General features: G+C 69.7%; 53 protein-coding genes (1 of these 53 cut by a window edge). 30 read left to right on the top strand and 23 right to left on the bottom strand.

The features are described 5' to 3' along the window. The 4 genes in view from KME78_RS32565 to KME78_RS32550 are tightly spaced (at most 26 nt apart) and all read left to right on the top strand, a layout consistent with a single transcriptional unit that may run on beyond the window. Window positions 1–421 carry the final stretch of an ABC transporter substrate-binding protein gene (locus tag KME78_RS32565; RefSeq protein ID WP_219533232.1) on the top strand. 530 nt of this gene lie to the left of the window's left edge, so only the last 421 of its 951 coding nucleotides appear in the window; its start codon lies beyond the left edge, outside the window; its stop codon occupies window positions 419–421. Window positions 422–446: 25 nt separating this feature from the next. Then, window positions 447–1,445 carry a FecCD family ABC transporter permease gene (locus KME78_RS32560; RefSeq protein WP_219533419.1) on the top strand — a complete coding sequence of 333 codons (999 nt, stop codon included), beginning with the start codon at window positions 447–449 and terminating at the stop codon, window positions 1,443–1,445. A 26-nt stretch (window positions 1,446–1,471) separates the two neighbouring features. Continuing rightward, window positions 1,472–2,245, top strand: a complete 774-nt coding sequence (locus tag KME78_RS32555; RefSeq protein WP_219533231.1) for an ABC transporter ATP-binding protein — start codon at window positions 1,472–1,474, stop codon at window positions 2,243–2,245. A 10-nt stretch (window positions 2,246–2,255) separates the two neighbouring features. Beyond that, entirely contained in the window at window positions 2,256–2,918 is a 663-nt protein-coding gene (locus KME78_RS32550; protein WP_219533230.1) for an adenosylcobinamide amidohydrolase, read from the top strand. A 33-nt stretch (window positions 2,919–2,951) separates the two neighbouring features. On the opposite strand, the gene KME78_RS66440 is transcribed toward KME78_RS32550, so the two are convergent. Then, on the bottom strand, window positions 2,952–4,853 hold the full coding sequence (locus KME78_RS66440; RefSeq protein WP_281428921.1) for a hydantoinase B/oxoprolinase family protein: 1,902 nt from the start codon (window positions 4,851–4,853) through the stop codon (window positions 2,952–2,954). A gap of 27 nt (window positions 4,854–4,880) precedes the next feature. Further along, a complete protein-coding gene (locus KME78_RS32535) occupies window positions 4,881–6,935 on the bottom strand; it encodes a hydantoinase/oxoprolinase family protein (RefSeq protein WP_219533229.1) in 2,055 nt (684 codons plus the stop codon). A 106-nt stretch (window positions 6,936–7,041) separates the two neighbouring features. Between KME78_RS32535 and KME78_RS32530 the strand changes: the two genes are divergently transcribed. The 5 genes from KME78_RS32530 to KME78_RS32510 all read left to right on the top strand — a co-directional run bounded on the left by KME78_RS32530 (window position 7,042) and on the right by KME78_RS32510 (window position 13,906). Next, on the top strand, window positions 7,042–8,556 hold the full coding sequence (locus KME78_RS32530; RefSeq protein ID WP_219533228.1) for a tetratricopeptide repeat protein: 1,515 nt from the start codon (window positions 7,042–7,044) through the stop codon (window positions 8,554–8,556). Beyond that, the gene (locus tag KME78_RS32525) at window positions 8,556–10,067 is read left to right on the top strand and encodes a serine/threonine protein kinase (RefSeq protein WP_219533227.1); all 1,512 of its coding nucleotides are present in this window, start codon (window positions 8,556–8,558) and stop codon (window positions 10,065–10,067) included. Before KME78_RS32530 ends, KME78_RS32525 begins: the two co-directional genes overlap by 1 nt. Window positions 10,068–10,155: 88 nt before the next feature. Continuing rightward, complete coding sequence (locus KME78_RS32520) at window positions 10,156–12,237, top strand: DUF6421 family protein (protein ID WP_219533226.1); 2,082 nt, start codon at window positions 10,156–10,158, stop codon at window positions 12,235–12,237. Then, complete coding sequence (locus KME78_RS32515) at window positions 12,234–12,863, top strand: SDR family NAD(P)-dependent oxidoreductase (protein WP_219533225.1); 630 nt, start codon at window positions 12,234–12,236, stop codon at window positions 12,861–12,863. The genes KME78_RS32520 and KME78_RS32515 overlap by 4 nt, the downstream gene beginning before the upstream one ends. Then, a complete protein-coding gene (locus KME78_RS32510; protein ID WP_219533224.1) occupies window positions 12,860–13,906 on the top strand; it encodes a threonine aldolase family protein in 1,047 nt (348 codons plus the stop codon). The genes KME78_RS32515 and KME78_RS32510 overlap by 4 nt, the downstream gene beginning before the upstream one ends. Window positions 13,907–13,959: 53 nt before the next feature. Here the strand turns inward: KME78_RS32510 and KME78_RS32505 are convergent, their stop codons facing one another. Together KME78_RS32505 and KME78_RS32500 are read right to left on the bottom strand one after the other, a co-directional pair. After that, the gene (locus KME78_RS32505) at window positions 13,960–15,432 is read right to left on the bottom strand and encodes a phytoene desaturase family protein (RefSeq protein ID WP_219533223.1); all 1,473 of its coding nucleotides are present in this window, start codon (window positions 15,430–15,432) and stop codon (window positions 13,960–13,962) included. Between the two features lie 197 nt (window positions 15,433–15,629). Beyond that, window positions 15,630–16,271, bottom strand: coding sequence for a DUF305 domain-containing protein (locus KME78_RS32500; protein ID WP_219533222.1), 642 nt, complete (start codon window positions 16,269–16,271; stop codon window positions 15,630–15,632). Between the two features lie 121 nt (window positions 16,272–16,392). Between KME78_RS32500 and KME78_RS32495 the strand changes: the two genes are divergently transcribed. After that, a complete protein-coding gene (locus tag KME78_RS32495) occupies window positions 16,393–17,106 on the top strand; it encodes a thioredoxin-like domain-containing protein (protein ID WP_219533221.1) in 714 nt (237 codons plus the stop codon). A gap of 436 nt (window positions 17,107–17,542) precedes the next feature. Here the strand turns inward: KME78_RS32495 and KME78_RS32490 are convergent, their stop codons facing one another. After that, complete coding sequence (locus KME78_RS32490) at window positions 17,543–18,064, bottom strand: hypothetical protein (protein WP_219533431.1); 522 nt, start codon at window positions 18,062–18,064, stop codon at window positions 17,543–17,545. A 462-nt stretch (window positions 18,065–18,526) separates the two neighbouring features. On the opposite strand from KME78_RS32490, the gene KME78_RS32485 reads away from it, so the two are divergent. After that, the gene (locus KME78_RS32485; RefSeq protein ID WP_219533220.1) at window positions 18,527–19,510 is read left to right on the top strand and encodes a hypothetical protein; all 984 of its coding nucleotides are present in this window, start codon (window positions 18,527–18,529) and stop codon (window positions 19,508–19,510) included. 11 nt (window positions 19,511–19,521) lie between these two features. Next, the gene (locus tag KME78_RS32480) at window positions 19,522–19,869 is read left to right on the top strand and encodes a GntR family transcriptional regulator (protein ID WP_308127223.1); all 348 of its coding nucleotides are present in this window, start codon (window positions 19,522–19,524) and stop codon (window positions 19,867–19,869) included. On the opposite strand, the gene KME78_RS32475 is transcribed toward KME78_RS32480, so the two are convergent. The 4 genes from KME78_RS32475 to KME78_RS32460 form a co-directional block, all read right to left on the bottom strand. Continuing rightward, window positions 19,866–20,576 (bottom strand): hypothetical protein, encoded by a 711-nt coding sequence (locus KME78_RS32475; protein WP_219533218.1) that lies wholly within the window; start codon window positions 20,574–20,576, stop codon window positions 19,866–19,868. The genes KME78_RS32480 and KME78_RS32475 overlap by 4 nt on opposite strands. A 97-nt stretch (window positions 20,577–20,673) precedes the next feature. Further along, window positions 20,674–21,507 (bottom strand): helix-turn-helix domain-containing protein, encoded by an 834-nt coding sequence (locus KME78_RS32470; RefSeq protein ID WP_219533217.1) that lies wholly within the window; start codon window positions 21,505–21,507, stop codon window positions 20,674–20,676. A gap of 12 nt (window positions 21,508–21,519) precedes the next feature. Continuing rightward, entirely contained in the window at window positions 21,520–22,038 is a 519-nt protein-coding gene (locus KME78_RS32465) for a DUF6879 family protein (RefSeq protein ID WP_219533216.1), read from the bottom strand. Continuing rightward, the gene (locus tag KME78_RS32460; protein WP_219533215.1) at window positions 22,039–22,236 is read right to left on the bottom strand and encodes a hypothetical protein; all 198 of its coding nucleotides are present in this window, start codon (window positions 22,234–22,236) and stop codon (window positions 22,039–22,041) included. A 188-nt stretch (window positions 22,237–22,424) separates the two neighbouring features. Here KME78_RS32460 and KME78_RS32455 point away from each other — a divergent pair, with 188 nt between their 5' ends. From KME78_RS32455 to KME78_RS32445, 3 genes are all read left to right on the top strand, one after another. Further along, window positions 22,425–22,751, top strand: coding sequence for a DUF4265 domain-containing protein (locus tag KME78_RS32455; RefSeq protein ID WP_246652503.1), 327 nt, complete (start codon window positions 22,425–22,427; stop codon window positions 22,749–22,751). 190 nt (window positions 22,752–22,941) lie between these two features. Continuing rightward, a complete protein-coding gene (locus tag KME78_RS68140) occupies window positions 22,942–23,232 on the top strand; it encodes a Scr1 family TA system antitoxin-like transcriptional regulator (protein ID WP_372454980.1) in 291 nt (96 codons plus the stop codon). After that, entirely contained in the window at window positions 23,174–23,428 is a 255-nt protein-coding gene (locus KME78_RS32445) for a DUF397 domain-containing protein (RefSeq protein WP_219533213.1), read from the top strand. The genes KME78_RS68140 and KME78_RS32445 overlap by 59 nt, the downstream gene beginning before the upstream one ends. 232 nt (window positions 23,429–23,660) lie before the next feature. On the opposite strand, the gene KME78_RS32440 is transcribed toward KME78_RS32445, so the two are convergent. After that, window positions 23,661–24,143 carry a hypothetical protein gene (locus KME78_RS32440; protein ID WP_219533212.1) on the bottom strand — a complete coding sequence of 161 codons (483 nt, stop codon included), beginning with the start codon at window positions 24,141–24,143 and terminating at the stop codon, window positions 23,661–23,663. 197 nt (window positions 24,144–24,340) lie between these two features. Between KME78_RS32440 and KME78_RS32435 the strand changes: the two genes are divergently transcribed. Next, on the top strand, window positions 24,341–27,610 hold the full coding sequence (locus KME78_RS32435; RefSeq protein ID WP_219533211.1) for an ATP-binding protein: 3,270 nt from the start codon (window positions 24,341–24,343) through the stop codon (window positions 27,608–27,610). Window positions 27,611–27,650: 40 nt separating this feature from the next. On the opposite strand, the gene KME78_RS32430 is transcribed toward KME78_RS32435, so the two are convergent. After that, entirely contained in the window at window positions 27,651–27,887 is a 237-nt protein-coding gene (locus KME78_RS32430) for a hypothetical protein (RefSeq protein WP_219533210.1), read from the bottom strand. 291 nt (window positions 27,888–28,178) lie between these two features. Between KME78_RS32430 and KME78_RS32425 the strand changes: the two genes are divergently transcribed. Further along, window positions 28,179–28,925: a dienelactone hydrolase family protein gene (locus KME78_RS32425; RefSeq protein WP_219533209.1), complete on the top strand. Its 747-nt coding sequence runs from the start codon at window positions 28,179–28,181 to the stop codon at window positions 28,923–28,925. 71 nt (window positions 28,926–28,996) lie between these two features. On the opposite strand, the gene ald is transcribed toward KME78_RS32425, so the two are convergent. Continuing rightward, on the bottom strand, window positions 28,997–30,118 hold the full coding sequence (gene ald, locus KME78_RS32420; RefSeq protein WP_219533208.1) for an alanine dehydrogenase: 1,122 nt from the start codon (window positions 30,116–30,118) through the stop codon (window positions 28,997–28,999). Window positions 30,119–30,289: 171 nt separating this feature from the next. Between ald and KME78_RS32415 the strand changes: the two genes are divergently transcribed. Next, entirely contained in the window at window positions 30,290–31,318 is a 1,029-nt protein-coding gene (locus KME78_RS32415) for an excalibur calcium-binding domain-containing protein (protein WP_219533207.1), read from the top strand. Here KME78_RS32415 and KME78_RS32410 read toward each other — a convergent pair. The 3 genes from KME78_RS32410 to KME78_RS32400 form a co-directional block, all read right to left on the bottom strand. After that, window positions 31,315–32,700 (bottom strand): NCS2 family permease, encoded by a 1,386-nt coding sequence (locus KME78_RS32410; RefSeq protein WP_219533206.1) that lies wholly within the window; start codon window positions 32,698–32,700, stop codon window positions 31,315–31,317. The genes KME78_RS32415 and KME78_RS32410 overlap by 4 nt on opposite strands. Before the next feature lie 77 nt (window positions 32,701–32,777). Further along, window positions 32,778–33,008 (bottom strand): EF-hand domain-containing protein, encoded by a 231-nt coding sequence (locus KME78_RS32405; RefSeq protein ID WP_219533205.1) that lies wholly within the window; start codon window positions 33,006–33,008, stop codon window positions 32,778–32,780. Further along, the gene (locus tag KME78_RS32400) at window positions 33,005–35,203 is read right to left on the bottom strand and encodes a molybdopterin cofactor-binding domain-containing protein (protein WP_219533204.1); all 2,199 of its coding nucleotides are present in this window, start codon (window positions 35,201–35,203) and stop codon (window positions 33,005–33,007) included. Before KME78_RS32400 ends, KME78_RS32405 begins: the two co-directional genes overlap by 4 nt. A gap of 93 nt (window positions 35,204–35,296) precedes the next feature. Between KME78_RS32400 and KME78_RS32395 the strand changes: the two genes are divergently transcribed. The 5 genes from KME78_RS32395 (at window position 35,297) to KME78_RS32375 (ending at window position 41,659) form a co-directional block, all read left to right on the top strand. After that, the gene (locus KME78_RS32395; RefSeq protein WP_219533203.1) at window positions 35,297–36,823 is read left to right on the top strand and encodes a helix-turn-helix domain-containing protein; all 1,527 of its coding nucleotides are present in this window, start codon (window positions 35,297–35,299) and stop codon (window positions 36,821–36,823) included. Between the two features lie 334 nt (window positions 36,824–37,157). Beyond that, window positions 37,158–38,441: a helix-turn-helix domain-containing protein gene (locus KME78_RS32390; protein WP_219533202.1), complete on the top strand. Its 1,284-nt coding sequence runs from the start codon at window positions 37,158–37,160 to the stop codon at window positions 38,439–38,441. A 44-nt stretch (window positions 38,442–38,485) separates the two neighbouring features. Further along, a complete protein-coding gene (locus tag KME78_RS32385; RefSeq protein WP_219533201.1) occupies window positions 38,486–39,091 on the top strand; it encodes a copper resistance CopC family protein in 606 nt (201 codons plus the stop codon). Then, window positions 39,088–41,064, top strand: coding sequence for a bifunctional copper resistance protein CopD/cytochrome c oxidase assembly protein (locus tag KME78_RS32380; RefSeq protein ID WP_219533200.1), 1,977 nt, complete (start codon window positions 39,088–39,090; stop codon window positions 41,062–41,064). Before KME78_RS32385 ends, KME78_RS32380 begins: the two co-directional genes overlap by 4 nt. A gap of 205 nt (window positions 41,065–41,269) precedes the next feature. After that, the gene (locus KME78_RS32375; protein WP_219533199.1) at window positions 41,270–41,659 is read left to right on the top strand and encodes a sensor histidine kinase; all 390 of its coding nucleotides are present in this window, start codon (window positions 41,270–41,272) and stop codon (window positions 41,657–41,659) included. Here KME78_RS32375 and map read toward each other — a convergent pair. Then, window positions 41,646–42,494 (bottom strand): type I methionyl aminopeptidase, encoded by an 849-nt coding sequence (gene map / locus KME78_RS32370; RefSeq protein ID WP_219533198.1) that lies wholly within the window; start codon window positions 42,492–42,494, stop codon window positions 41,646–41,648. The two genes, KME78_RS32375 and map, sit on opposite strands and share 14 nt — an antisense overlap. 32 nt (window positions 42,495–42,526) lie before the next feature. Between map and KME78_RS32365 the strand changes: the two genes are divergently transcribed. The 3 genes from KME78_RS32365 (at window position 42,527) to KME78_RS32355 (ending at window position 44,811) form a co-directional block, all read left to right on the top strand. Then, window positions 42,527–42,703: a hypothetical protein gene (locus KME78_RS32365; RefSeq protein WP_214637972.1), complete on the top strand. Its 177-nt coding sequence runs from the start codon at window positions 42,527–42,529 to the stop codon at window positions 42,701–42,703. 393 nt (window positions 42,704–43,096) lie between these two features. Then, the gene (locus KME78_RS32360; protein ID WP_219533197.1) at window positions 43,097–43,447 is read left to right on the top strand and encodes a hypothetical protein; all 351 of its coding nucleotides are present in this window, start codon (window positions 43,097–43,099) and stop codon (window positions 43,445–43,447) included. A 362-nt stretch (window positions 43,448–43,809) separates the two neighbouring features. Continuing rightward, complete coding sequence (locus KME78_RS32355) at window positions 43,810–44,811, top strand: NAD(P)-dependent alcohol dehydrogenase (RefSeq protein WP_219533196.1); 1,002 nt, start codon at window positions 43,810–43,812, stop codon at window positions 44,809–44,811. Here KME78_RS32355 and KME78_RS32350 read toward each other — a convergent pair. Both KME78_RS32350 and KME78_RS32345 read right to left on the bottom strand, forming a co-directional pair. Continuing rightward, the gene (locus KME78_RS32350; RefSeq protein WP_219533195.1) at window positions 44,774–45,430 is read right to left on the bottom strand and encodes a cyclase family protein; all 657 of its coding nucleotides are present in this window, start codon (window positions 45,428–45,430) and stop codon (window positions 44,774–44,776) included. The genes KME78_RS32355 and KME78_RS32350 overlap by 38 nt on opposite strands. Further along, window positions 45,427–45,678, bottom strand: coding sequence for a CBU_0592 family membrane protein (locus KME78_RS32345; protein ID WP_219533194.1), 252 nt, complete (start codon window positions 45,676–45,678; stop codon window positions 45,427–45,429). The genes KME78_RS32350 and KME78_RS32345 overlap by 4 nt, the downstream gene beginning before the upstream one ends. Before the next feature lie 73 nt (window positions 45,679–45,751). Between KME78_RS32345 and KME78_RS32340 the strand changes: the two genes are divergently transcribed. Continuing rightward, on the top strand, window positions 45,752–46,705 hold the full coding sequence (locus tag KME78_RS32340) for a LysR family transcriptional regulator (protein ID WP_219533193.1): 954 nt from the start codon (window positions 45,752–45,754) through the stop codon (window positions 46,703–46,705). Here the strand turns inward: KME78_RS32340 and KME78_RS32335 are convergent. After that, the gene (locus tag KME78_RS32335; RefSeq protein ID WP_219533192.1) at window positions 46,702–47,280 is read right to left on the bottom strand and encodes a hypothetical protein; all 579 of its coding nucleotides are present in this window, start codon (window positions 47,278–47,280) and stop codon (window positions 46,702–46,704) included. The two genes, KME78_RS32340 and KME78_RS32335, sit on opposite strands and share 4 nt — an antisense overlap. A 211-nt stretch (window positions 47,281–47,491) precedes the next feature. Between KME78_RS32335 and KME78_RS32330 the strand changes: the two genes are divergently transcribed. Beyond that, entirely contained in the window at window positions 47,492–48,640 is a 1,149-nt protein-coding gene (locus KME78_RS32330; RefSeq protein ID WP_219533191.1) for a lipase family protein, read from the top strand. A 55-nt stretch (window positions 48,641–48,695) separates the two neighbouring features. Here the strand turns inward: KME78_RS32330 and KME78_RS32325 are convergent, their stop codons facing one another. After that, window positions 48,696–49,646 carry a LysR family transcriptional regulator gene (locus KME78_RS32325; protein ID WP_219533190.1) on the bottom strand — a complete coding sequence of 317 codons (951 nt, stop codon included), beginning with the start codon at window positions 49,644–49,646 and terminating at the stop codon, window positions 48,696–48,698. Window positions 49,647–49,740: 94 nt separating this feature from the next. On the opposite strand from KME78_RS32325, the gene KME78_RS32320 reads away from it, so the two are divergent. Further along, complete coding sequence (locus KME78_RS32320; RefSeq protein WP_219533189.1) at window positions 49,741–50,940, top strand: cysteine desulfurase-like protein; 1,200 nt, start codon at window positions 49,741–49,743, stop codon at window positions 50,938–50,940. A 3-nt stretch (window positions 50,941–50,943) separates the two neighbouring features. Here KME78_RS32320 and merB read toward each other — a convergent pair whose 3' ends face one another. The 3 genes from merB to KME78_RS32305 all read right to left on the bottom strand — a co-directional run bounded on the left by merB (window position 50,944) and on the right by KME78_RS32305 (window position 54,146). Further along, the gene (gene merB, locus KME78_RS32315; RefSeq protein WP_219533188.1) at window positions 50,944–51,624 is read right to left on the bottom strand and encodes an organomercurial lyase; all 681 of its coding nucleotides are present in this window, start codon (window positions 51,622–51,624) and stop codon (window positions 50,944–50,946) included. A 246-nt stretch (window positions 51,625–51,870) separates the two neighbouring features. Beyond that, window positions 51,871–53,223, bottom strand: coding sequence for a cellulase family glycosylhydrolase (locus KME78_RS32310; protein WP_246652502.1), 1,353 nt, complete (start codon window positions 53,221–53,223; stop codon window positions 51,871–51,873). 245 nt (window positions 53,224–53,468) lie between these two features. Beyond that, complete coding sequence (locus KME78_RS32305) at window positions 53,469–54,146, bottom strand: hypothetical protein (protein ID WP_219533187.1); 678 nt, start codon at window positions 54,144–54,146, stop codon at window positions 53,469–53,471. A 465-nt stretch (window positions 54,147–54,611) separates the two neighbouring features. On the opposite strand from KME78_RS32305, the gene KME78_RS32300 reads away from it, so the two are divergent. Further along, window positions 54,612–55,880 (top strand): IS110 family RNA-guided transposase, encoded by a 1,269-nt coding sequence (locus tag KME78_RS32300; RefSeq protein ID WP_219533186.1) that lies wholly within the window; start codon window positions 54,612–54,614, stop codon window positions 55,878–55,880. Window positions 55,881–56,053 lie beyond the last annotated feature (173 nt).

Below are 56,053 nucleotides of genomic sequence, written 5' to 3'. Positions count from 1 at the left end.
GAAGGCGGCCCTGGACAAGCTCGCGGCGAACGCCCCCAAGGACAAAAAGCTCACCTACTACCACGAACTCGACCAGACCCCCTACGCGGCCACGTCGAGCACGTTCATCGGGCAGATCTACGGCATGTTCGGCCTCACCAACATCGCCGACAAGGCGCCGGACCCGGCGGGCGGCTATCCCAAGCTGTCGGCGGAGTTCGTCGCCCAGGCCGACCCCGACCTGATCTTCCTGGCGGACGTGAAGTGCTGCCAGCAGAGCAAGGACACGCTGGCCAAGCGGCCCGGCTGGAAGGGACTGTCGGCCATCAAAAGCGACCAGGTGATCCAGCTCGACGACGACCTCGCCTCGCGCTGGGGCCCGCGGGTCGTCGACCTGGCCCAGTCCATCAGCGACGCGGTCGCCAAGGCGGCCACCCGCTAGTGAGGTTCTCGTGAGGTCCAGCCCGATGTGGACGGTGGGTGCGCTGGGCGTGCTCGCGGTCTCCATGGTCGCCGGGCTGCTCGGCGGGGCCGCCGACATCTCGCCGTGGCAGGTGGTGCTCCAGGTGGTCGACTGGCTGCCGTACGTCCACGTGGACTCGGGGCTGGCGCCCGTCGAACAGGGGCTGCTGTTCGAGCTGCGGCTGCCCAGGGTGCTGGTGGCCGCCGTGGTCGGCGGGCTGCTGGCCATCGCGGGGGCCGGTTACCAAGGGGTGTTCCGCAACCCGCTGGCCGACCCGTACCTGCTCGGCGCCGCCGCCGGAGCCGGGCTGACCACCACCGTGGTCATCGTGCTCGTGCCGGCCCCGGTGGTCGCCATCCCGGTGGCCGCGTTCGTGGGGGCCGTGGGCGGGGTGTTCCTGGCGTACGTGCTCGGGAACACCGCCGGTCGCGGGGGCGGCACCGCCACGCTGGTGCTCGCCGGGGTGGCCGTCACCGCGTTCCTCTCCTCGATCCAGACGTTCATCCAGCAGTTCAAGGTCGAGGAGTTGCAGCGCATCTACTCCTGGATCCTGGGCGACGTGGGCGGCGGGTGGGACCAGTTCTGGCTGGTGCTGCCGTACGCCGTCGTCTCTTCGCTGCTGCTGCTCGCGCACGGGCGGATGCTCGACGTGCTCTCGGTGGGGGACGAGGAGGCCACCAGCCTGGGCGTGCGGGCCGGCCGGGTACGGCTGGCGGTCCTGCTGGCCGCGTCCCTGGCCACCGCGGCGGCCGTGGCGGTGAGCGGTCTCATTGGGTTCGTCGGCATTGTCATCCCGCACGTGGTCAGGCGGCTGGCGGGCGGCTCGTACCGGATCGTGCTGCCGCTGTCGCTGATCGGCGGCGCCGCCTTCCTGGTGCTCGCCGACCTGATCGCGCGCACCGTCATCGCCCCCGCCGAGCTGCCCATCGGGGTGGTCACCATGTTCGTCGGCGCGCCGTTCTTCGTGGCCATCCTGCGCATGACCCGGCAGACCGCCACATGACAGGCACCGATCCGGCGGACCGCCGCATGATCGAGACAAGTGCTCTCTCGGTACGGCTCGGCGAGCGTGAGGTGCTCACCGACGTCGATCTCTCGGTACGGCGCGGCGAATGGCTGGCGATCATCGGCCCGAACGGTGCCGGAAAGTCCACCCTGCTCAAGGCCATCATGGGCGTGGTCGCCCACCGGGGCGACGTCATGGTCGGCGGCCGGGCCGCGCGCACACTCCGGCCGAGGGACAGGGCCAGGCTGGTCGCCTACGCACCCCAGACGCCCTCGCTGCCGCCCGACATGACCGTGTACGAATACGCCCTGCTCGGCCGCACCCCGTACATCTCCTACCTCGGCAGGGAGAGCCGCCACGACCGGGAGGTCACCGGGTCGGTGCTCGAACGCCTCGACCTCGCCGAGTTCGCCGAACGCCGGCTGGGCGAGCTGTCCGGCGGCGAACGGCAGCGCGTGGTCCTGGCCAGAGCGCTGGCCCAGCAGGCGCCCGCGCTCCTGCTCGACGAGCCCACGACCGCGCTCGACCTCGGACACCAGCAGCAGGTGCTGGAGCTGGTCGACCGGCTCAGACTCGCCGACGAGCTGACCGTGGTGACGACGCTGCACGACCTCACCCTCGCCGGGCAGTACGCCGATAGGCTCCTGCTGCTCGCCGACGGCCGGGCCGTCGCCGCCGGGCAGCCGGGACAGGTGCTCACGGAGGCACTGGTCGGCACGCACTTCGACGCCCGGGTGGAGATCTCACTCGGTCCCGGAGGGCGGCCCGTCGTGCACCTGGTCAGAGGGAGCTCGTGAAGGGGGTCCGGTGAAGCTGGCGTATCGGGTCGAGGACGGGGTGCGGCTCGGGTCGCTGCTGTGGGAGTTCGGGCCGGGGTGGCGGATGATCTCCTCGGCGCTCCTGGGCGGGGGGATCGGGGCGCGTACGTGGGTGCTGAACGCGCAGGTCGTGGCGGGCTACTCACGGATGGACCCGGTTGATCACCTTCGCGAGCTCGGGCCTGACGACGGCCTCGGGATAGGGATGATGACGGCGGCCTCGGTGGAGCGGTACGCGCGGGCGGTGGACGGGGAGGTGGAGGTCGTGGCCACGGTCGGATTACGCGTCCCCACCTGGGCCGCCGCCCCCGAAGACACCACCGACCCCGAACTGGCCCCGATGCTCGGTGAGCCGGCCGCTGCCAGGCCGCCTGTGGGGACGATCAACCTGATGGCCGTGATGCCGGTCGCGATGACCGATGCCGCCCTGGTCAACGCCGTGATGACGATGACGGAGGCCAAATCGCAGGCGCTGATCGAGGCGGGCTTCCCGTGCACCGGCACCGCCTCGGACGCCCTCTGCCTGGCCGTACGCGCCGACGGGCCGGAGGAACTCTTCGGCGGCCCACGCTCAACCTGGGGCGCCCGCCTGGCCCGCGCCGTCCACTCGGCCGTCCACCAGGGCGCCGCCTCCTGGCGCCCCCGCACCTAGCTCGCCGGGCCCGGCTCACCGCGCCGACCTCACCTAGCTCACCGGATCTGGTCGGCGCGTCAGGCCGTAGTCCTCCTGGGCGCCCCGCTCCGTGATGAGGCCCGCAACGAGGTCGGCGAGCACTGCCTCGCGGTCCCGCTCGTACGGGGAGCCCATCCCGCCCCCGCCCGTCGTCTCCACCACGAACGCCTCACCCGCGGCGAACCGCACATTGTTCACCTTCGACGCGAGCCGCTCGACCGTCCCGTCCAGGTGCCGCTTGAAGAAGCCGCCGAGCCGCCCCGGCAGCCCACCGTCGCGTCCCGGCGGGGCCAGGCGCAGCCGGTCGCCGCGCGTCGTGACATGGCAGTCCGCCAGGAACCGGTACACCGTCCGCGACCCCAGCCCGCCGCGATGCCGCCCGGGGCCGCCGGAGTCGGGGATGGTCTCGATCGACTCGACGACCAGCGGGCAGCGGCTCTCCACCGGCTCGGCCTGCGGCACCGAGTTCCGGCCGATGCCGAAGTGCACGCCTGTCGCGTCCGGCCCGTCGAGCCCCCGCCGCGCGCCGACACCGCCGAAGTCGTACGAGAGGTGGATCCAGTACGGCGCCCCGACGGCCGCGATGGAGAACGGCTGGAGGATGCCGCTGGGCGCGATGGCCCGCTCCGGGACGGCGTCCGACAGCGCCTGGAAGATGGCCTCCATGGCCGCGTAGATCGGCACGTACCGCCCGCCGCACGGGTAGGGGGAGCGGGCGTTGAGCAGCGACCCCTCCGGCAGCCGCATCTCGATCGCGCGCAGGCACCCGTCGTTCATGGGAATGGTCGGATCGAGGAAGCAGCGCACCGCGAACACGGCCGCGGCCAGCGACTGCGACGCGGACGCGTTGATCGCCGCCGGCACCTGCGACCCGGTCCCCGCGAAATCCACCACAACCCGCACCTCGGGAACCCGGGGCACGCGTGTCTCGGGATCCCCGGGAACGCGTGTCTCGGTGCCCTCGGGACCGGCGGTGCCCTCGGGACCGGCGATGTTACCCCCGGGACCCCCGGCAACCCCGGGACCCCCAGGACCCCCCGTCTCGGGCAGCCCGCCGATCACCTCAGGGGACTGCGGCTCGACGTCCCGGGAGCCGCGCTCTCCGGTGCCCCCGGAGGGCTGGCGTTCCAGGGTGAGAGCGACGCGGATGTAGTGGGATTTTTCCTGATCGATCCCGTCGTCATCGATCGGGTAGGACGCTTCGAAGCGGCCCTCGGGCAGGTCGGCCAGCGCGGTCCGCGTCCTGGCCTCCGTGTAGTCGAGGTAGTCGTCGATCCCCGCCGCCAGCCCGTCGGCGCCGTACTCCGCGACCAGCGCGCCGACCCGGGCGGCCGCCACCGCCGTGCCGGCCACGAGCGCCCGCACGTCGCCCATGACCTTGTCCGGGGTACGGCTGTTGGCCCGGAGAATGGCCTCCACCGCCGGTTCGAGCCCGCCGGATGTCGCCAGCCGTACGGGAGGAAGCTGGAGCCCTTCGAGGAAGATGTCGGTGGCCAGCGGCGCCATGCCACCGGCGGACAGCCCGCCCAGGTCCGACACGTGGATCATGGTCGCGGCGAAGTACGCGGGCCGGTCCCCGACGAAGACGGGCCGGTAGACGAGCAGGTCGTTGGTGTGCACGCCGCCCCGGTAGGCGTCGTTGAGCACGTACACGTCACCGGGACGCATCGTCTCCAGAGGCACGTCCCGGATCAGCTCGGGCAGGGCGACCTTGAGGGCCATGCTGTTCATGAGCGTGGTGGCCATGGAGTGCGCGATCAGCCGCCCGCGCGCGTCCAGGACGGCGGCGGACGCGTCGGACCCCTCGACGATGAACGTCGAGTACGCCGACCGCACCACGACGATGCTGGCCTCCTCGGCGGCGACCACCAGCGCGTTCCGCAGCACCTCGGCGGTCAGCACGTCACTGCTCATGCGGCTCCTCGGTCAGGTGCCCGGCCCTCACCGGCCGAGTTGGTCAGGTCTCTGGTCCGTGTCGGCCGAGTTCGTCGGGTGTCCGGCCTGCGCCGGCCGAGTCAGGTGTACGGCCCGCGCCGGGCCGAGCGCGGCGGTCCACCCGGGCGGCACCACGATCGTGGACTCGGCGTCCTCGATGATCCCCGGCCCGGACAGCACCGCCAGCGTGTCCCGGGTGTGCACCGGCACCTCGGCATACCCGCCCAGCTCGGCGAAGTACGCGAGCCGCACCCCGCCCGGGCCGGAGCACGCCGCGGGGGCGTGACTGACCGCCGGGCCGTCGGTGGCGGGCAGGGTGACGCGGACCCGGTAGCTGACGATCTCGACCTCGCCCCGCTGCGCGATCCCGTACACCTGCTCGTACCTCTCGAAGAACCGCTTCTCCAACTCCGCACGCGCCGGGCTCCATGCCACGGTCAGATCATGCGACTGCCCCTTGAACCGCACGTCCACCGACCGGGAGACCCGCACCCCGGGATCCGACGGCGACACCCCGAGATCCTCCGCTGCCGACGCGGCCAGCGCCCCGAACACCTCCGCGGGATCCGCCGCGTCCAGCCGTGACAGCACCCGGTCCGTCGACAGGTCGGCCACCAGCAGCCCGGCCGCCGACGCGACCCCGCAGTGGGCGGGCACCACCACGGTCCCGATCCCGAACCGCTCCGCCACCCGCGCCGCGTGCATCGGCCCCGCCCCGCCGAACGCCACCAGCGCGTACCCACGCGGATCGATCCCGCGCTGCACGGTCACCACGTGCACGGCCGACGCCATCGAGGCGCTGACGATCTCGTGCACGGCATGCGCCGCCGCCGCCCTGGACACCCCGAGCGGCCCCGCCAGCCGGTCCAGCGCCTTGTCGGCGAGCGGCGCGGAGAGCGGGATCGACGCCGATGACAGGTAGCCGAGCACGAGGTTCGCGTCCGTCACCGTCGGCTCGGAGCCGCCCAGGCCGTAGCAGGCCGGTCCGGGGTCGGAGCCCGCCGAGTGCGGGCCGACGCGCAGCGCGCCCGCGGCGTCGAGCCAGGCGACGCTGCCGCCGCCCGCGCCCACCTCCGCCAGGTCGATGGCCGGGGTCTTGATCGGCACCCCGGTCCCGGCCCGCCGCCCGCCGAAGCTGCCCTTGCCGCCCACGTGGAACTCGTGCGTGATCTCCGGCCGCCCGTCCCGCACCACGCAGGTCTTGGCCGTGGTCCCGCCCATGTCGAACGAGATGACGTTCGCGAACCCGCTGCCCGCCGCCGCGAGCACCCCGGCCGCCGGCCCGGACTCGATCATGGCGACCGCCCGCCTGGCCGCCAGCTCGGCGGAGATCACGCCGCCGCTCGACTCCATGACGTGCACGGGCGCGCGCACGCCCAGAGAGGCCAGCCGCTCGCTCAGCCTGGAGAGGTACGAGGCCATGATCGGGCCGATATAGGCGGACATGATGGTCGTTGTGGCCCGCTCGTACTCGCGGATCTCCGGCCACACCTCGGACGAGGTGACCACGTTCTCGATGGATTCGCGCAGGATCGCGGCCACCTGCCGCTCGTGTGCGGGGTTGGCGTAGGAGTGCAGCAGGCACACCGCCGCCGACGTGATGCCCCGCCGCGTGATCTCGGCCGCCGCCCGCCGTACCGAGTCGAGGTCGAGGGGCGTCAGTACGGCCCCACGCGCCGACACCCGCTCCACCACCTCGAAGCAGTCGCCCGCGGCCACCGGCGGGGGCGGCGGGGTGAAGCGCAGGTCGTAGCGGTCCTCCTCGACCCGGGCGTAACGGCCCAGCGGGATGACCGAGCGGAAGCCCTGGGTGGTGACATAGGCCACCCGTACGCCCTTGCGTTCGAGCACCGCGTTGGTGGCCAGCGTGGTGGCGTGCACGACCCGGGTGACCAGCGCGGGGTCCACGCCGGCGAGTACTCGTGTAACACCGTTCGTAATTCCGGCGATGGGGTCGTAGGGGGTGCTCAAACACTTGGCTACCGTTACCTCGCCCAAAGGACCGCGCAGGACCACGTCAGTGAAGGTTCCGCCCACGTCGACGCCGATCGCGTAGCCCATTCAGGTACCGTAGACGTCCAAGCAAGCGCTTGTCTACGAGCTCATCTATTGACTTCCGGTGGGTGATTGGGACCCTTATTTCTATAACTGCGAAATGGGAGCGGAGATGGCGCGTCTCACAGCTCTGGCCGGGGGCGCCGCGGTGGCGCTCGTGCTGTTCGCACTGCCCGCGGCAGCGCACGAGCACCCCAGCGGGATCACCGACCTGGTGACTCCGGCCGTGGTGCGCGTGGAAGCCTCCTCTCATGTTGAGATCACTCTGCTCGATCACGTGGGCGAGCTGTTGCATGTGGAACGGTCCTACGACATCCCCATAGGCGTGGGGACGGGCATCGTGGTCAACCCCGAGGGTGCCGTCGTCACGCTCACCCGCGTGGTCAAGACCGACAAGGACGTGGCGGTGTACGCCGCCAACAAGATCTACGCCGAGCACCACAAGGTGAAGATCCCGCTCGACTACGAGCGGCACAAGCTCAAGGACCCCCTGCTCCAGCACCACCTGAAAGAGTGCTACCCGCCCAAGACCAGCGTGTCGACCTGCATCATCAACGTCACCACCAACGTCACGATATTTCCGAACGTCTCCCCGGCCGACCCCAAGGGCCTCAAGGCCGACATCGTCAAGGTCGGCGCGCAGCCGGACAGCCCGGCCGTGCTGGTCCCCTCGGGCCGGGTCGTCGGCAGCGTCGGCATGCCCACCGCGCCCCTCGCCGACAAGGTGCCCGACCAGCAGGGCTCGCCCACCAACGTGGCCGGGTTCACCGACCGGCCCGGCGCGAACGTCAAGGAGACGGTGGAGATCGCGCACCTGGGCAAGGGCGGCGGTGGTGGTCAGGACACCGGCCGGCAGTTCTCCGACCCGGAGAAGAAGGTCGACGAGCCCGTGAAGCTCGGCGCTCTGGCCGACCGCGGCCTGCTCGGCGCGCCGGTCATCGGTGACAAGGACGGCCACGTCATCGGCATGCTCATCGGCGGGGGCAAGGACGCCAGGATGATCGGCGTCAGGGAGATCCTCGCCGCGCTGGCCAAGGCCGGGGTCGCGCCGCGCCGTGGCGCCATCGACGCCGCGTTCGAGGCGGCTTTGACCCGCTATCACACCAAGTACTACACCGAGGCCGCGCCGGGCTTCCAGCGCGTGCTGGAGCTCTACCCGGGCAACGTGGTGGCGGCGAACCTGCTGAAGACCTCCCTGCAGAAGCGCGGCGGCCCGGAGGACGCGGGCAGCAAGCAGGCCGTGGCACCGGCGCCCCGGAGCATGCCGCTCTGGCCGTTCATCGTCGCCGCCGCGGTGCTGTTCGTGGCCGCGGGCGCCGGGGCGTTCCTGCTGTGGCGGCGCCGCCGTACCCCTGAGGAGAAACCGGACCAGCCACCGCCCCTCGTCGCGGCCGCGGCAGCGGCGGCGGTATCGTCGGCGCCGACCTCACCGCCACTGTCGCTCGACGAGGGCGCGAACCAGACCGTCGTGGTCCGCAGGTCGCAGCCCTTCCAGGTGATCCCGAAGCAGCAGCAGGTGCTCACCGAGCAGGACCAGCCGTCCGTCAAATACTGCACCGCGTGCGGAATGCGGCTGGGGGCCGCGCATCGCTTCTGCGGTTACTGCGGCCACCCCATCGAGACGTGATGCCGGTGAACGACAGATCGCTCGTGGGCCAGGAGGTGGCCGGTTACTACATCGAGGACATCGTCGGTAAGGGCGGCATGGCCGTCGTCTACCTGGCGCTCGATCCGAGGCTGAGCCGCCGGGTGGCGTTGAAGATCCTCAACCCGGTGCTCAGCGTCGATGACCGGTTCAGGCAGCGCTTCATCCTGGAGTCCAGGACGGTCGCCAGCATCGAACACCCCAACATCATCCCGATCTACGAGGCGAACGCCGACGCCGACGGCGTGCTCTACATCGCGATGCGTTACGTCGACGGGCTCGACCTGCGCCGCCTCATCTACGACCGGGGCGCGCTGCCGATCGCGCAGGCGAACCAGATCGTCGCCCAGGTGGCCGCCGCGCTCGACGCCGCGCACGCGCACGACCTGATCCACCGCGACGTGAAACCGGCCAACATCCTGCTGGCCGGCGACCACGTCTACCTGACCGACTTCGGCATCACCAAGCACCGTACGTCCATCTCCGGGCTCACCCAGACCGACCAGTTCATCGGGACGCCCCGCTACATGGCGCCCGAGCAGATCAACAAGGAGCACATCGACGGCAGGTGCGACCAGTACGCGCTGGCCTGCGTCGCCTACGAGGCGCTGTCGGGGCGGCTGCCGTTCCCGCGTGACAACGACATCGCGCTGCTCTGGGCGCACCTGGCCGAGCAGCCCACGCCGCTGTCACAGGTCAGGCCGGAGCTGCCGGTCGAGGTCGACGGCGTGATGATGCGGGCGCTGGCCAAGTCGCCCGAGCAGCGCTACCCGTCGTGCACCGCGTTCGTCACCGCGCTGCGCGACGCGATCAGTGGTCAGCCCGGCCCCGGCATACCTCTTCCCACTCAGCCCTCGGCCGTACGCAAGAAGCGGAAAGCCGACGCCGGCCCGAGCCGGCTGCCGCTCGTGCTGGCCACGCTGATCGCGGCCATCGCGGCGCTGACCCTGGTCGTCTTACTCGTCATGACCCAGAAGGGCGACTCCTGGGCCCGCTACCAGAGCACCACCGCCGCCCCGCTCACCTTCGAGTACCCGGCCGACTGGACCGTCAAGACACACGGCGACCTGTTCGCGGTGGCCTCGCCGCATGCCGCCGAGTTCGAGGGGATGTTCGTCTCCGGCGCGGCCGCGGACTGGACCGCGGTGAACCAGGTCATCACCGGCGACACCGACAACGCCGTGGGCGTCTACGTACAGGTCTCCGACGCGCTCAGCGCCAGCGCGACCGCCGCCCAGATGAAGGCCATGCTCGAAGGGCTGCTGCCCGGCGAGATCGTGGTGGACCAGCCCGTCCCCGACCGGGCGGGCGACAGCGACGCCACGCGGTACGACGGCTCCCTGCGCGACCGCAACAGCGGCAACCGGCTCGGCTTCGTCAGCTACGTCATCGACCGCCGGCCCAAACCGGTGCTGGTGCTCTACTTCTGCGCCAAGAACCGCTGCGACGACGCCACCGAGGGCCGCGTCCGGCAGAGCGTCCACCTCTCCTGACATCTCACCATCCGGACCGGATTGTCGGTTTTGGGCTGGGCTATATGTATATTTTCCGCTAGAAGACGGTTATGGCGGGAGATATTTCATGCAGGCGTTCCCCAGGGTGCTCTTCGACGAGGCCCACAGCGAGTCGTGGACCATCCGGCGTGACGTCGCGGAGGCCATCAACCCGGCGCACCCCGACGACAACAGCTACGCCCGCGCGGCCGAGCTGCTGCGGCGTCTCGGCCACACGGTGACGGCCCGGCTGGCGGGCCCGCTCGACGCGGGAACGCTCCAGGAACAGGACGTCCTGGTCATCGCGCATCCGTCGGGGGAGCGGTGGGAGCGCACCACGGGCCAGGGGAGTCCGGTGTTCTCGGCCGCCGAGATCGACGCCGTGGAGGCGTTCGTGGCGGGTGGCGGCGGGCTGGTGGTGCTGGCCGAGGAGGAGCAGGACAAGTACGGCAACAACCTGGCCGAGCTGCTGGGACGGTTCGGGGTGGGCGTCGAGCACACCACCGTGCGGGACCCCGGCCACGCGCACCGCGGGGTGGTCACCTGGGTGCTCGGCGAGCGGGCCACGAACGACGGGCTGCTGGCCGGGGTCAACGCCGCCTGCTTCTACCGCTCCGGCGTGCTGACCCTCCCGGACCCGGCCACCGTCGGTGGCGTGGATGCCACCGTGCTGTTCGCCAGCTCGGCGAGCGCGGATCCGGCCGGTGCGGCGCTGGCCGTGGCGGTGCGGCACGGGCGGGGCCGGGTGCTGGTGTTCGCCGACTCGGACCTGTTCGGCGACGACTCGATCGAGGACCACGACCACCGCGCACTGTGGGGGAACGTGGTGACCTGGGCGGCCCGCGTGCCGGACGACAACGCCGCCGTCTCCCGGGACGAGCGGAAGGCGAGCCTGTTCGCCGACCTCAAGGCGACGGTCGAGGAGCTGCGCCCGCTCCAGGTCAAGGACGGCTCGGTGCCCTCTGAAAAGCCCCGGGCCAAGGCGCTGGTGGCCACGATCGGCGGCAAGCTGGCCGAGATCTCGCCGTACTTCCCCCAGGACGCCGCCTACCTGGCAGCGGTCCGCGACGACCTGGCCAAGTGGAGCGCCCAAGACCTGGGCGTACCGGACTTCCTGGACTCCCTGCAGCTGTTCCACCCCGACACCCAGCGGGTGGACGGCCTGGAGCACCTGGTCGTCTTCCCCATGTACACCCAGAACGGCAACCCGAACCGCAACCTGGAGGCCGTCTGGCTCCGCACGATCTGGCCGGACTGGCTGGCCGAGCTGGAGTCGTCCGGCTACGACAACCCGATGTTCGTGCCGATCGCCTTCGAGGACTTCACCTCCGGCTACGACACCCACTCGGCCGTGCTCTTCCCCGAGACCGTCGCCGTACGGCAGGCGCCGGAGCGGTTCACCTGGGGCGGCATCTTCGCCGACCGGGAGGCGGCCAGATTCCGGCGGGTCGCCATGGCCGCCACCGCGACGCTCAAGCTCGACCTGCCGCCCGACGCGGCCCGGCTGCTGGAGTCGCAGCGGCTGGCCCAGGACACCTTCGTCATGTGGGATCTGATCCACGACCGTACCCACAGCCACGGTGACCTGCCGTTCGACCCGTTCATGATCAAGCAGCGCATGCCGTACTGGCTGTACTCGCTCGAAGAGCTGCGCTGCGACCTGACCGCGTTCGGCGAGGCCGTACGGCTGGAGGAGAAGGGCGTGCCGCACGCGCGATACGTTCAGCACGCGATCCTGTTCGACCGGTTGTTCCGCTTCCCGATCACCGGTGACCGGGTGCGTAACTACGACGGGCTCGGCGGGCAGTTGCTCTTCGCGTACCTGCACCGCAACGACGTGGTGCGGTGGACCGACAACCGGCTCACGATCGACTGGGCGCGCGTGGCGGGCGGCGTGGCCGACCTGCGCGGCGAGGTCGAGAAGCTGTACCGGGACAGCATCGACCGGTCCAAGCTGGCGCACTGGCTGGCGGCGTACGAGCTGGTGAGCGGGTACGTCGAGCCGAACCCCGGATCGACCTGGGCCAAGGGGATCCAGGCGCTGCCGGAGGAGCAGAAGGCCAAGGTGGACGCGGTGCTGGCGGACGAGTTCCCGCTGAGCATGTTCTACGAGGCACTGCGCCGTAAGCTGGGCGAAGTGGTCGAATCGACTAGGGGGATCCGGGCATGATCATTCTGGTTACGGGTGCCGGTGGGCCCACTGGCCAGGCCGTTTCCGGATTTTTCCGGAAAAATGGGCACACTGTGCTCGGGGTCGACAAGGACGACGTCGACCTCCTCGACCGCGCGGCCGTGCAGGCACTCGCGGACCGGATCTCCGCCGAGCACGGCCACGTCGACGGGGTGGTGCACCTGGTCGGCGGCTGGCGCGGCGCGAACTCGTTCGCCGAGACGAACCTCGACGACTGGGACGCCCTGCACGACCTGCTGATCCGCACGCTCCAGCACGTCTCGCTGGCCTTCGAGCCGCTGCTGCGCAAGAGTGAGAACGGCCGGTTCGTGATCGTTTCCGCCAAGGCGGCCGAGCACCCCACTGCGGGCGGCGCCCCCTACGCCGCCGCCAAGGCGGCCTCGGAGGCGTGGACGCTCGCCCTCGCCGACGCCCTGAAGGACACCGGCAGCGCGGCGGTCATCCTGGTCGTCAAGGCCCTGGTGAACGACGCCATGCGCGCCGCCAAGCCGGACTCCCGTTTTGCCGGGTTCACCGATGTCAATACGCTGGCTGAGACGATCGGCGACCTCTACGACCGGCCCGCCGCCCAGCTCAACGGCACTCGATTGGACCTCACTCAGTGATCTCCCGGCACGACCCTCAGCTCAAGAGCTTCGCCAGCGACAACTACGCGGGGGTGCATCCGGAGATCCTGCGCGCCATCGCCGACGCCAACGGCGGCCACCAGATCGCCTACGGTGACGACGTCTACACCGAGGCCCTGCGCGAGGTCTTCCAGCGGCACTTCGGCGAGCGGGCGCAGGCGTGGCCGGTGTTCAACGGCACCGCCGCGAACGTCGTCTCGCTGCGCGCCATGACCGCTCAGTGGGAGGCGGTCATCTGCTCCGAGACCGCCCACATCCACACCGACGAGGGCGGCGCGCCGGAGGTCGTGGGCGGCATCAAGCTGCTGACCGTACCCACGCCCGACGGCAAGCTCACGCCCGAGCTGATCGACCGCCAGGCCTGGGGCTTCGGCGACGTCCACCGCTCCCAGCCGCGCGTGGTCTCCATCTCCAACACCACCGAACTCGGCACTCTCTACACCCCCGAGGAGATCGCGGCCGTCTGTGCCCACGCGCACGACCGTGGGCTGCTCGTCCATCTCGACGGCTCCCGCCTCACGAACGCCGCCGCCGCCCTCGACGTCCCGATGCGGGCGCTGACCACGGACGCGGGCGTCGACGTCCTCTCCTTCGGTGGCACCAAGATCGGCCTGCTGTACGGCGAGGCGGTCGTGGTGCTCAACCCCGAGGCGGCCACCGGCATCGACTACCTCCGCAAGACGTTCATGCAGCTGTCGTCGAAGATGCGGTTCGTGTCCGCCCAGTTCGAGGCGCTGCTCTCCGGCGACCTGTGGCTGCGCAACGCCCGCCAGGCCAACGCCATGGGGCGGCGGCTGGCGGCGGCGGTCCGCGACATCCCCGGTGTCGAGGTGCCGCGGCCGGTGCAGGCGAACGCGGTGTTCGCGGTGCTGCCGCGTGAGGTGACGGAGCGGCTGCAGAAACGGTTCCGGTTCTACACCTGGAACGAGGCGACGGGGGAGGTGCGGTGGATGTGCGCCTTCGACACCACGGAAGCGGATGTGGACGCCTTCGCGGCCGCTGTCCGGGAGGAGATGCACTGACGCGCTCTGTGCCTGACGCGCTCTGTGCCTGAGGGGCTCAGCGGTTGAGGGGCTCAGCGGCTGAGTGCGAGGCGGGCGGCCTGCCAGCCGCCCATGCCGTGTACCGCGGCCCCGGGCGGCGTGGCCGACGAGCAGAGGAACACCCCCGGCAGCGGCGTCCGCCAGGGCGCCGCCGACCACACCGGCCGCCGGACGAACTGCCCCAGACTGGCCAGCCCGCCCCCGATGTCCCCACCCACCAGGTTGGGATTGCCCGCCTCCAGCTCAGCGGGCCCCATCGCGTGCCTGGCCAGCACCCGATCGCGGAACCCGGGCGCGAACCGCTCGATCTGCCCCTCGATGGCGTCCGTCATGTCGACGCGAGACCCGTTCGGAACATGACAGTAGGCCCACAACGTGTGCCCGCCCCGGCTGTCATCGGCCGCGTACGGCTGCACGAGCAGCACGTACGGCCGCGGCGAGTGCCGCCCGCGCGCCATCTCGGCCTCGCTGAGCGCGATCTCCTCCAGCGTCCCCCCGAGATGCACCGTGCTGGCCGCCGCCACCGCCGGATCCCGCCAGGGCACCGGCCCGTCGAGCGCCCAGTCCAGCTTGAACACCCCTGGCCCGTAGCGATAACGCTCCAGCCCTCGGCGATACCCGGCCGGCAGGTCCGCCATCGCCAGGAACTGCCTGGGGGTCACATCCAGCACCACCGTCTCCGCGTCCAGCTCCCTCAGATGACGTACCCGGTGCCCGCTGACCGCCTCCCCGCCCAACGCCCTGAACCTGGCCACCAGCGCGTCGGCCAGCACCTGCGACCCGCCTTTCACCACCGGCCACCCCACCAGATGAGCCAGGGCGCCCAGGAGCAGGCCGTACCCGCTCGTGATGGGTGCCCGAAGGTCGAGCATCGAATGGGCGGCCATGCCCGCGAGCACCGCCCGCCCCTCGACGGTCCTGAACGCCCGCCGGGCGAGCGTCGTGACGGGCAGCGCCGCCGCCACCCCGAACCTGGCCGCCTGCGCGAACGCCCTCGGCCGCGGCTCCCATGGCCCGAGCGGCTTGAGCATCAGATCGACCAGCGGCAACCCGGCCCGCGCCGCCGCCCCCACCGTCGCCTGCCACACCGCCGCATCCCGGCCCAACCCGGCCGCGGTACGGGGGGCGTCGCGGTGCACGAGTACGGCGGGGCGATCGTCGAGCGGATGAGCGGCGACCACCTCGGGATGCGCGAACTCGACCGCCCCGACCTCGGCTCCACTGAGATCGGTCCCACGGCGACCGGGCTCCTTGGAGCCGGGCTCCTTGGGATCGAACCCGCTGATACCCAGCTCCCGGAAGGCAGGTGAGGCCAGCGCCATCGCCATCACGGTCGCACCCATGTCGTGCACTCGCCCAGGCAGCGTCAGCTCCGCCGACCGCAGCCCGCCACCGAACTGATCGGCGGCCTCCAGCAGCACCACCTCGCGCCCCGCCTGAGCCAGCAGAATGGCGGCGACGAGCCCGTTCGGCCCGGACCCCACCACCACCGCGTCGGTACTCACCTTGGCCCCACCACCACTGCGTCACCACTCACCTGGGCCCCGCCCTCGCGCTTCGCGCGCCCCCGCGCTCACTGCAGAACCCGTCTCTCGGGCTCAGTGGAGTCCTGCCCCGGATCGCTCATCCCAGCCCGCCCCCGTCGCGCGCTGTCGCGCGGTCAGGGTCGCGCGGTCAGGGTCGCGCGGTCAGGGTCGCGCGGTCACTTCAGGATCGTCGGATACGGCTGCGCGCCGCGCTGCTTGAGCATCTCGGTCATGAGCTTGATCTCGCCGGTCTGCCCGCTGACGATCTTCTGGGCCATGTTGACCACCTCGTCCCGCGTGGACAGCTTCAGCAGCCCTCCGGCCATCTGCACACCGCCCTCGTGGTGGCGGATCATCAGCTGCAGATAGAGCACTTCGGCCGCCGTGCCCTGCAACTCCTTGAGCTTGGTCAGCTCGTCCGGCGTGGCCATGCCCGGCATCAGCCCGCCCGCGGCGACAGTCGCCGTGCCAGTCCCGCCATGACCATGCTCGGCCATCCACGCCATCGGCGGCCGGTCGGTGGCCTGATCGAGCCCCCACTGCTGCAACCACCCAATGAACATGCCCCGCTGGTTGGACTGGGTGGTGATGATGTCGTAGGCCAGGTTGCGGACGTCCTTGGACTGCGTCTTGTCCCTGATCGTGAACGACATGTCGACGGCCTGCGCGTGATGCGCGGCCATGTCGCGAGCGAACCCGGCCTCCGCCGAGGTGTCGCCGGGCGTGCCGCTCCGGCCCCACACGAGGAAGATCGCCGCTGCGGCGAGGACCAGCACGGCGCAAGCGACGAGCAGCGAATTTTTCGCGGGCTTTTCCATGGCTTGTCCAGCGTACCCATCCCTTAGCCGAGGCCGGTACGCGTACTTAGGTCGCTCTTATTCTCCGCATACTGCCCAAGGGCATAGGGTGACCCGGAGTTGGCACGCCGATGGAGGAACGATGACGAAGGAGAAGGCGCAGGCGCGCCGCGAGCATCTGCAGAAGATGCGAGCGCAGCAGAAGAGCAAGGAGCGCCGCGCCGCGCTGCTGATGTGGGGGGCAGGCGGACTCGTCATCGTGCTGCTCGTCGGAGTGGTCGGTTTCTATCTGGTCAAGCAGGCCAAGGAGACGTCACTCGGTGCCGTGGCCAATTACAAGTACGACGCCGGCCAGCACGTTTGGAACGCGGTCACGTACAAGGAGAACCCGCCGGTCGGTGGTCAGCACAACAACTACTGGCAGCAGTGCGCGATCTACGACAAGCCCATCCACAACGAGCACGCCGTTCACTCGCTGGAGCACGGCGCCCTGTGGATCACGTACCGGCCCGACCTGCCGAAGGCGCAGATCGACGCGCTGAAGAAGACGGCCTCCTCGACGGGCCAGCAGGACTACATGCTGGTCAGCCCGTACCCGAACCTGCCCGCCCCGGTCGTGGCATCATCTTGGGGCCACCAGCTCAAGCTGGACAAGGCCGACGACCCGAAGCTCGCGGCGTTCATCAAGAAGTACCAGAACGGCCCGGACACCCCTGAAGCCGGCGCCAGCTGCGGCGGCGCCGACGCCATCACCACCACGGCGGACCAGGCCCCCCTCCCACCCGAGCCCAAGGGCACCCAATCCCAGGCCCCGATGGAAACCATCAGCCCCAGCGCCAGCCCCACCAACAAATAACCCCCAAGCTCGGCCCTCCCTGACGGTCGGACTGCGCTTCCCAGGGGGGCTCCGCCCCCCTTCGACCCCCCGAAAAGCATGGTCTTCGCTTTCGCTCAGGCTGCCTTCTCGGGGGGCTTCGCCTTTGGGCGGGGGCCTGCCGGCCCCCGCCGCCCCCGGACGCGATCCCGTTGTATTCGGCAAGACGGCGTTCACTATTGCCGCTGATTGCCCATGTCGTTTCGGGATACGGGGAGCGGCCCTGAGGTAACTCACAGGGGAATTCAGTTTGATTCCCGCCAGCTTGCTACCGGGTCCTCCACTCGGGTCGGTGTCACCAGCCGCAAAGTAGCTCTGAGTGACGAAAGCTACGGGCGGCATTCGCGCGGGAGCTCGTTCGGTGCGAGGCCGATCTGCTGAAGGCCGGGTACTGTGTCGAGCCGGACCCTGGCGATGATCAGGTGCTGCAGGTACGCAACCCCGCGTGACCCTCCGGTCTACCGGGTGGCGTGCAGGTCAGCGAGTCCGGCGACGCTGGACAGGGTCGGCCTCGGCGGTGATGCGGGCGGAGGTTTCCTCGCCGAGCCGGACGTAGCGGCCAAGGCTGGCCAGGTGCTGATGGCGGCTCTTGGCCTGAATTCGGGCGCGGTCGGCCGGCTTGGGCGAGATGCTGCAGCGCCGAGTGCCGCAGCTGGTGCAGGGTCCAGCCGACCCCGTGCGGGTCGAGCTTGGCCGAGGCGGTCTTGAACAGGTACTCGGCGCGGGGATAGGACAGCTCGGCGCGTGCGGCCGTCTCATACAGCAGCCTCCAGAGCACTCGTTCCCGCAGGGCGTGGGCGTCGTCGGTGAACAGCTTCTCCAGGCGGGCGCGCGGGATGGAGCGATCACCGCGGCGGGCGGTTCTGCGGCGCTCCAGCCGCCGGGCCGGGTTGGTGGCCAGGATCTCCTGGCGTTGGGGCCAGGTGGTGAAGGAGCACAAGGCTGACAGGTTGCCGGTGCCGGGTCGCGGCGGCCGCGGCCTTCCACCGGTCCATCACCGTGGCGTAGTGCTCGGGGGTCAGGGCGGCGGCCGGGTGCTCGGGACCCATGACGGCGATCAGGCGGGTGAGGGTCTCGGCATAGCCGGCGCGGGTGGTAGCCGCGGCGATGGCAGAAGTGCTCAACGGCGGTCGCGGTCGTGGGGCCGGCGGTGGCCGGGTCGGGCTGGCTGGGGAACGTCACGACGGACACGCGAGCATCCTCCTCTGCCGATGTGACACATGACGTTGCCGAGTCGGTCCGGCCGCCGAGGATGGCGAGCTGCTCTTCCATCGTCTCGACGGGGCCGGTGTGACAAATAATTCATGTTCTGTGTCTCAGCGCCGGGCGTACACCGCTACCGCTCTACTCTCCGAACTGTTCATAGTGTTATAGTCTAAATCAAACACTCTTGGAGGTGTTCGTGTCCCGGTCCACGGACTTCGCCCCGCAGAGACGGCCCCGCCGCCTGGTCCTGACGGCCCTCGGTCCGCTGCTGATGCTCGTCGTACCCATGCTCCTCGTCGGCCTGCTCGGCGAGCGCCTGCCCGATCATGTCACCGTCAACCGCTGGAGCTTCGACACCAGGATCGGGTTCACTTGGCAGAGTTGGTCCGCGCAGCCGGTCTTCGGCATGATGGTGTGGATGGAGGCGTTGATCGTCGTCTCGTTCCTGAGTTACTGGCGCGTGCCCGTGGCTCAGCGTGTCCTGGTGGCGGTCAGCTTCGTCGTCGGTCTCACCATTCCGGTGGCCTGCGTGATGTGGTGGCTAGGCTTGGTCGACGTCCTTGGGGGCGCGGCCCGGCCCGGCTGGCCCATGGTGGTGGAGACTGCGGGGACCTTGGGGGCGTTTGCGCTGGGATGGCTGGTGGCGGGGCCGTTGCCGTCGCCCCCCGAGGCGGAGAGCGCCCCACCTCCGTATGTGAACGCCATGGCGCTCGGGCCGTGGCAGCGGGTGATGTTCGTGACTTCTGCCTGGTCGGTACGCAGGCTGCTGATCGGCGCTCTGCTGGCGGCGGCGGCCGTGTGGGTGGCGGTTCAGGCGTACACCGGGTGGCTCGGCGTGGTCCTGCTGGCGTTGTGGGCGGTGGTGGAGACGGCGCAGGCGCGTACCCGCCTGCAGATCGATGACTCCGGTGTCACGATGACGCTGCCCTGGCTGCAGCTGCGCCGGACGATCCCATGGGCGCGGATACGTTTCGCCGAGGCCAGGCCCAAGGCTCCCGAGGGCAGCTACAAGCTGGCTGATGGAGGGTGGGGCTGGGGGGCCGTCACCGGGAGAGGACCGGTGCTGGTGCTCTCACTCGCCGACGACCGCTCGTTCGTCTACTCCACGCAGGAGGCAGGCGTGGCGGCCGCGCTGGTCAACGGCTGGCTCAATCGGCAACGACGCGGGGAGGCGGCGTAATGCTGGTCACGGTGGACTTCCAATCGGACCAGCCGCTGGCAGATCAGGTGGCGGGTTCCGTACGCGCGGCGCTGGCCAGTGGCGCGGCGGAGCCCGGAGACCGGCTGCCCTCGGCGCGCAACGTGGCGGCCGCCCTCGGCATCAACCTGCACACCGTCTTGCGGGGCTATCAACAGCTGCGAGACGAGGGTCTGGTCGAGCTACGGCGCGGCCGTACGGCCGTCATCTCCGGCACGGCTGATCAGCTCGGGCTCCGCCTCGCGGCGGCGGCCGAGGAGTTTGCGAAGGCGGCCCGGCAGGCAGGGGCCTCTGAGGAGGAGGCTCTCGCGGCGGCCCGGCAGGCACTGCGCGCTATCTAGGACTGACGCCGGGGCCAGCGCAGGCGTGCTGACGACATAAGGGATTTGTCTCGCCCGACACCCGCATCCGCATGCTTCGGACGAGACATGCGGCGGTGGGGCTGTCTGGGGGCTGGTTCGCGGCGCAGATCCGACACGTGCACGACCAGAGCCCTGGCAAGCGTGGACTCCAGCGCGTGCAGGTCGTCATGCGGAATGTCCCGCAGGACCGTCTCACATCCCAACGGGGAGACGATGACGCCTTTCACACCCCAGACGTAATAGTCGCCCGAGGTGTAGACGTGGGCCTCACGGCGCAGGTGCGGGCATGCGTTTATCGCTTCTGGCAGGCAACCCAAACAAATAGGCGGTTTGCTAAGGCGTCCGGAGGGGGCGGGCGGCTCGGCGTGGAAGACCCAGGCGAGGCGCCCTGTGCCGGAGTCTGGCGCCGGGCCCCGGCAAACCTGGCAGAGCCTGCCGAGCATGCATTCGCGCTGCCGCAGGGTGTGCATCTCGTCGTATCGGACACTTCCACGGCGGAGTGTTTTCTGCCGGGCCCACAGCACACCCATGTCCCAGTCGCTCGCCACGGGGTCGGTGTAGGACAGCCGCCACCCACTCAGCGACCACGTATCCCGGATGAAGGTGAGGTTGACCGCGACGCTCTCCCCGCTGAAAGCGGTGACGTAGGGCGTTCGCGCAGGGAATGCGGACTTGTAGCTGTCCATGGCCTGGACGTTAAGGCCGCTCCAGAGAGCTCACAACGACTATTCTCGAATATTCGAATCCTCTGGCAGGAGCGTCACCCGCGAGAATGGCAAGCATTCACGGGAGGGACTCCATCGCCGTGGTGATGAGTCGGCGCGCCTCGGCTCCGTAACTGGCGTCGGCCGCCAGCCGGTCGAAGACCCGCCCGTAAAGGGCGATTTCTTGAGGTTGGGTCAGCGTGAGCTCGGCGCCGATGGTCTCCACCAGCACCCGTTCCTCGTCAAAGATCCAGAAGCCGTGCTTGGGCGACTCGCCGAGTTCTGCGTCGAAGCCCAGGATGCCCACGCGAATGGTGCTCATCGAGCACATCGCCACGAGACGGTCGAGTTGGCCCGCCATGACATCCGGCGGGCAAAGCCGATACCTCAACACCGCCTCCGTGAGCACGAAATGCAGGCGCTTCCCCGGCCTGTACAGAACTTCTTGGCGCTGCATGCGAACCCGGACACCCTCGTCGACATCGTCGGGCAGGTTATGGCGTTTCACCGATTGGGCGAGTCGATAGCGCGCATAGTCGGGGGTCTGCAGCAGACCTGGGACCACCGTGGTCTCCAGAGCCCTGATGCGGGTGGCGCCGGCCTCCAGCGCGATGCTCGCGCGCTGCCGTTCCGACGTGCCGGCGCCGAGCCGCTGCCGCCACTCGGCGTACATGGTCTCCAAGACTTCCAGCCGGGCGATGAGTGGTCCAGCCGCCGCCTCGTCGCCGCAGACGTGCGCCCATACTGCGATGTCGTTCCTGGTTGGCGTCTGTCTGCCCGTCTCGATCTTGCTGACCTTGGATTGCGGCCAGTCGAGAAGCCCCGCGAGAGCCGTGCCCGTGAACCCGGCACCCTGTCGCACCTCTCGGAGTCGTTGGCCGAGAGCCTCACGTGCCTCTTGTAGTCGCGCCACGAGGGATAGTTTCTACCGCTCTGCGTACTGCTCGTACGGCTCGGCGTAGTGCCAGGCGGCATCGCGCCACTGGCAGTGGCGCAGGACGATCTCTGGATCGGTCGTGAGTTCGTGCCTGAGGGGCCGGTCGTCGGCGTCGAAGTTGAGCAAGACGAGTCGTGCGGAGTCGAACAGCGCGAAGTCGTGTTCAGGCAATTCGAGGTCGGTCGCGTGCTCGCGAGACAGGTACCGGATGTCCTCGCCCGCAGCGGTGCTGAGCGGTGTGCCGGCGAGCAGCCAGCGCGCGTAGTCGCCGTGCGGCTCGGTGAGAACGCGTACTCGCTCCACACGCTTGCCCTGTCCGGTGGCCGCTTTCATGCGGTCAAGCCATGGCCTGGTCGCGCGTTCCGGGTCGGGCTGCCCGGCGAGGAATCTCCGGAGCGACTCGTGTTCGGAAGGCACGTCGTACCGATCGCGTACCTCGAACTTGAACGCGGTGTGTTGAAAGGTGTTCCAGAGCGCGTCGAAGTCGGCCGGAGCGAGAAGGGGCACTCAGGATCCTTCGGCGAAGCGGAGGAGCTCTTTGGGGATCTCCACGAAACTCTCGCCAGGGAGCACGTTACGCAGCTCGGCGAGGGCTTCGGGGTCGGTCACCGTATCTCCCTGGACGACGTAGGTGCCGCGGTCGGTCTCGTACAAGGTGGGGCACTGGCCGTCGTCGGACGTGCTGCCGAGGAATCGGAGTTTCATGCTCGGCTCCTGCCTGGATATTCGAGAATTGATGGCTAACCGCGATGGTGATGGGAGAATAGTCGGCAGTCAAGAGCGCACTCACTCCGCCGGGCGCGCCCGGTTCGCGGACGCGGGATCGACGCCCTCGCGTGCGCGTCTGGACCGACTTGGGACGGGCACTCGACAGACTGCGCGATCATGTGGGCATGGTCCTTGCAACCCCCTCCGAAGGCCTCCCCGCGGAGCCGGACCTGATCAAGGTGTGGTTCCAGTTCGCACCTCGGGAAGACTGGCTTCCCTACGACACCGAAGGGCTCTGGGCCACGCGCTTGAGCCGGGATACCGCCCGTGTGGCGAACGTCCCATTCCTGCAGGACGTGGTGGGTTTCACCACCGACGACGACGGTCTTCACTGGGCCTGTGGGCGGGTGGAAGCGTCGGGCAACTGCACGGTCCGGGTCCTGCCAGTGCCCGATGGACCGCTCGGGCGAAGCGCGCAGGCCGTGCACGAGCAGTTGGCGCCGTTCGGCTAGGGCGGGGAATCCTTCAGTGCGGAGCTTCCCCTGGTCGCCTTCACCGTGCCGGTTGACGCAGATCTTGGACAGATAAAGACTTCGAGGAGTCCTGCGTCACCGACGCCTGGCGAACCGCTTAAAGACCACTCTGCTTTTCGGATGTGTCCACAAGCGCCATACCGCTGAACTCTCGTTACCCGTGCGGCGAATGCCCCACTTCGTCGACAGCTCATCTACCAGCCAAAGCCCGCCCACAGAGCTCACCGTGGTCTACATCGAGATACTGACGAGTAGCCTGTGGATCGAGAACGACAGTGAGGTTGATCGAGACAGTCTCGCCTTTGATCAACTTCGCGCAATCGCCGTAAGTCCTGATCAGTCGGCGGAGTTGATCTCTCAGGCGGCCGGCCGTCTACAGATGGAAAGAGGACCCGCGAGACATGCACAGCAACCCGATCGACCCCGCCACCCTCACCTGGCGGAAGAGTCAGCGCAGTGACGGGGGCAATGGGTGTGTGGAAGTCGCCATTGCCGACGCCGCGCCGGCCGACGCCCTCCACAAGGCGAACCGGGGACCTCTGGTGCTCATCCGCGACAGCGAGAACCCCAACGGCCCCGTCCTGGCGTTCACTGAAATTGAGCTCAAGGCATTTCTTGGCGGCGTCAAGGACGGCGAATTCGACGACCTGATCTGACTGCCCCTGTGGCGATCAGGCGCTCATCATTGCCATAAAGGCTTTTGTGCTCCGCTCACAAGCGCCCGCTCACGCCGTCGCCTTTGCGCCGCACCCTTCCGGGCCCGAACGCGCTCGGCATGCGGAACTTCGCCACCGTCGTCACAGCGGCCGTCACCGGGACCACCGGGCTTGCGGAGAAGGTGAAGGCCCCGCCTCGGGACCACGGCGGAGCCTTCACGTTCGGGCGGGGCTACAGCCCGGTCATCCTGAACCTGAGGTTGTATTCGTAGTAGCTGTCATGGGTGCCGGAGACGATGCCCCCGACGATGAGGCTCTGGCCGGTGGAGAGCCCGGAGCAGTCGGAGCCGTACACGATGATCGTGCCGAGGTTGTAGCCGGCTTTCACGATCGGCGGCTGGACCTCGCGCAGGTTGAAGGCCAGCGACGAGCTGCTGCTGAGGTTGACGCTCGCGTAGTCGAAGTCCACCGGGTCGGCGTCGTCGCCGGCCCGCATGTTGACCCAGGAGTTGGGGAAGAGCCTCGATCCGACCTCGAGCCTGAGCTCGTCCTTGCCGTCGACCTCGTCCACGGCGGACGCGTCGAGGTCGTAGAACTCGACCGAGCAGTTCGTGGCCCTGGCGGTCGCGCCGGCGGGCGGGGCCGTGGCCAGCACTGCAGGGACGGCCAGTCCCGCCGCCAGGGCGAGCGCGGGGATCAGCTTCTGGGAGCGCATGCTGCTTCTCCTTTGGTGAGATTTGGTGAGATTTGGTGAGGATTGCGTCTCTCGCGAAACGCGGCATCAGAGTGGGGCAGGCAGCGTGAGCGCATCGTTAGAGCGCTGGTCAGTGGCTGGTCAGCGGCGTAGAGCACGTTCCGTGCGCGCCCTTTTTCACAGTCGCGCGGCGGGGACGCGCCTACCGTGCTGTGGCTATGGGAGACTCGCTGACCCTGCTGCTGCTCGGTCCGCCTGAGCTGGCCGTCGGAGGGCGGCCGGTGGGCATCCGCTCCGCCAAGACCCGCGCCCTGCTCTGTTACCTCGCCACCACGCCGGGCCCGCGCTCGCGCTCCGAGCTGGCCGCGCTGCTGTGGGGTGAGCGGCCGGACGCCAACGCCCGCGGCAGTCTGCGCCTGGCGCTGTCGGAGCTGCGCAAGGAGGTGGGCGGGTGGCTGGACATCACCCGCGACCACGTACGGTTCCGCCCCGGCGGCTGCTACGTGGACCATGGACGCTTGGTCGAGACGGCGACCGTGGCAGAGGCGCTGCGGTTGTGGCGGGGCGACTTCATGGACGGGGTGTGGTTCTGTGACGCCCCGGCCTTCGGCGGATGGCTGGAGTCGGAGCGCGGGCGGGTCCGGCTGCGGCTGCGCGAGCTGCTGCTGCGCTCCGGCTCCGCGCCACCGGCCGATCTCGTACGGCTGGCGCGCCTGGTGGCCGGGCTGGACCCGTACGACGAGGAGGCGCACCGGCTGCTGATGGCGGCCCTGGCCGCGGCGGGCAACCGGGCGGCGGCCCTGGCCTGCTACGACGACCTGCGGCGGCGGCTGGCCGACGACCTGGGTGTCGAGCCCGCGTCGGAGACCGCGGCGGCTAGGAGGCGCCTGCTCACCCAGCGGCCGGCCGTCCGGCGCGCGGCTCCGCCGGTGCCCGGCACGGAGCTGTTCGGCCGGGAGGCGGAGCTGGGGCGGCTGCGTACGCTGTTGGCCGCCGAACGCCTGGTCACCCTGCTGGGCCCGGGCGGCGTCGGCAAGACCCGCCTGGCCATCGCCGCCGCCTCGGGCTCGGCCTGTTTCGTCTCCTTCGCCGGGGTACGCCCGGAGGCGGCCGTCACCACGCTCGCCCGCCGCCTCGGCGTGGACCTCACGCCGCAGCGCCCCGCCCTGGACCTGCTCCTGGCGGCGCTGGCCCGGCAGGAGGTGCTCCTGGTGCTGGACAACCTCGAGCACCTGCCCGCCTTCGACGCGGTCATCGGGAGCGTCCTGCGTACGGCACCGGGCGTGCGGGTCCTGGCGACGAGCAGGCGGCGGCTCGACCTGGCAGGTCAGGTGACGTTCGAGGTGGCGGGCCTGCCGGGACCGGCGGCCGAGGCCCTGTTCGCGGCCAGGGCGACGCGGGCGCAACCGGCGTTCGACGCCGACCGGGACGCCGCCGCCGTGGCCGCGATCTGCGCCGCCACAGATGGTCTGCCGCTGGCCATCGAGCTGGCGGCCGGGCTGCTGCGGGCCGTGCCGCCCGCCGAGCTGGGCCGCCGCCTCGGCGTGGACCCCGGTCTGCTGTCGGCCGCCGGACCGGCGGTCCGGTCGCGGCACGCCTGCATGCGTACGGTGTTCGAGACCTCCTGGCGGCTCCTCGACCCGGCCGGGCAGCAGGCGCTGGCGGCGCTGGCGGTGTTCGGCGGCGGCTGCACGCTGCCCGCGGCGCTGGAGGTGGCCAGGACCACGCCGCGTGTGCTGGTCCGCCTGGTCGACCAGAGCATGATCGAGCTCACCCCGGCCGGGCGGTACGTCATCCACCCGCTCATCCAGCAGCTCGCCGCCGCGCGGTTGTCGCCGGGTGAGCGGCGGACGGCGCGGGAGCGGCATGCCGCGTACTTCTCGCGCCTGCTCGACCGGCACGCCGCCGCCCTGCAGGATGCCTCGGACGCGGAGGTGACCCGCGTGCTGGGGGCGGAGATGGACAACATCCGGCTGGCCTGGGCGGTGTCCGGGGAGCCCGGGTTCCTGGACAACTATTGGGTGTTGTGCCTGCGGCTGCGGTTGTACGAGGAGTCGGGGGTCGTCGTGCGGCGGCATCTCGCCCGTACGCCCGAGGCTCCCCGCCTGCGGGCGCGGTGGTTGCGGATGGCGTGCGTGAGCGAGCATCAGCTTGCCCGGGAGCGGGAGGCGTACCGGCTGGTCAGGGCGGCGCTCGACACGGTGGGCCGGCCGCTGCCGGCCTCCCGGCCCGGCCTGGTCGCCGCCATCCTGACGGCCGCCGCGCGCCAGGTCCTCCATCGGGTCCGGCCGGCGCGTCCTGCGTGCGGCCCTGGGGGTGCGGGTCCTGGCGGCGAGCGGGCAGCGGCTCGACCTGCCCGGTCGCCCCGGTCCGAGCGGGGCGCCGAGGTGGCGCAGGCGCTGACGTTCCTGGCGCGGCTGGCCTACCACCGGCAGGACGTGCCGACGATGCTGGCGGTCTCGTTGCGCCAGCTCAACGCCGCCGACCGCACCTCAGCCCCGGACCTGCGCGCGGAGGCGTACGCGAACTTCGCCACCATCGCCCGCGTCGCCGGCCGCCACCGCCTGGCCGGTCGCTACGGCGCGCTCGCCGACCGGGCCCTGACCGGCATCGCGCATCCCACGGAGCCCGCGAGCCGCGCCCGCCTGGCCCGGGGCCTGGATCAGCTCTCGGCCGGGGAGTTCGAGGCGGCCCGGGGGTCGTTCGCCGAGTGCCGGGCCAGGACGCTGGACCCGCGGGTGGCCGAGAACTGCGCGGGCATGCTCGCGGAGGCGGCGCTCTGGCGGGGCGACTTCGAGCAGGCCGCGAACCTGTACGCCGCCACGGCGGAACAGGCGGCGAGCCGGGTCGGCGGCGACGACATCGGCCGCCACTGGTGCCTGATGGGCCAGGCCGAGGCCCTGCTGCGGATCGAGGGGACCAGCCCCGATCGGGTCGCCGGGGTGCTGGCGGCGGCCCGCGCCTCGACCGAGCGCCGCCGCGCCCACGAGCAGCGCCTCGGCCTGCGGGACGGCGCGGTCATGCCGGTGATCCAGGAGTTACGCCTGCTCACGGCCTCGGCCCGCCTGAACGCGGACCACCCGCGATCAGACAGGCAGCCAAGGATCGCGGACGACCCGCGATCAGACGGGCTGCGGATCGCGGACGATCCGCAGGAGGCGCTGGCCCGGGCGTTGGATCTGGCCGCCCGCCTGCCGAAGGCCCAGCGCGGCATGCTGGAGTGCTGGTCGGGGCTGGCCGAGCTGCTCTGCCGCACGTCCCCGGACCCCGCGACGGCCCGGAGGCTTCACCGGCACCTCGCCGACTACCAGGCCCGCCATCCGGGAGCCGCCGCCCGCATCGGCTGGGCCCGCGCGCTCGTCCTGGCCGCCGCGGGCGAGCGGCGGGCGGCGGCGAAGGCCGCCGCGCAGGCGGTACGGGCGGCCGAACGCCTGTCGGCACCGTACGACCTGCGCCGCGCCCACGAGGTGGCCGCCCGGCTTGGCTGAACGTTTCACCGCCCGCCGAGCCGGGATCGACGATCGGGCGTTACCGGCTGTGATCGATGACGTTGCCGTTGGAGCAGTTGTTCACGTGATCGCCCACCCAGTCTCCCAGGACCGGAACCACCGCCACCTCCTGCAGGCAGACGGCCGCGGCGGTGAAGTTCCAGTTGTTCGCCGCGTTCACTCCTCCGCCGAAGTTCACGTCGATGTCAGCATGGGCGGGACCGGTGATCCCCACTACGCCCAGTGCGAGCAGAGTCGTCACGAAAGCCTTGGTCATGCGGTCACTCTCCGTCGTTGGATTGAATGATCGATTACCAAGAGTAGTCAAAAGAATGCTCATGGTGAAGGCGGGGAGCGCCCGAGGTTCACCACGCATCGTTGCGCTGCGCGGCCCGGGCCTCTCGCTGGGAGCGACGTTCGTGTTGCGAGGTCTCTGTGGTACGTTCGCTGTCGCCATAAACCAGCTGAAGGAGGTGAGACCGATCAACGCTGTGACAGGTCGGGGCTCCCTCCATCGCATGGGCTAGGGAGCGCCCGCGGAAGGCATCCCGAAAGGCTTTGAAACGCTATGCGCTTCACTCCCATTTCCCAGACGTCCTCGGATGGCGTCACCGAAGAGCTGTTCACCGTCGGTGAGATTCCCGGTGTGCTGTGGACACCGGAACACGCCACAGGTCCCCGCCCCCTGATCCTGGTGGGGCACGGCGGCGGACAGCACAAGAAGGCCCTCGGCATCCCGGCTCGCGCGGGCCGGCTCGTCGGCGAATGCGGGTTCGCCGTCGCCGCGATCGACGCGCCCAACCACGGTGACCGGCCGAAGGACGAGGAGTTCGTCCGGTTCGTGACCGAGAACCGGGGACGGATCGGTGCTGGTGAGGACGCCGCCGCGGTGGTCGCCACCTTGCACGAGCTCATCGCCGGCCAGGCCGTCGCCGATTGGCAGGCGGTCATCACCGCGGTCCAGGAGCTCGACCACGTGGGTCCCGGCCCGGTCGGCTATTGGGGTGTGTCGATGGGCTCCGGGCTCGGCGTGCCGCTGCTCGCCGCCGAACCACGGGTGCGCGCCGCGGTGCTGGGGCTCCTCGGTGTGGACGGGCTGGCCGAGACCGCTGCTCGGGTCACGGTTCCGGTGCGGTTCCTGCTCCAGTGGGACGACGACCTGGTGCCGCGGGCCAAGGGCCTGGCGCTGTTCGACGCTCTGGGGTCGGCTGAGAAGACGCTGCACGCCAACCCCGGCAAGCACGGGGAGATCCCCGGGTTCGAGATCGACAGCTCGCTGCGGTTCTTCACCCGGCACCTTGGTCAGGGCCGCTGACACGTGGTTCGTGACGCGCCGGTCGGGGCTTCGTTCCCCGGCCGGCACGTTCGCGCCCGGTCGGACAGTCGTCAGACCCGACTCAGTACGTCGTCCAATGCCGTCCACTCGAACCCATGCGCCTCGGCCACCGGCTTGCTGGTCAGCCGTCCCTCATGCGTGCTCAACCCCAGCGCGAGCGCGCGGTCCTCGCGCAGGGCCCGGGCCCACCCCTGGTCGGCGATCGCCAGTGCGTACGGCAGCGTGACGTTGGTCAGGGCGAACGTCGAGGTGTGCGGCACCGCGCCCGGCATGTTGGCCACGCAGTAGAAGATCGAGTCGTGCACCTGGTACGTCGGCTCCGCGTGGGTGGTGGGGCGGGAGTCCTCGAAGCAGCCGCCCTGGTCGATCGAGATGTCGACCAGTACGGAGCCGGGCTTCATCCGGCGGACCAGTTGGTTGGTCACCAGCTTGGGAGCCTTCGCGCCGGGTATCAGGACCGCGCCGATGACCAGGTCGGCCTCGCGTACGGCCCTGTTGATCTCCAGGGTGTTGGAGGCGACCGTCTGGCAGTGGCCCCGGTAGATCACGTCGGCCTGGCGGAGTTTGTCGATGTTCCGGTCGAGGAGGACCACCTCGGCCTGCATGCCGAGCGCGATGGCCGCCGCGTTCATGCCCGACACGCCGGCGCCGATCACCACGACGTGGGCCGCGCGCACGCCTGAGACGCCGCCCATCAGCACACCCCGGCCGCCCTGCGAGCGCATCAGATGGTACGCGCCGACCTGCGGCGCGAGCCGTCCCGCGACCTCCGACATGGGGGCGAGCAGCGGGAGCGCGCCGTTCGGCGTCTGTACGGTCTCGTAGGCGATTCCGGTGACACCCGAGTCGAGCATCGCCCGGGTGCAGGCCCGGGAGGCGGCCAGGTGCAGGTAGGTGAACAGGATCTGGCCCTTGCGCATCCGGTGGTATTCCTCGGCGATCGGCTCCTTCACCTTCAGCACCAGGTCGGACCCGGCCCAGACGTCGTCGGCCCGGGCGAGGATGACGGCGCCGGCCGATTCGAAGTCGGCGTCGGGGATGGAGGAGCCGAGGCCCGCCTCGTGCTCGACGTGGACCTGGTGGCCGTGCCGTACCAGCTCGTGGACGCCCGCGGGCGTGAGTGCGACGCGGTACTCGTTGTCCTTGACTTCGCGGGGAACGCCGACCTTCATGATTTCACCTTCTTCCGGACGGCCGGGAGGATCCATCGACAATCTGTAACGCTTACTTCAATCTTCTCTGCTTTTTGCGGGAAGATGAGGATTATTCAGCTGATTACCCCGCTTCCGCCTCTCCTCGATAGGCTCACCCGCAGCCCGAACGTCAGGATGGGGTCGCCAACGATGGAGAAGCCGGAAGAGCCGCCACCCGCGGAGCCCGGAGAGCCCGGAGAACCCAAGGCCAGCAGATTGACCACCATCGTGTTGATCGTCTCGCTGGTCGTTTTCGTGCTCATCGCAGGCGTGCTGGGGACGGTCGCCGTCCTGATGACCAGAAGTCCCGACTCGCCGTTCCTGGGCGCCGTGCCGCCGCAGCGGCTGGCGACGCCGATCCACTTCGCGCCGGTCAGGGAGACCAAGCCGGCGCCGTGCCCGGGTGACACGGCCGTGCTCGACAAGGAGCAGACCACCTGTTACCTGCTGGAGGACGGGGTCACGGTCAACGCCGTGCAGCGGATCGAGGCCGTACGCGAGAAGGACGGCACCTACTCGGTGCGCATCGCGATCGCGCCCGCGTTCAAGCAGAAGGTGTCGGACCTCATCGACGAGCTGGTGACCGACCAGCGGCAGGTGGCGGTCGTCCTGGTGCCCAAGACCGTCCTGGCGGCGCCGATCGTTACGCAGCCCATGGACGGTGACAGCCTGAGCATCGCGGGCTTCAGCAAGGAGGAGGCCGAGGCGCTGGCCGCCAGCCTGCTCAGCGCCTCACCGACCGCCGGAGCACCGGCCGGCGGGACACCGCCCGCCGGAACGCCAACGAACGGGGTGCCGACGGGCGGGGCGCCAACGGGCGGGGCGCCGACGGGTGGAGCGCCGACGGGCGGGGCGCCGACGGGTGGAGCGCCGACGGGTGGAGCGCCGACCTCGAACCCGGCCGCCACGGGGGCGCCGACCACGGGCGCGACGAGTCCGGGCACCACCAATACGGGCCTGCCCAACGCGGGAGCTCCGACCACGACCACCTCTGCCACGGACGGCCGCGCCACCTCTCCCGCCCGCGGCACCCAGAAACTGGACCCGCACTACGCCAGCTGCAAAGAGGCCGCCGCCGCCGGCTACGGCCCGTACACCAAGGGCCGCCACCCCGAGTACATCTGGTACCCCGACATCGACAAGAACGGCGTGGCCTGCAACACCGCCGACATCCGCTAGGCGAACAACTCCTCCAGCGCGGTGATCCCGAAATAGGCCACGAAGATCAGCGAAACCACCCACAGCAGCCACGGGATCTCGTGGAACTTCCCCCGAGCCGCCTTCAGCAGCGTGTAGGAGATCACCCCGGCCCCGACCCCGTTCGTGATCGAGTACGTGAACGGCATCAGCGCGATCGTCAGGAACGCGGGTACGGCCAGCTCCGGATCGCCCCAGGGCACGTTCCTGCTCTGCGTCATCATCAGCGCCCCGACCAGCACCAGCGCGGGCGCCGCCGCGGCCGCGGGCACCATCCCGGCCAGTGGCGTGAACAGCAGGGCCAGACCCAGCAGCGCCCCGGTCACCACGCTGGCCAGCCCGGTCCGCGCCCCCTCGCCCACGCCGGCGGCCGACTCCACGAAGACGGTGTTCGCCGACGCGCTGACCGTCCCGCCGACCATGCCGGCCACGCCGTCCACGGTCAGGATCGCGCCCAGCCTCGGCACCCGCCCCTGCTCGTCCACCAGCCCGGCCTCGTCGCTGACGCCGATGATCGTGCCCATCGCGTCGAAGAACCCGGACAGCACCAGCGTGAACAGCACCACGCTCGCCGTCAGCGCCCCCGCGCTCACGAACCCCCCGAACACGTCGAACCGCCCCACCAGCCCGAAGTCGGGCGCGGCGACCAGTGACGCCGGCATCCGGGGCACCACCACGCCCCACGTCTTGGGGTCTATGGTGGCCAGCGAGTTCACCACGACGGCCAGCACGGCGGTCACCGCGATGCTGATGAGGATGGCCGCCGGGGTCCTGCGTACGTACAGGACGATCATCAGGAGCAGTCCGAAGCAGAACACCGTGACCGGCCAGCCCGACAGGTGCCCGGTCGCGCCGAGCTGCACGGGAGTGCCGGAGCCCGGTGCCACGAAACCCGCGTCGACCAGCCCGATCAGCGCGATGAACAGCCCGATCCCCACGCTGATCGCGTGTTTGAGCGCCAGCGGGATCGCGTTCATGATCAGGGTGCGCAGACCGGTCACGGCCAGGATGATGATCGCGAGACCTTCGAGGACGACCAGGCCCATCGCCTGGGCCCAGGTCATGAACGGCGCGGCCTGGTAGGCGACCACCGCGTTCAGGCCGAGCCCGGCCGCCAGCCCGAACGGCGCGTTGCCGATGAACGCCATGAGCAGCGTCGAGACGGCCGCCGCCAGCGCGGTCGAGGTGGTGAGCTGAACGATGGAGAGCCGGGCGCCGGTGATGTCACGGGCTCCGGCCAGGATGATCGGGTTGAGCAGGATGATGTAGGCCATCGCCATGAACGTGGTGACGCCGCCGCGCACCTCGCGCCCGACCGTCGTCGACCGGCCGGAGAGCTCGAAGAACCTGTCGAGCACGGCCATCCCCCCTCGCGATCAAGGGGGAGTGCCGGATGCCCTACCCGGCCCGGAACGTGATCACGCCTCGGGCCGCCGGTACGTCATGCTTCGTGCTTGCCGCCGCCCACCAGGGCGATGAACTCCTCCAGGCCGATCCGGCCGTCGCCGTCCTTGTCGGCGGCGTCGATGAACGCGCTGATCTCACCGTCGTCGACGCCGTGCCCGCCGAGGGCCGCGTTGACCTGCCTGATCTCGCTGGTCGACAGCAGGCCGTCGCCGTCGGTGTCGAACCGCTCGAACTCCGCCTTGGCCGCGTCACGTGCGCTGGTCATTCGGATTCCTCCCCGAAGTCAATCCCCTTATCGAACAGGGCGATATCTTCCGGTCTGATGGGAACGCGCGTCAACCGCCGCCCGGTCGCCGCCCGCACCGCCGCCGCGATGGCGGGCGTGGACGAGAGCGTCGGCGGCTCACCTGCGCCACGCAGGCCGTACGGGGCGGCGGGGTCGGGATTTTCGAGGATTTTCAGCGCCATCGGCGGCATGTCGAGGATGGTGGGGATCAGGTAGTCGGTGAACGACGGGTTCAGCAGCCGCCCGTCACGCAGCTGGATCTCCTCCATCAGCGCCAGCCCGAGCCCCTGCGCCGAGCCGCCGTGGATCTGGCCCTCCAGCGCCTGCGGGTTCAGGATCCGCCCCACATCCTGTACGGCCGCCAGCTCGACCACCTTGACCAGGCCCAGCTCGACGTCCACGTCCACCACGGCTCGGTGCACGCACAGGGCGAGCTGGGTGTGCGAGTCGCCCTGCCCGGTCTCGGGGTCCATCGGGAACGTGGGCCGGTGCCGATACTCCCGCGTCTCCTCGATCGGCCCGTACTTCTCCAGCGCCTCCCTGGCCGGCAGCCCCTCGAAGCGGGCCCGGACCGCCTCGCAGGCGGCCTTCACCGCCCCGCCGGTGACGTACGACTGCCGCGAGGCCGAGGACGAGCCCGCCGAGCCCACCGTCGTGTCGGCCGTGGCCACGGTCACGTCCTCGACGCCCAGCTCGGTCCTGGCGATCTGGGCCTGGATCGTCACCAGGCCCTGGCCCACCTCGGCCGCCGCGGTGTGCACGGTGACGTGCGGTTCGCCGCCGATCAGCTCGGCCCGGACCCTGGCCGTGGAGTAGTCGTCGAAGCCTTCGGAGAAGCAGATGTTCTTGATGCCGACGCCGTACCCGACGCCGCGTCGTACGGACTCGCCGTGGGTGGTCTGCGAGACGCCGCCCGGCAGCGCGCGCAGATCGGTCCCCAGGGAAGGCGGGAGGGGCATCGCGGCGAGCTCGCGGAGCATGCCGGCCAGCGGTGCGGGCGAGTCGATGATCTGGCCGGTGACCAGCGACGAGCCTTGCGAGACCGCGTTGCGTACCCGGATCTCGATGGGCGACAGGCCGCACGCCTCGGCCAGGAGGTCCATCTGCGACTCGTACGCGTAGCACGCCTGCACCGCGCCGAACCCGCGCATCGCCCCGCACGGCGGGTTGTTGGTGTAGACGCCGGTGGCGTCGATGCGGACGTTCGGCACCTCGTACGGACCGGCGCCGAGCGAGGCGGCGTTGCCGACCACGGCGGGGGAGGAGGAGCAGTACGCGCCGCCGTCGAGCAGGATGTCGGCCTTGACGTAGACGAGCTTGCCGTCGCGGGTGGCGCCGTGCTCGTAGCGCATCCAGGCGGGGTGGCGGTGTACGTGGCCGTAGAACGACTCCTCCCGGCTGTAGACGATCTTCACGGGGCGGTTCAGCCGGAGCGCCAGCATGCAGGCGTGGGCCTGCATCGACAGGTCCTCGCGGGCGCCGAACGCGCCGCCGACGCCCGACAGCGTCAGCCGTACCTTCTCCGGCGGCAGGCCCAGGCAGGGGGCGAGCTGGTCGCGGTCCACGTGCAGCCACTGGGTGGCGATGTACAGGTCCACGCCGCCGTCCTCGGCGGGCACGGCCAGGCCGGACTCGGGACCGAGGAACGCCTGGTCCTGCATGCCGACCTCGTACTCGGCCGTCACCACGACGTCCGCCTCGAAGGTGTCGCCCACCCGCACCGGCTGGCGCCGGACGAAATCCCGGGACTCGCGGGGATCCGTCACGGCGGGGCGGGGCTCGTACTCGACCACGATCGCCGCGGCGGCCCTGCGCGCGGTCTCCGGATGGTCGGCGCCCACCAGCGCGACCGGCTCGCCCACGTAGCGGACCTGGTCGATGGCGAGCACGGGCTGGTCCTTCAGCTCCAGGCCGTAGAACTTCTCGCCGGGCACGTCCTCGTGCGTCAGCACCGTGAACACCCCGGGGATCGCCAGCGCCGGCCCGATGTCGATCGAACGGATCCACGCCGAGGCATGCGGGCTGCGCAGCGTCGCGCCCCACACCATGCCGTCGAGCCACAGGTCGGAGGCGTACGCGAACTCGCCCGTCACCTTCAGCGTCGCGTCTGGCCGTCGCGCGCTCTCGCCCACACCCATGGATCCAAGACGCGTCCCGGTCGCCGTTTCGGTCATCCTCCGAGTAGAGCACCGGCGTGCGGGCGGTCCTATGCGTGTGACGTTAAATCGAGGTCAGAGCTTGCCCGATCGACTTGTATATTCCTCCAAGTGCGCATCAGTGACCTGCTGGCCATCGGCGAGCTGCGCCTCAGGCTCCTGACCGGCGACCCGGCCACGGAGTTCACCGGCGTGCACATCACCGACCTGCCCGAGCCGGGGCGCTACCTGTCCGGCGGCGAGCTGGTGCTGACGGGGATGATGTGGCGCACCTCGCCGGATGACTCGGCCCGCTTCGTCGCCGCGCTGGTCGAAGCCGGGGTCGCCGCGCTCGGGGCCGGTCAGGCGTGGCTCGGCCACGTCCCCGCTGACGTCGTGGCGGCGTGCGCGGCGGCCGGGCTGACGCTCATCGAGGTGCCCACCGAGACCTCGTTCCGTACGGTCGCCGAGCTCGTCGTGCCCCGCCTGTCCGGCGACGTGCGCGACGCGCTCGGCCGCCACCGCCGCCTGCTCGCCGCCGTCGCCGAGGGCGCCGCGCTGCCGGAGCTGTTCGCGCTGACCGCGGCCGAGCTCGGCGTCACGGGCTCCGTCGTCTCCGCCTCCGGCCAGGTGATCGTGGGTGCCATCGAGGATCCGGTACGTCCGGCCCGCGCGTACCTGACGGCGTCCCGGCTGCCCTGTCTCGTCGGCGAGCACACGATCTTCGGCGTCGGGCGCGGCCACCGGGCCGCGGGCTGGGTGCTGGCCTGCGACGGCGACCTGCTGGACCGGCCCGACCTCGGCTACGAGCTGGCGGACTGCGTCGCGGTCGAGCGCAGCAGGATGGAGGAGGGCCGCCGCGTCGAACGGCGGCTGGCCGCGCAGCTCGTCACGGCCGCGCTGGCCGAGGCGGGGCAGGCCGAGCTGGACGCCGGGCTCCGCACCTGCGGGCTCGACGCCGCCGAGCCGTACGCGATCGTGAACGTCACCGTCCTGCCGGCGGGCAGGCCGGGAGAGCCGGACCCGGCGGGCAGGACGGGCGGGCCGGACCCGGCGGGCGGGACGGACGCGGCGGAGCTGGGCGGGCAGGTGGTGGAGGAGCTGCTGGGCCGCGAGGTCGTCGCGGCGGTGCGGCCGGACGGCGCGGTGGCGCTGGTGCCGTTGCGGGGCTCGACGGTGAGCGGGGTGGCCGAGCGATTGCGAGCCGGGGTGGAGGTGCTCTCCGCGCTGCCCGGCACGCGGGTCTGCGTCGGACTGAGCGGTGCGCTCACCGGTGCGGCGGCCGTGAAGGGCGGGACGGGGGAGGCCGGGCACGCCAGGCGGCTGGCGGAGGCGCGGGGTGGCGGCGTGGTGACCAGCGACGAGATCTACACCCACGCCCTGCTGCTGGCCACGACCCCTGGCGATGTGCGGCGCTCGTTCGCCGACCGGCTGCTCGCGCCTCTGCTCGACTACGACGGGCGGCACCAGTCCGAGCTGGTGCGGACGCTCAGCACGTTCCTCGACTGCGCGGGCTCGTGGAACGCGTGCGCCGAACGGATGCACGTGCACGTCAACACGGTCCGTTACCGGATCAGACGGGTGGAGGAGCTGACGGGCCGTGACCTGTCGACGATGACAGATCGCGTCGACTTCTTTCTGGCGCTCAGGGCGGGCTGACGGCCGGACGCCCCGGGTGGGGGGTGGCGCACTCGGGCGGGAGAGTTCGGGGCGCTGCGGAGGTGGCGATCACGACGGGCGGCAGCGGCGCCAGACGCGGCGGTGCGGTGACGATGTGCTGCGATCAGGTGGTCGGCGACAACCTAGCAACAATCGATGACATCGAAGGTGGTGTAGGGAGACGATTGGGCGTCTGCGGTCGTAGCATTGGTGGTTGCGACCAGAACGGTAGCAATCAGGGCAGCAAGTGCTGACAGGATAAGACGCGTGCGCATCTAAGGCTCCCTCGCCAATATGTGTTGTGCGTTTGTCATCATCGCAAGGAGCGGCAACTGTGACCACATCGGACCTGGTCGGACTCCGTATTAAGACAGTTCGGCGACAGCGTGGCCTGTCACAGGCGCAGCTCGCGCACCCAGAGCTATCGGACAGTTACGTCTCCTTGATCGAGAGTGGCAAGCGTACCCCGACTCCCGCCGTTCTTGAGCTGCTGGCCCAGAAGCTGGACTGCTCGCTCTCCTACCTGGTCAATGGTGTGACCGCCGAACAGATGGAGGACATCGAGCTCGCTCTCGGCTACGCCCGGCTGGCCCTGGAGAACGGTGAGGTCTCCGAGGCGCGTACACGCTTCGCCGAGCTCATGGCGAACAATAACCTGACAGGTCTCACGTCTCTCCGTCAAGACACCGAATTCGGACTTGCCCTGGCCACCGAGGCCTGCGGCGACCACGCCGGGGCCATCGCCCTCCTCGACCGGCTGAACGCCGAGGACATCTCGCCCGACCGCCGCATCGAGGTGTCCATCGCGCTGTGCCGTGTCTATAAGAGGAGCGACAGACTGACCGAGGCCGTCGAGATCGGGGAGAGCATCCTCAGCGGGCCGACCCGGCCGGCCTGGTCCGATCTGATCATCGAGCTGGGCGCCTCTCTGCTCGGTGCCTATGTGGGACGCGGCGACCTGCTGCGCGCCCGCCAGTTCGCCGCCGAGCTGCTGAACGCGGCCGACCTGCTCGGTACGCCGAGGTCGATGGTCGCCGCGTGCTGGAACGCCGCCATCGTGGCCGAGACCACCGGGCACGGCGAGGAGGCTCTCGGCTTCGCCGAGCGCGCTCTGGCCGTCCAGTCCGAGACCGGCCACCCGCGCAATCTCGCCAGGATGCGCCAGGCGTACGCGGCGCTGATGCTCAGGGCCAGGCCGTCGGCGGCCAAGGAGGCCCGCCAACTGCTCATCAAGGCGGACCAGGAGCTGGCCCAGTCCTCCGCCAGCACGGCCGACCGCGCCAGCTGCCTGGTGGAGCTGGCCCGCGCCGAGATCCTGGACGGCAACTACGAGCAGGCCATCAGGTACGCGCGATCCGGCACGGAGCTGCTGCCCGAGACCGCCAGGACCCTTGACGCCGAGCTGCGCCTCGTCCTCAGCCGCACCTACGGCGGCCTCGGCCGGTTCGGCGAGGCGGAGCACGAGCTCGACGCCGTTCGCCAGTGGATCAGGCCGCTGCCCGACAGCCGCAAGGGCGCCGGGATCTGGTACGCCGCCGCCGAGACCATGGAGCAGCTCGGCGACGCCGACGGCGCCGTGGAGGCCTACCAACGAGCTCTGGCCTGCGCGGGCCTGTAGCGAGGTCGGGACCGGGCGGCGACGTCGGTAGCCTTGGGGGTGTCATGAAGAGATCCCCGTTCGCGGCTCTTACCGCGCTTCTCGCCGCCCTGGTCCTGCTGGGCACCGCAGGACCGGCTCTGGCCCACGACGCTCTGAAGAGCAGCGACCCGGCCAAGGACGCCACGGTCGAGTCCCTCGACAAGGTCAGGCTCGAGTTCACCTCCCCCGTCCGCATACCGGTCGTGATCGTGCGCGGCCCCGGCGGCACCGCTTACCAGAGCGGCGATCCCGACGCCGGTGGCAAGGTGGTGACGCAGGAGCTGAAGGGCACGCTGCCCAACGGGAAATACACGATCGCCTACCGCGTCGTCTCCTCCGACGGTCACCCGATCGAGGGGGAGATCCCGTTCACGGTCAAGGGGGCGCCGTCGCCGTCGCCTTCCCCGAGCGCGGAGTCGCAGGCGCCCGTCACCCAGGAGCCGGCTTCCTCAGCGCCTTCCCAGGCGGCGTCGCAGGCGCCGGCCGACCGGGCGGTGGCCGCGGAGACCACGACCTCGGCGTCCTTCCCCGTGTGGCTGCTCATCGTGGTCGGCGCGCTCGTCGGCGTCGGCATCGGCTTCCTGTTCAGCGCGCGGAAGAAGCCGCCCGCGGACAAGAAGAAGCCATGACCAGGGCCGCGCGCCTAGCGCTCGCGGCGGTGGGGGCGGCGCTCGTCGCCCTGGTGATCGCCATGGTCGCCGGCGGCGCGGCGTTCCCCCGGATCATCCCCGGCCTGCCCGACGCCGGCCCGATCACCCGCTGGGGGCTGCCGGTCTCCAAGCTGTGGATGGACGCGGCGGGCGTGGTCACCATCGGCCTGCTGCTGGCCGCGGCCATGCTGCTGCCCAACGACAAGGGCCTGCTCGGCAAGACCGCGCTCGGCTACGTCAAGGCCGCCTCCTGGAGCGCGATGTCCTGGGCCGCCGCCGCGTTCGCCGCGATCGTGTTCGGGGCGGCCGACTTCTTCGCCCGCCCGGTCACCGAGGTCTTCGAGTCCAACTACCTGACCGGCTTCGCCACCCAGTACAGCCAGGGCATCTCGCTCACGCTCGTGGTGCTGTTCGGGGTGGCCATCGCGCTGTTCTCGCGGGGCGCCATCACCGCCGGGGCCGCGGCCGGCCTGCTGGTGCTCGCGCTGGCCACACTGCTGCCCCCGGCCCTCACCGGTCACTCCTCCTCCTCGCCCAACCACGACCTGGCCACCTCGGGGCTGTCGCTGCACCTGCTCGCGCTGTCGCTGTGGGTGGGCGGCCTCGCCGTGGTGGCGCTGCACGCCGTACGGAAGCTGCCGCAGCTGGAGATCGCCGCGGCCAGGTTCTCCAGGCTCGCCCTGTGGTGCTACGTCGGGGTCGGCGTGTCCGGGGTGTTCAGCGTGCTCGCCCGGCTGACCGCCGTCTCCGATCTCTGGACGTCGGCGTACGGCGTGCTGATCGTGGCGAAGATCATCGCGTTCGTCCTGCTCGGCTACGTGGGCTGGTGGCACCGGCAGCGCACTCTGGGCGGGCTCGCCGCGGGCCGCCACGGCGCGTTCACCCGGCTGGCTGTCGGCGAGCTCCTGCTGATGTCCGCCACCATGGGCCTGGCCGTCGTGCTCTCGCGCACCGCGCCGCCGCCGGTCAGCCTGCCCGCCGACCGGGCCTTCGACCTGCTCGGGTTCCCGATGCCGCCGCCGATCACGCTCGGCAACCTGGCCTCGCTCTGGTGGCTCGACCTGTTCTTCGCGGTGGTCGCCGCCGCCCTGGCCGGCCTCTACGCGGCCGGGGTCATCAGGCTGACGCGGCGTGGCGACCGCTGGTCGTGGGGCCGCACCGCCGCCTGGTTCAGCGGGGTGGCGCTGCTGGTCGTGGCCACCCAGAGCGGGGTGGCCCGCTACGCCAAGGTCATGTTCGACGTGCACATGGTCGAGCACATGACGCTGTCCATGGTCGTGCCCATCCTGCTGGTCCTCGGCGGTCCCGTCACGCTGGCGCTGCGCGCGCTCAAGCCGGCCGCCAAGCGCGGCGACCGGGGGCCGCGTGAGTGGCTGACGACGATCCTGCACAGCGGGTTCGTCAAGGTGGTCGGCCATCCGGCCATCGCGACGGCCATCTTCATCGCCTCGACGTACGCGCTGTACTTCACGCCGCTGTTCGAGTCGGCCATGGAGGAGCATCTCGGGCACATCTTCATGACCCTGCACTTCCTGCTCAGCGGCTCGCTGTTCTTCTGGACGATCATCGGGGTCGACCCGGCTCCGCACCGCCTGCCGTACGTGGGCAAGTTGCTGGTGCTCTTCGTCACGATGCCCTTCCACGCGTTCTTCGGGATCGCGCTGATGATGACCGGCACCGTGATGGCCTCCGGCTGGTACGACCAGCTCGGCCGTACGTGGGGCGGGCCGCTGCTGGAGGATCAGCAGAACGGCGGCGCGATCGCGTGGGGGTTCGGCGAGATCCCGACCCTGATGGTGCTGCTGGCGATCGCCCTGCAGTGGTACCAGGACGACGAGCGGCAGGCGCGCCGGGCCGACCGCAGGGCCGATCGCAGCGGCAAGGGCGACCCCGAACTCGCCTCCTACAACGACTACCTCGCCAAGCTCAATCGTGGTGACAGCGGCTCATAGCCGTTCGGCCATGGCCTTCTATCCTCACCCGCACGTAACCGAACCGCCGGGTAGCCTTGCTCGCAGGGGAGACGGGCATAACCTCATGAGCTGTGTGCGTAAGCCTGGAGGGGGAATGCGCGCACGCGCATGGGACATCGGCATGGGGGCCGATGGGCTGCCCATGTGCTCAGAGAGGCGATAAGAGTTGTCGAAAGAGACGCGCATGCGCGGGGGGCAAAGCCTGGCGGAGGCGCTGGAGACCTACTTGGCGGAGTGGTCGGAGCGCACGGGCATCGCCGTTGAGACCTGGGCGCTGCCCTCGACCGACGTGCCGTCGCGCATCGCGGCGGGCGTCCTGGCCGCCATGCGCGAGGCGCTCAGCAACGTCGAGACCCACAGCGGCGCGAGACTCGTCTCCGTCGCGGTGACCTCGGGCGCGAGCGGCCTGCGGATGACGATCCGGGACCACGGCGAGGGCTTCGCCACGCTCAGGGCGGGCCGCGGCATCGCGCGGATGCGGGCCACGTTCACCGAGCTGGGCGGCAGCCTGTCGGTCACCGGCACGCAGGGGGAGGGCACCACCGTCAGCGGCGTGGTGCCTAGGCGAGGGTGAGGATCTCGCTGCCCGTGTCGGTCACCACGAGCGTGTGCTCGAACTGGGCCGTGCGCTTGCGGTCCTTGGTCACGGCGGTCCACTTGTCGGGCCAGATGTCGTAGTCGATCGTGCCCAGCGTCAGCATCGGCTCGATCGTGAACGTCATGCCCGGCACCAGCTCGACCCGCAGCGACGGGTCGTCGTAGTGCGGCACCATCAGGCCCGAGTGGAAGGTGGTGCCGATGCCGTGCCCGGTGAAGTCGCGCACCACGCCGTAGCCGAACCGCTTGGCGTACGCCTCGATGACCCGTCCCACCACGTTGAGCTGCCGGCCCGGCGCGACCGCCTTGATCGCCCGCATCATCGCCTCGCGCGTGCGCTCGACCAGCAGCCGCGACTCCTCGTTGACGTCGCCCACCAGGTAGGTCGCGTCGGTGTCGCCGTGGACGCCGCCGATGTAGGCGGTGATGTCGACGTTGACGATGTCGCCGTCACGCAGCACGGTATCGTCGGGGATGCCGTGGCAGATCACCTCGTTGATCGAGGTGCACAGCGACTTGGGGTAGCCCTTGTAGCCGAGCGTGCTCGGGTAGGCGCCGTGGTCGATGAGGAACTCGTGGCCGATCCGGTCCAGCTCGTCGGTCGTGACACCGGGCTGAGCGTGCTTGCCGACCTCCTCCAGCGCCTGCGCCGCGATCCGGCCGGCCACCCGCATCAGCTCGATCGTCTCCGGGCTCTTGACGTCGGACTCGCCGGTCTTGGGGCGCTGCTTGCCGACGTACTCCGGCCGCTGGATGTGGGCGGGAACCTTGCGGACGGGCGAAACTCGCCCTGGCTGGAGCAATGTCGTCATGAAAGGCAAGTCTACGGGGCAGGAATGATCCTGTGAGCGATGGCCAGTGGTGGTTCTGCCTCAAGCACATGCGCGTCGAGCCTGACCAGGGCTGCCCGAACAAGGACCGCATGGGCCCCTACGAGAGCGAACAGGAGGCAGCCGGCGCCCTGAAGCGCGCCTCCGACCGCAACAAGGCGTGGGACGAGGCCGACGGGGACGACGACTAGGCTGACGATCTCCGCAGCTCCTGGCATCGGTGGACCTGAGGGCCGATGTCAGGTTTCGTGCTGCCCGCTTACGGCCGGCTGAGACCGATGCCCTGTGACTCCAATTCGTTGCATCGGACAAACGCGCCCAAAATAGACCAGCCCTTTAACGGACAAATGCATATGCAGTCCGCATAAGGCCACGGTTTAAAACGCTGACGGCGATTAGCCGAAAAAATCGAGGCTGGCCATCGGCGGAGAGCGTGAGATATAAAGTCCAAGGCAACGAAAGGGGGCGCGGCTCCGATGTAAAAATTGAATTGTTTTCGCATCGTCGGCCGGCGGTCCGGAGCTCCAGATGGGGATGGCAATGGACCGCGGTGAAAACCACAAAAGAGAGGGATGGCAAATTCCATGAAGACGAACACGCGAGTGGCCTCGGTCGCACTCATGCTCGGCCTCTTCGGCTCCGCGCTGGTGGGTGGCGCCTCCATGGCGCAGGCCACCGGCGGCTACTCCTGCTCCAATGGTCTCGCCAACGTCGTCACCTGCAACAACACGGTCGCCGGGGTTCCCGTGAAGCTCAACATCACCGGCAACCGGGCGCTCAACGGCAACGAGATCGGCATCCTCCAGAACAACCTCAACAAGACCACCGTGAACTTCGCGGTCATCAAGGATTCGGTGTTCAACACCTACTCCTCGTTCAGCCCGACGGTCATCATCAAGAAGATCAACATCTGCATCGCGTCCACCTGCAAATAATTCGCGACCGGGCTCGGATGAGAGCCCGGAAGTGAAGGGGCGCAGAGAATAGTAAGGCTACGGCGGGCCGCTGACCGGGCGGCGGCTCGCCGTAGTCTGCTTTTCGTGGCATTCTTTATTGCCGGGCTTTTATTAATCGACTTTTCGGCGCGTTAGTTGGTGAATCTGGGCTCGGGTAGGGGGGTCCGGGCCCCGGGCGGCCACCGCATGATCTTCAGATCGCACCTGAATGATCACCGCGGTGGCCATCTCCGCGTCGGCGGGCCCTCGGCCGCGGGGCGGTGTAAAAGTTTCTAGACATGAGGTCAAAGATTTGCTACCTTCGAGATGTCAAAGATTCTGTACATCGAGGAGGTTTCATCATGAAAGCGATCGCCCAGGACGTCTACGGCTCGGCCGACGTCCTCCAGTTACGCGAGGTGGCCCAGCCGTCGATCGGAGCGGACCAGGTGCTGGTCCAGGTGCGTGCCGCCGGGGTGGACCCGGGCGTGTGGATCTGCATGACCGGCCGGCCGTACGGGGCGCGGGTCGCGTTCGGGCTGACCAAGCCCAGGGTGGCGGTGCGCGGCCGGGCGCTGGCCGGGGTGGTGACGGCGGTCGGCTCCGGCGTGCGGCGGTTCCAGCCCGGTGACGAGGTGTACGGCACCAGCTCGGGCGGCACGTTCGCCGAATACACCGCCACCGCGAGCGGGCGGCTCGCCCTCAAGCCGCCCAGGCTGTCGTTCGAGCAGGCCGCGGCGGTGCCCATCTCCGGGGTGACCGCGCTGGAGTGCGTCCGCGACGGCGGCCGGGTGCGGGCCGGGCAGAAGGTGATGGTCATCGGCGCGGCCGGCGGCATCGGGTCGTTCGCGGTGCAGATCGCCAAGGCGTCCGGCGCGAAGGTGACCGGCGTGTGCGGCGCCGACAAGATGGACCTGGTGCGCTCGCTCGGCGCCGATGAGGTCATCGACTACACCCGCGAGGAGGTCGACCGCGCCGGGCCCAGCCACGACGTGATCATCGACATCGCCGGGTGCCGCCCGCTGTCACTGCTGCGCCGCGCCCTGACCCCGCGCGGGACGCTGGTGCTGGCCGGCGGCGGACATGACGCCGGCGGACTGCTCGGTGGCTACACCCGCCAGTTGCGCGCGCCCCTGGTCTCGATGTTCACCAGCCAGCATCTGCGTGGCCTGGCCTCCAGGGAACGCGCCCAGGAGCTGGAGGAGCTCGCGCAGCTGATCGAGTCCGGCGCGGTCACCCCGGTGGTCGGCCGCACCTACCCCCTCGCCGACGCCGCGGACGCCATCCGCCACCTCGCCGAAGGCCACCCCACCGGGAAGATCGTCATCACCGTGGACGCTGAGGAAGCACCGCGTACGCCCTGACGGGGAACGTCCCCATGCCCGCCACCATCGGCGGCGCGGCGTGGAAGCGGAAGCCCTCATCCGGCAGCGCCGCGAGCCCGGTCAGGTGCTCGACCAGCGGAATGCCCGCCTGGAGCAGCACCGAGTGGGCCGGACGCGGGCCGCGCGACGGGGTGTCGTCGATGTTCAGCGAGTCGATGCCGACCAGCGCCGCGCCCTGCTCGGCCAGCCAGGTCGCCGACTCGGGCGCGAGATAGGGGTGCTGGTGCTGATACTTGTCGGTGCCGAAGTGCCGGTCCCACCCGGTCTGGATCAGCACGGCCCGGCCGCGTACGTCCAGCCCCTCGTCGAGGACGACCTGCCTGACGCCCTCGGCGCGTACCACCAGTCCCGGCAGGTCGGCGAGCTTGCTCAGCGGGACCTGTGAGAGGTCTTGGCCGTCGGCGTAGCGGTGGTGCGGGGTGTCCAGATAGGTGCCGGTGTTGGCGGCCAGTGTGATCATCCCGATGTGGAACTGGGTGCCCGGCTCGTAGATCTCGCGCGAGGCCTCCCTGCTGAGGTGCGTGCCGATCACCGGCCCAGGAATGCCCGGGTACGTCACCATGCCGTCGGTGATGCGGTGGCTGAGTTCGACGATCATTTGGCGATTCCGATCTTGACGAGCTTGTAGAGGGCCGTGGTGCCGATCAGGGCCCAGACCAGGTTCAGGCCGGCCGAGGGCCAGGCGGCGTTGCAGGCGCTGTTGACCATCAGGCCGATCGAGCCGGCCAGGTTGACGAGCTGGTAGGGGGTGCCGTTACTGGACATCCGGGACGCGGAGATCATGGCGTACCCGAACAGGAGTAACGCGGCGCCCAGCCAGCCGATCACGTCAACGAGGAAGCTCATGAGCGCAATTGTCAGGATTTAATGCGCTGAAGCGCAAATAAAGATTGCTAAAGGTTGGCGTAAGCTGATCTGTATGGACATCGACCCCCGCCGGCTGCGTGTCCTGCATGAGGTCGCCCGCCGGGGCGGCGTCATGCGCGCGGCCGAAGCCCTGTTCCTGACGCCGTCGGCCGTCTCCCAGCAGCTCGCCCAGCTCGAACGCGAGGTGGGGCTCGCCCTCATCGACCGCTCGCAGCGCCGCGTCTCGCTCACCCCGGCGGGCCGGGTGCTCGCCGGATACGCCGAACGCGTCGAGGACGAGCTGGCGGAGGCCCGGCGCGAGCTCACCCGTTTCACCGAACGGCTGGCCGGACCGGTGCGGATCGCCGCCTTCCCGACGGTGATCAAGCACCTGCTGCTGCCCGCCATGCGCGACCTGGCCGCCCGTCACCCCAAGATCGCTCCGGTCATCCATGAGGTGTACGGGCCGCCCGCGCTGCAGGAGCTGCGGCTGGGGGCCGTGGACGTGCTGATCACCGAGCAGGACATGAGCCTGCCGGTGCTGGCGCAGCCGTCGCTGGCCACCCGTGCCCTGTACGTGGACGAATATCGCATCGTGATCCCGCCCGACTGGCCCGAACCGCGCACGGTCGCCGACCTGGCGGAGCTGCCGTGGGTGGCGAGCGAGCCCGAGCAGGCGTGCGGGCAGGCGCTCGACCGGCTCGCCGGGCTGCATGGGTTCGAGCCGCGCAAGGTGCACGTGATCACTGAGTTCGACCCCACGCTGGCGCTGGTGGCGGCCGGGTACGGGGTGGCGATCGTGCCGTCGCTCGCCCTGCTGGACGTGCCGGAGGGGGAGGTGCGGGTCAGCGAAGTGCGGGACGTGGGGTCGCGGCGGTTGGACGCCGTCACGCGGGTCAGTCGTACGAGATCGGGGGAGCCGGATCCGGTGCAGGCGGTCGTGATCGGCGCGATCGAGGACGCCACCGCCGCGCTCGACGCCAACCTCGTCGGCCACCTCCACGCTACTGGGCCGCTCGATACCTAGTCGGCGACTTGGGGGCCGTTGACCTTCTCCAGCAGGCGGGCCAAGCGCTCGCGCAGCCCCGGACGTTGCGGCAGCTCGCCCGCGGCCATGCTGACCAGGTGCTGGGCGCCGTCGAAGGTGATCGGCCCGAGCCGCGGCACGGCGATCGCGTCGTGCGCCAGCCCCTTCAGCGCCGTGTCGCCCCCCTCCAACGCCAGGATCGTCGCTCCCGTACGGCGGGCATCGTCGACCCGTTCGAGCAGCGGGTCGGGCGCCTCCTGCTCGGCCACCACGAACAGCGTCTCGCCCCGCCCCGCCTGCTGGATCCGGTCGAGCCCGACCCGCAGATGGGCCGGGCCGTCGGCGCGCGGCGCCCAGCGGACCAGCGTGGGGGCGAGTTGCGGCAGATCGGACAGCCGGGCCTCGTCCGAGAGGTGCGCGGTGAGGTGCCATGGCTCGTCGTCGGGCGTGCCCACCAGCAGCAGGCCGCCGGGCGAGCGGGTGGTCCGCAGTGCCAGGCCGAGCTCGCGGGTGCGCTCGACCCAGCCGGTTTCGGCGAGGAGTTCGCGCAGAAAGGTCACCGAGCCAGCATCCATCCGTCCATGGTGCCCGACGCCCGCGGTCGAGTTCACCGTTTCCCGGCGGCCCGGTGATGCGGTGGTGGCCAGTGTTATGTGGCGTGGGAGGCAGTCTGAGACCGGCTCGGGTTAGCCGTGTTTTCGGGCCTTGACATGAGGTTACCGACGGGTAACGATCGGCTCGCGGCGCCGACTTCCCATGAGTGAACCCCACGGAGAGGGGTGGCACATGAGGTTACGTGTCCGCGCCAGCCTGTCCATGATCATCGTCCTGATCGCGTCCTTCGTCGCTACCCAGCCGGCCCGCGCGGCCGCGGCCGGGGACGTGGTCAGCGCCCAGCCCACCACCGTCTACCTGCTGCCGGGCAAGCTGCTCGAAGTCCCGGTGAACGCCTGGCACCTGCTCTACCGCTCGACCTCCGCCACCGGCTCGCTGAACGCGGTGTCCGGCACCCTGCTCGTACCCAAGGCGGGTTACGCGCTGGGCAAGCGCCCGATCATCGGGTACGCCACCGGCACCCACGGCCTCGGCGACCAGTGCGCCCCCTCGGTCAGCATGAGCAAGGGCGGTGAGGCCGAGCTCGCGCTGGTCAGCCTGTTCCTGCTCAAGGGGTTCGCGGTGGCCATCACCGACTACGAGGGCCTCGGCACGCCCGGCCTGCACACGTACATGGCCGGGATCTCGCAGGGCCACGCCGTACTGGACTCGATCAGGGCCGCCACGAAGGTGTCGGGCTCGGGCCTGTCCACCGGCGGGCCGGTCGCGGTGATGGGCTACTCGCAGGGCGGCGCGTCGGCCGCGTGGGCCGCCCAGCTCCAGCCGTCGTACGCGTCGGAGCTGAAGCTCAAGGGTGTGGCCGCCGGCGGAGTCCCCGCCGACCTGCGCGCGGTGGCGGCCCACCTCGACGGCGATGCCAACTTCGGCCTGGCCGCCGCGGCCGGGATCGGCCTGGACGCCGCCTACCCGGAGCTCAACATCCAAGCCGACCTCAACGACCGCGGGCGAGCGCTGCTCGCGGACGCCGCCGATGACTGTGTGGGTGACCTGGAGAGCAAGCTGGCCGGTCTTCGCTTCTCCGACCTGAGCCCCGTGGATCTGATGAACCAGCCCAAGTGGCTGGCCCGGCTCAATGAGAACCGGCTCGGGGCGGTCGCGCCGCGGGTGCCGATGTTCATCTACCACGCTCAGGGGGACGAGATCATTCCGCAGGCGATCTCGGCCACCTTGCGATCGGAGTACTGCCGGGCGGGGGTCAACGTGCGGTGGGTGTCGCTTCCGGCGCCCAGTCATGTGACGGGGGCCATTGAGGGTGGGCCGTTGGCCATCGAGTGGCTCGGGCTCCGGGTGCTCGGGTTGCCGGCGTTCGGCAACTGCTAGATCTCATCGGGCTCGGCGCGTACCCCTCCATCCTGCGCCGGGCCCGGTGCCTCTTCTACGGCTTGGCGAACGAACCTTCGCCGGACGACTGCGCGCTCTCCACGGCACCGGCCAGGAGCGTGACCAGCTCGTTGGCGATCGGGGGGCGGGCGCCGGGTCTGCTGACGGCGAGGATCTCCCGGTGGAGCGGAGTGACCCCGGGCGGCAGAACCACCCTCTCGATCCCGGCGTCGTGTCCCGCGCCGAGGAGCGTGGCCGGGATCAGGCCCACCGCGAGACCTGCTCGGATCATGGCGAGCATGCTGTGCAGGTCCTCGGTCTCCAGCGTCACCTGGGGCGCGATCCCGAGCTCCCCGGCCCAGCGGAGCAGCAGCCGCCGGTCGGGATTGTGCGCGTGGCCGGAGACCCACTCACGTTCCAGGCATTCGGCCAGCTCCACCGGGTGTCGGCGCCCCGGCTCGGCACCTGTGACCAGGAGCAGCGGTTCGCGCCCCAGGACGGTGATCGTCAATGCCTCGGACGGGGCCGGTGGGTCCTCGGGCAGGTAGCGGTAGGCGATGAGCAGGTCCATGTCCCCTGATTTCACCCTCGGCACCCCCTCGTCCGTCTCCACGACGATGAGCCGGATCCGGGGACCCGGGCGCCGAGCCCTGAGCGTGGACAGGATCTCCGGGAGGAGGTAGGTCATGGCGCTGGGGTAGGTCCCGACGCGTAGTTCGGCGATCTCGCGGTTCGCGATGCCGTCGGCGGTGTCCTGGAACCGCGCGGTCGCATCGAACAGCGTCTCGGTCGCCTGGGCGAGGGAGCGGCCGGCCGCGGTGAGGATCAGCCGGCTGCCGGGGCGGCGGACGATCAGTTCGATGCCCAGGTCGCGCTCCAGCGCGGCGATGTGCTGGGACACCGCCGAGGGCACGTAGCCGAGCGCCGCCGCGGCCTCGGCCATCGAGCCTTGGCGCACGACGGCCAGAAAGGTGGACAGGAGCTTCAGATCCGGCTGAGACTTCATGGATCATGAACTTTCTCTTCGAGATCCATCGCTTTACGTGGTCGCGAGGTCGAGGCCAGAGTAAAGGCACCCCGCCTGACAGAAAGCCGAAGCCATGGCCATCGACCTCACCGCCCTCCGGGCCCATTTCCCCTCCCTCGACACCGGCCTCGCCTACTTCGACGGGCCGGCCGGAACGCAGACCCCCCGCCCCGTCGCGGACGCCATCGCCGCGACGCTGACCGGCCCCCTGTCCAACCGGGGAACCATCAGCCCGTCCGAGCTCAACGCCGAGCGCGCCGTCACGGACTTCCGCGCGGCCTACGCCGACCTGCTCCACCTGCCCGCGAACGGCATCGTCCACGGCCGCAGCGCCACCCAGCTCACCTACGACTTCTCCCGCCACCTGGCCAAGAGCTGGAAAGCGGGCGACGAGATCATCCTCAGCCGTCTGGACCACGACGCCAACGTCCGTCCCTGGATCCAGGCGGCCGAGCGTGCCGGAGTGACGGTCCGCTGGATCGAGATCGACGCCGGCACCACGGAGCTGGACCTCGACTCGTACGACCGGGCCCTCTCAGCGCGCACCCGGCTGGTCGCGGTCACGGCGGCCTCCAACGTGCTGGGCACCAAGCCACCCGTCCGCCGGATCGCCGACCGGGCCCACGAGGTCGGCGCCCTGGTGTACGTGGACGGAGTCCACTACGCCGCGCACCACCTCGTGGACGTGCCCGCTCTCGGGGCCGATCTGTTCGTCTGCTCGCCGTACAAGTTCCTGGGACCGCACTGTGGGGTACTCGCGGCAGCGCCCGGGTTTCTCGAAACCCTGCGCCCGGACAAGCTCCTGCCGTCCACTGACGCCGTGCCGGAGCGTTTCGAGTTCGGCACGCTCCCCTACGAGATTCTGGCGGGCGCCACCGCCGCCGTCGACTTCCTGGCGGCGATGGACCCGGGTACGGGGGCCTCGCGCAGGGAGCGGCTGACGCGGTCGCTGGGCTCGATGCATGAGCACGAGCAGTCGCTGCGGACGAGACTGCAGGAGGGTCTGCGGGCCTTCGGCGACGCGGTCACCCTGCACTCGAACGCTCCTGACCGCACCCCGACGCTTCTCATGACGCTTGAGGACCGCGACGCACGCGAGGCTCAGACGCACTTGGTGGCGCGCGACGTGGTGGCAGCGGCCGGGTCGTTCTACGCTTACGAGCCCTTTACCGCGCTGAAGCTCAAGGACCCCGCATTGCGCGTTGGTCTGGCGCCGTACAACACCACCGATGACGTGGACCGGCTCCTGGATGGCCTCGCCGCCTTCCTCTGACTCTCAGTCAGGCAGCCCCCAGAAAGATCCGTGCAGGCCGACCTCGGCGAAGTAGGCGAAGGCGGAGTCGGGGTCGCGGCGGGTGTAGCCCGGTTCGAGGCGTCCGGTGTACCAGTCGCGGGCGAGGCGCCACAGGGTGCCCAGATCCATGACGTAGCCGCGCTCCTGGGCCGTTCGCCGCAGCCAGGTGTCGACGCAGTCGGTGGAGCAGAACAGACGCTGGTTGGCGCAGGTGTGGACGACATCGTCCCAGGCCCGGTGCATGGGGGTGAGGAAATGGGCTACCTGGGTGCCTCTTTGCGGGGGTGCGTCTCGGCCGATCACCCAGGCGTGTGGGGTGTCGCAGGCCGGACAGCGGGTGGCGACCAAGACGTCGGGCTCGTCCTGGAGCAGGTGGGGGATGGCGAAGGAGTCCCAGGCGCAGCCGCCCCACCACAATGTGGTCGCCCCCATGACGGAGAAGCCGAGCGGCACGGAGGCGAACGGGTGGGCCATCACGACCTGGTCGTTGTCCTGCGGGTTCAGGACCACGTCATGGCTTCCGTGAAGGGCGTGTAGTTCCTGACGTACCTCGTCGAGGGCGAGTCCGGTGAGTGCGGCCAGTTCCGGCACGCTCGGAGCACGGCCGGTGCGGGCGAATCCGTGGTAGACAGCCAGGCGGACCCTCTCCGTTCCTGAGCTCATTCTGGTGATTCCTTCGCTGGAAGTTGAGGTGATGGTGTCCAGGGTGCGCCTTGAGGAGGTCCGGGGTCTTGAACGCTCGTGCGGCGCAATCAAGACTTTCCGGAGAACGCGCCTGCTACTGGCGGGTTCCCGGGCTGGAGGCCATGCACGCTCGCTTCGAGCACTACGCCTATCCGATGCACGCCCACGATCGGCCGCGCCACCCGCCACTGCGACGCGGGCGGCACGGCATGGATCGAGGAGGGGTCATGCCACCTGGCAGGCGGCTCCGTTGAGAGTGAACGAGGTGGGGGCGGCGGTGTTGCCGGTGTGAGTGGCCTGGAAGCCGATGGTGGTGGAGCCGCCCGGCGCGAGGTTGCCGTTCCAGCCGGCGTTGGTGGCGGTGACCTGGCCGTTGGTCGGCGCGTACGACGCGCTCCAGCCGTTGGTGATGGTCTGGCCGCTGGGCAGGCTGAACACCAGCCGCCAGCCGTTGGTCGCCGAGCTGCCGGTGTTGGTGATCGTGATATTGGCGGTGAATCCGGTGTTCCAGGTGTTCATCACGTACGCCACGCGGCATGAGCCTGACGGCGGGGGCGTGATCGTCGTGGTGACGGTCGGGGTGGCGCCGCCGTAGATGGTGGCCTGCTTGGCCGTGGCCTTGATGCCGTTGGCGCCGTTGAAGATCCGCTGGCCCCAGGTGGTGAGCTGGTTGGGGTCGAAGCCGGTCGCCATGTCCAGGATCGGGTCGGTGTTGCCGCTCCAGGACCAGCCGAGGTAGCCGAGGCCGCGGGCTGCCGCCTCGGACAACAATGTCTCGTGATCGACCTCACTGGCGCTGAACCGCCAGCCGAACTCGCCGATGACCAGTGGCCACCCGTTGGTCTGGAACCGGTTGAGGTAGTCGGTGATCGCCGCGGCGCTGTTGAACACGGCGTACATGTGGATCGACAGGACAGTGTTGTGCTGGCTGTCAGCGTTCAGGATGGTCTGGGCGTTGTCTCGCATGACGTACTGCCAGTCCTGGCCCCAGTTCGGCGCGTCGACCATGAGCAGGTGCTCGAAACCGTTGCCGCGCATCTTCTGGATGGCGGCGGTGGTCGCGCTGGTCCACTGGGCGGCGTTGGTGTTGCCGATCGGCTCGTTGCCGATGTTGATGACGACGTAGCTCTCCTGGCCCACCAGCGCGCTCTTCTGGCTGATCCAGTAGTTGACCGCCTCGTCCAGTGTCGCGGCCGCGCCATCCTCTCCGTATCCGGTGGTGTCGTGCACCTCCAGGACACAGATCAGCCGATTCTGCTTGCACAGGGAGATCACGTTGGCGACGTCGGTGGACGGGCCCCACCGCTTGCCACTGCCCAGCACCACGCGCACGGTGTTGGCCCCGAGGGCCTTGATGTTGGCGAACGAGCTGGTCTGGTTCGTGTACCAGACGTGTGGGTGGTTGACCCCGCGCATGATGAACTTCTGGCCGTTGGCCTCGACGATGTTCGTGCCGCTGATGTGGAGCCCCACCGCCGCGTGTGCGGGCTGGATGGCGGTGAACATGACGGTGCACAACGACACGGCTACGGCGACTAACGCCGCGCCGACCGAGGCAAGCCACGGCATCGATCTCATCGTGAATCTCCTCGCGGTCGGCAGTTCAGGGGCCTCCTGAAACGCACCCAGAATGTACGCAGAGCCGCTGCACCCGTACAGCTGCTGCCACACCGCCCCGCCAAGGCCCATCGAGCCCAGCCCAGCTCCCTAACCGTTAAGCGGCCTCAAGCTGGTCAAACCTGCCTAAGCGTTGCTCGCCGGGACTCACGTGACCATGAAAGTTCCACGCCCGGTTGGGAAGCCGAGATCGCGGATCTTGGGCGTTATCCCGGAGGGTTCGCTCGTGTGACGTCCGTGAGCAGTGCGGCTGCCCAGAGGAATACCTTGGGGTCGCCGAGACCGGAGTCGGTGAGCCATTGAGCGGCCCGGCGCGCGTCCTGCTCGTCCTGGATCAGTCCCCAGCGTCCCGGTTGGACACCGGTGGCCCGGTGGACGTCGGTGACGAGGCCTCCCAGGCAGGTCCAGGTGTGCCAGCGCCCGCTGTCGAAGCCGACCAGTTCGAACCCCAACCGCCGACTGCCGGGGGAGGGGAACCTCTCGTGCCGGGCCAGCCGTTCCGGGAGGCTCCCGGCCGATGTGTCCCAGCCGCCGTCGGCGATATCGGCCAGCAGCCCGGGAACATCGGCAGTGGCGAATCCGACCCCGAGCACGTGCAAGCCCGGCTTGCCGGCTTGATCGCGCGCGATCTCTGCCTCTTGAGGGCTGGCGAACCAGTCGTCCCAGCCACTGGGATCTACCGGCACCAGGTCCACTATGCAGTCGCTCAGCGACACCAGATCAGAACCGGGAAGGCCGACTTCTTGCCAGTCCTGCCGATCGGCGCGTGTAGCGATCCGATAGCCGGCGAGGGCGAAGCCGGGTTCCATCGAGCTATCCCCTTTCAAGATCAGTATTTTGTGACTGTCGATCTGACCGTTCTTCTGGCGCCCGGTCCCGTGCACGCAGCTCCAGCCTTGTGGTTTCGGTTGACCTTGAATACACCCTTCGAGGTTGATGTGATGTAGGTCACATGCACGTTTTTCTTTAGGAAAGCGCCTTCCATGACATGTCGGTTGGCCAGTGCGCATAGCACGCGTGCTTGACGGGTCCTGACCGTTGGTGTCGGGTAAGTGACCCTCCCATCGTTGACCGATCTTGGTTTGTCGATCACATTCCCAGTGATCGTCTTTATGTCTGCTTTAGTCTCCAATCTCCCCTGGTGGAGGAGGCCGTTCGGGCCTGAAAATCGGGGTGGTTGCCCGCTGACGTCGTATCTCCTTGGTCGTTGAGGCCGTGCTTTAGTCGGACGCCAGGAGCCGCGCCTGTGGGCCTTTCACTGTTGCTTCGAGCACGCGGATCAGATTCGTTACCGTCCCCTGCGGCTCCTGCGGGCAACCGCCCTCGTTCCCCAGCGGCAAGGAGGCCCGATGCTCGCTCAGACCCAGGACACCGAAGAGATCATCGACAGGGTCGCCGCCCTTGACATCGGCAAGGCCACTTTGGCGTGCTGCGCCCGCGTCCCCGACGAGAAGAACGCGAGCAGGCGGCTGCAGGAGGTGCAGACCTACGCCACGATGACACGCTCACTGTTGTCGATGGCCGATCGGCTGCGCTGCCTGGGCGTCACCAGAGTCGTCATGGAGGCCACCTCCGACTACTGGAAACCGGTGTTCTACCTGCTGGAGGCACACGGCTTTGAGGTATGGCTCGTCAACGCCCGCGACGTCAAGCACCTGCCCGGCCGGCCCAAGACCGACAAGCTTGACGCGGTCTGGCTGGCCAAGGTCGCCGAACGGCAGATGCTGCGCCCCAGTTTCGTGCCGCCGCCCGCGATCAGGTTGCTGCGTGACCTGACCCGCTACCGGGTGGACCTGGTGCAGGCCCGCACCGCCGAGAAGCAGCGGGTGGAAAAGCTTCTGGAGGACGCGCAGATCAAACTGAGTGTGGTTGCCTCCGACATCTTCGGCGTCTCCGGCCGGGCCATGATGGCCGCTTTGATCCGCGGAGAACGCAGTCCTAAGACGCTGGCACAGCTGGCGCGCTCCAGCCTGCGAGGCAAGATTCCCGCGTTGGAGGAGGCCTTCACCGGCCGCTTCTCTGATCACCACGCGTTCTTGCTGGCCACGATGCTGGCCCGGGTGGATGCGATCAACGTCGACATCGCTGCTCTGGATGAGAAGATCACTCAGCAGATCGCGCCCTTTGCCGCAGCGGTCGAGCGGCTGGACGAGATTCCCGGGATCGGGCTGACCGCGGCCCGCGCGATCATCGCCGAGATCGGCGTGGACATGGGCCGCTTTCCCACCGCCGCGCACCTGGCGTCCTGGGCGAAGTTCGCCCCCGGAGTCAAAGAGTCGGCAGGCAAGCGCAAGGGGAAGAACTCCACCGGGCATGGCAACCGCTACCTGGCCCGCACCCTTGGCGAAGCCGCAGTCGTGGTCGGCCGCACCGACACTTTCCTCGGTGAGCGCTACCGCCGGATCGTCCGGCGCAAGGGCAAGAAACGCGCCATCGTCGCGGTCGGGCGCTCCATCCTGGTCATCATCTGGCACCTATTGTCCGACCCTGATACGCATTTCATCGATCTCGGCGCCGACTTCTATGTCCGACGCACCAACCCCGACCGCAAGAAGCGCAACCACATCCGCGAGCTCGAAGCCCTCGGCTACCGCGTCACTGTCGAACCGGCTACCTGAGCGTCACGGTCCGCACCACCCAGCTCCGCATCGACATGTGAGGTTCGGGGACTGTACGGTTTTCGGTGTAACTCCTGATCAAGGAGAACGCACCTGATGAGTACTGTGATCCAGGCATCGACGGAGATCGACCTAGAGGACACCGCGGTGGCACGCAAGGAGCCCAAGGACGC

This window comes from Nonomuraea guangzhouensis (assembly GCF_019396345.1).
GTDB classification, from domain to species: Bacteria; Actinomycetota; Actinomycetes; order Streptosporangiales; family Streptosporangiaceae; genus Nonomuraea; species Nonomuraea guangzhouensis.
This window is presented reverse-complemented; position numbering and strand designations above follow the sequence as displayed.

Coding starts and splice junctions, on each gene's coding strand:
- KME78_RS32535 (WP_219533229.1), bottom strand. CDS start 6,935: ATGGGCTACGCGATCGGCGTCGACGTGGGCGGAACCTTCACTGACGTG.
- KME78_RS32320 (WP_219533189.1), top strand. CDS start 49,741: ATGGCCATCGACCTCACCGCCCTCCGGGCCCATTTCCCCTCCCTCGAC.
- KME78_RS32475 (WP_219533218.1), bottom strand. CDS start 20,576: ATGGACAGCTACAAGTCCGCATTCCCTGCGCGAACGCCCTACGTCACC.
- KME78_RS32500 (WP_219533222.1), bottom strand. CDS start 16,271: ATGGAAAAGCCCGCGAAAAATTCGCTGCTCGTCGCTTGCGCCGTGCTG.
- KME78_RS32345 (WP_219533194.1), bottom strand. CDS start 45,678: ATGAGCTTCCTCGTTGACGTGATCGGCTGGCTGGGCGCCGCGTTACTC.
- KME78_RS32405 (WP_219533205.1), bottom strand. CDS start 33,008: ATGACCAGCGCACGTGACGCGGCCAAGGCGGAGTTCGAGCGGTTCGAC.
- KME78_RS32530 (WP_219533228.1), top strand. CDS start 7,042: ATGGCGCGTCTCACAGCTCTGGCCGGGGGCGCCGCGGTGGCGCTCGTG.
- KME78_RS66440 (WP_281428921.1), bottom strand. CDS start 4,853: ATGAGCAGTGACGTGCTGACCGCCGAGGTGCTGCGGAACGCGCTGGTG.
- KME78_RS32525 (WP_219533227.1), top strand. CDS start 8,556: ATGCCGGTGAACGACAGATCGCTCGTGGGCCAGGAGGTGGCCGGTTAC.
- KME78_RS32410 (WP_219533206.1), bottom strand. CDS start 32,700: ATGGCCGTGCTCGACAGGTTCTTCGAGCTCTCCGGCCGGTCGACGACG.
- KME78_RS32430 (WP_219533210.1), bottom strand. CDS start 27,887: ATGACCAAGGCTTTCGTGACGACTCTGCTCGCACTGGGCGTAGTGGGG.
- KME78_RS32340 (WP_219533193.1), top strand. CDS start 45,752: ATGGACATCGACCCCCGCCGGCTGCGTGTCCTGCATGAGGTCGCCCGC.
- map (WP_219533198.1), bottom strand. CDS start 42,494: ATGACGACATTGCTCCAGCCAGGGCGAGTTTCGCCCGTCCGCAAGGTT.
- KME78_RS32440 (WP_219533212.1), bottom strand. CDS start 24,143: ATGCGCTCCCAGAAGCTGATCCCCGCGCTCGCCCTGGCGGCGGGACTG.
- KME78_RS32300 (WP_219533186.1), top strand. CDS start 54,612: ATGCTCGCTCAGACCCAGGACACCGAAGAGATCATCGACAGGGTCGCC.
- KME78_RS32515 (WP_219533225.1), top strand. CDS start 12,234: ATGATCATTCTGGTTACGGGTGCCGGTGGGCCCACTGGCCAGGCCGTT.
- KME78_RS32350 (WP_219533195.1), bottom strand. CDS start 45,430: ATGATCGTCGAACTCAGCCACCGCATCACCGACGGCATGGTGACGTAC.
- KME78_RS32495 (WP_219533221.1), top strand. CDS start 16,393: ATGACGAAGGAGAAGGCGCAGGCGCGCCGCGAGCATCTGCAGAAGATG.
- KME78_RS32310 (WP_246652502.1), bottom strand. CDS start 53,223: ATGAGATCGATGCCGTGGCTTGCCTCGGTCGGCGCGGCGTTAGTCGCC.
- KME78_RS32555 (WP_219533231.1), top strand. CDS start 1,472: ATGATCGAGACAAGTGCTCTCTCGGTACGGCTCGGCGAGCGTGAGGTG.
- KME78_RS32325 (WP_219533190.1), bottom strand. CDS start 49,646: ATGAAGTCTCAGCCGGATCTGAAGCTCCTGTCCACCTTTCTGGCCGTC.
- KME78_RS32330 (WP_219533191.1), top strand. CDS start 47,492: ATGAGGTTACGTGTCCGCGCCAGCCTGTCCATGATCATCGTCCTGATC.
- KME78_RS68140 (WP_372454980.1), top strand. CDS start 22,942: ATGCCCCACTTCGTCGACAGCTCATCTACCAGCCAAAGCCCGCCCACA.
- KME78_RS32355 (WP_219533196.1), top strand. CDS start 43,810: ATGAAAGCGATCGCCCAGGACGTCTACGGCTCGGCCGACGTCCTCCAG.
- KME78_RS32455 (WP_246652503.1), top strand. CDS start 22,425: ATGGTCCTTGCAACCCCCTCCGAAGGCCTCCCCGCGGAGCCGGACCTG.
- KME78_RS32460 (WP_219533215.1), bottom strand. CDS start 22,236: ATGAAACTCCGATTCCTCGGCAGCACGTCCGACGACGGCCAGTGCCCC.
- KME78_RS32360 (WP_219533197.1), top strand. CDS start 43,097: ATGAAGACGAACACGCGAGTGGCCTCGGTCGCACTCATGCTCGGCCTC.
- ald (WP_219533208.1), bottom strand. CDS start 30,118: ATGAAGGTCGGCGTTCCCCGCGAAGTCAAGGACAACGAGTACCGCGTC.
- KME78_RS32400 (WP_219533204.1), bottom strand. CDS start 35,203: ATGACCGAAACGGCGACCGGGACGCGTCTTGGATCCATGGGTGTGGGC.
- KME78_RS32560 (WP_219533419.1), top strand. CDS start 447: ATGTGGACGGTGGGTGCGCTGGGCGTGCTCGCGGTCTCCATGGTCGCC.
- KME78_RS32520 (WP_219533226.1), top strand. CDS start 10,156: ATGCAGGCGTTCCCCAGGGTGCTCTTCGACGAGGCCCACAGCGAGTCG.
- KME78_RS32375 (WP_219533199.1), top strand. CDS start 41,270: ATGCGCGGGGGGCAAAGCCTGGCGGAGGCGCTGGAGACCTACTTGGCG.
- KME78_RS32380 (WP_219533200.1), top strand. CDS start 39,088: ATGACCAGGGCCGCGCGCCTAGCGCTCGCGGCGGTGGGGGCGGCGCTC.
- KME78_RS32335 (WP_219533192.1), bottom strand. CDS start 47,280: ATGGATGCTGGCTCGGTGACCTTTCTGCGCGAACTCCTCGCCGAAACC.
- KME78_RS32435 (WP_219533211.1), top strand. CDS start 24,341: ATGGGAGACTCGCTGACCCTGCTGCTGCTCGGTCCGCCTGAGCTGGCC.
- KME78_RS32415 (WP_219533207.1), top strand. CDS start 30,290: ATGGAGAAGCCGGAAGAGCCGCCACCCGCGGAGCCCGGAGAGCCCGGA.
- KME78_RS32385 (WP_219533201.1), top strand. CDS start 38,486: ATGAAGAGATCCCCGTTCGCGGCTCTTACCGCGCTTCTCGCCGCCCTG.
- KME78_RS32425 (WP_219533209.1), top strand. CDS start 28,179: ATGCGCTTCACTCCCATTTCCCAGACGTCCTCGGATGGCGTCACCGAA.
- KME78_RS32445 (WP_219533213.1), top strand. CDS start 23,174: ATGCACAGCAACCCGATCGACCCCGCCACCCTCACCTGGCGGAAGAGT.
- merB (WP_219533188.1), bottom strand. CDS start 51,624: ATGAGCTCAGGAACGGAGAGGGTCCGCCTGGCTGTCTACCACGGATTC.